General features: G+C 69.5%; 65 protein-coding genes (1 of these 65 cut by a window edge). 55 read left to right on the top strand and 10 right to left on the bottom strand.

The window, feature by feature from the left end; genetic code table 11:
* The 12 genes from AB0I91_RS02820 to AB0I91_RS02765 all read left to right on the top strand — a co-directional run.
* Nucleotides 1–15, top strand: partial view of an MlaE family ABC transporter permease gene (locus AB0I91_RS02820; protein ID WP_498776600.1) — the 3' portion only. It extends 717 nt beyond the left edge of the window; the window shows 15 of its 732 coding nt (coding positions 718–732); the start codon falls outside the window, past its left edge; it ends in the stop codon at nucleotides 13–15.
* A 1-nt stretch (nucleotide 16) separates the two neighbouring features.
* Complete coding sequence (locus AB0I91_RS02815) at nucleotides 17–856, top strand: MlaE family ABC transporter permease (protein ID WP_498776515.1); 840 nt, start codon at nucleotides 17–19, stop codon at nucleotides 854–856.
* Nucleotides 853–2181, top strand: coding sequence for an MCE family protein (locus AB0I91_RS02810; protein ID WP_498776517.1), 1329 nt, complete (start codon nucleotides 853–855; stop codon nucleotides 2179–2181). Before AB0I91_RS02815 ends, AB0I91_RS02810 begins: the two co-directional genes overlap by 4 nt.
* On the top strand, nucleotides 2178–3206 hold the full coding sequence (locus AB0I91_RS02805; protein ID WP_498776519.1) for an MCE family protein: 1029 nt from the start codon (nucleotides 2178–2180) through the stop codon (nucleotides 3204–3206). The genes AB0I91_RS02810 and AB0I91_RS02805 overlap by 4 nt, the downstream gene beginning before the upstream one ends.
* Nucleotides 3203–4213 carry an MCE family protein gene (locus tag AB0I91_RS02800; RefSeq protein WP_498776521.1) on the top strand — a complete coding sequence of 337 codons (1011 nt, stop codon included), beginning with the start codon at nucleotides 3203–3205 and terminating at the stop codon, nucleotides 4211–4213. The genes AB0I91_RS02805 and AB0I91_RS02800 overlap by 4 nt, the downstream gene beginning before the upstream one ends.
* Nucleotide 4214: 1 nt before the next feature.
* Entirely contained in the window at nucleotides 4215–5384 is a 1170-nt protein-coding gene (locus AB0I91_RS02795) for an MCE family protein (RefSeq protein ID WP_499634934.1), read from the top strand.
* Nucleotides 5381–6538: an MCE family protein gene (locus AB0I91_RS02790; RefSeq protein ID WP_499634931.1), complete on the top strand. Its 1158-nt coding sequence runs from the start codon at nucleotides 5381–5383 to the stop codon at nucleotides 6536–6538. The genes AB0I91_RS02795 and AB0I91_RS02790 overlap by 4 nt, the downstream gene beginning before the upstream one ends.
* Nucleotides 6535–7770 (top strand): MCE family protein, encoded by a 1236-nt coding sequence (locus AB0I91_RS02785; protein ID WP_499634928.1) that lies wholly within the window; start codon nucleotides 6535–6537, stop codon nucleotides 7768–7770. Before AB0I91_RS02790 ends, AB0I91_RS02785 begins: the two co-directional genes overlap by 4 nt.
* A 12-nt stretch (nucleotides 7771–7782) precedes the next feature.
* Nucleotides 7783–8295, top strand: coding sequence for an Rv1363c family protein (locus tag AB0I91_RS02780; protein WP_498776529.1), 513 nt, complete (start codon nucleotides 7783–7785; stop codon nucleotides 8293–8295).
* A 9-nt stretch (nucleotides 8296–8304) separates the two neighbouring features.
* Nucleotides 8305–9297, top strand: a complete 993-nt coding sequence (locus AB0I91_RS02775) for a hypothetical protein (protein ID WP_499634925.1) — start codon at nucleotides 8305–8307, stop codon at nucleotides 9295–9297.
* Nucleotides 9298–9766: 469 nt separating this feature from the next.
* Complete coding sequence (gene rpoB, locus AB0I91_RS02770) at nucleotides 9767–13249, top strand: DNA-directed RNA polymerase subunit beta (protein WP_498776534.1); 3483 nt, start codon at nucleotides 9767–9769, stop codon at nucleotides 13247–13249.
* Between the two features lie 100 nt (nucleotides 13250–13349).
* On the top strand, nucleotides 13350–17246 hold the full coding sequence (locus AB0I91_RS02765; RefSeq protein ID WP_498776536.1) for a DNA-directed RNA polymerase subunit beta': 3897 nt from the start codon (nucleotides 13350–13352) through the stop codon (nucleotides 17244–17246).
* Nucleotides 17247–17439: 193 nt separating this feature from the next.
* Here AB0I91_RS02765 and AB0I91_RS02760 read toward each other — a convergent pair whose 3' ends face one another.
* The 4 genes from AB0I91_RS02760 to AB0I91_RS02745 all read right to left on the bottom strand — a co-directional run bounded on the left by AB0I91_RS02760 (nucleotide 17440) and on the right by AB0I91_RS02745 (nucleotide 19610).
* Nucleotides 17440–17715 carry a hypothetical protein gene (locus AB0I91_RS02760; RefSeq protein ID WP_498776538.1) on the bottom strand — a complete coding sequence of 92 codons (276 nt, stop codon included), beginning with the start codon at nucleotides 17713–17715 and terminating at the stop codon, nucleotides 17440–17442.
* 158 nt (nucleotides 17716–17873) lie between these two features.
* On the bottom strand, nucleotides 17874–18314 hold the full coding sequence (locus AB0I91_RS02755) for a hypothetical protein (protein ID WP_498776540.1): 441 nt from the start codon (nucleotides 18312–18314) through the stop codon (nucleotides 17874–17876).
* A gap of 97 nt (nucleotides 18315–18411) precedes the next feature.
* Nucleotides 18412–18702 carry a TFIIB-type zinc ribbon-containing protein gene (locus AB0I91_RS02750; RefSeq protein ID WP_499611651.1) on the bottom strand — a complete coding sequence of 97 codons (291 nt, stop codon included), beginning with the start codon at nucleotides 18700–18702 and terminating at the stop codon, nucleotides 18412–18414.
* 38 nt (nucleotides 18703–18740) lie between these two features.
* Complete coding sequence (locus tag AB0I91_RS02745; RefSeq protein WP_498776544.1) at nucleotides 18741–19610, bottom strand: phosphotransferase family protein; 870 nt, start codon at nucleotides 19608–19610, stop codon at nucleotides 18741–18743.
* A 535-nt stretch (nucleotides 19611–20145) separates the two neighbouring features.
* On the opposite strand from AB0I91_RS02745, the gene rpsL reads away from it, so the two are divergent.
* The 39 genes from rpsL (at nucleotide 20146) to truA (ending at nucleotide 44932) form a co-directional block, all read left to right on the top strand.
* On the top strand, nucleotides 20146–20520 hold the full coding sequence (gene rpsL / locus AB0I91_RS02740; RefSeq protein ID WP_030473471.1) for a 30S ribosomal protein S12: 375 nt from the start codon (nucleotides 20146–20148) through the stop codon (nucleotides 20518–20520).
* On the top strand, nucleotides 20520–20990 hold the full coding sequence (rpsG, locus tag AB0I91_RS02735) for a 30S ribosomal protein S7 (protein ID WP_053715239.1): 471 nt from the start codon (nucleotides 20520–20522) through the stop codon (nucleotides 20988–20990). Before rpsL ends, rpsG begins: the two co-directional genes overlap by 1 nt.
* A gap of 94 nt (nucleotides 20991–21084) precedes the next feature.
* Complete coding sequence (gene fusA / locus AB0I91_RS02730; protein ID WP_498776546.1) at nucleotides 21085–23187, top strand: elongation factor G; 2103 nt, start codon at nucleotides 21085–21087, stop codon at nucleotides 23185–23187.
* A 139-nt stretch (nucleotides 23188–23326) separates the two neighbouring features.
* A complete protein-coding gene (gene tuf, locus AB0I91_RS02725; RefSeq protein ID WP_073885921.1) occupies nucleotides 23327–24520 on the top strand; it encodes an elongation factor Tu in 1194 nt (397 codons plus the stop codon).
* A 336-nt stretch (nucleotides 24521–24856) separates the two neighbouring features.
* A complete protein-coding gene (gene rpsJ, locus AB0I91_RS02720) occupies nucleotides 24857–25162 on the top strand; it encodes a 30S ribosomal protein S10 (protein WP_003938093.1) in 306 nt (101 codons plus the stop codon).
* 52 nt (nucleotides 25163–25214) lie between these two features.
* Nucleotides 25215–25865, top strand: a complete 651-nt coding sequence (gene rplC / locus AB0I91_RS02715) for a 50S ribosomal protein L3 (RefSeq protein ID WP_360464705.1) — start codon at nucleotides 25215–25217, stop codon at nucleotides 25863–25865.
* Between the two features lie 2 nt (nucleotides 25866–25867).
* Nucleotides 25868–26560: a 50S ribosomal protein L4 gene (rplD, locus tag AB0I91_RS02710; RefSeq protein ID WP_498776549.1), complete on the top strand. Its 693-nt coding sequence runs from the start codon at nucleotides 25868–25870 to the stop codon at nucleotides 26558–26560.
* Nucleotides 26557–26856: a 50S ribosomal protein L23 gene (gene rplW / locus AB0I91_RS02705; RefSeq protein ID WP_053715234.1), complete on the top strand. Its 300-nt coding sequence runs from the start codon at nucleotides 26557–26559 to the stop codon at nucleotides 26854–26856. Before rplD ends, rplW begins: the two co-directional genes overlap by 4 nt.
* 22 nt (nucleotides 26857–26878) lie before the next feature.
* On the top strand, nucleotides 26879–27712 hold the full coding sequence (rplB, locus tag AB0I91_RS02700) for a 50S ribosomal protein L2 (RefSeq protein WP_498776551.1): 834 nt from the start codon (nucleotides 26879–26881) through the stop codon (nucleotides 27710–27712).
* Nucleotides 27713–27730: 18 nt separating this feature from the next.
* Nucleotides 27731–28012, top strand: a complete 282-nt coding sequence (rpsS, locus tag AB0I91_RS02695; RefSeq protein ID WP_033384221.1) for a 30S ribosomal protein S19 — start codon at nucleotides 27731–27733, stop codon at nucleotides 28010–28012.
* A 35-nt stretch (nucleotides 28013–28047) separates the two neighbouring features.
* A complete protein-coding gene (gene rplV, locus AB0I91_RS02690) occupies nucleotides 28048–28464 on the top strand; it encodes a 50S ribosomal protein L22 (protein WP_053715232.1) in 417 nt (138 codons plus the stop codon).
* A complete protein-coding gene (gene rpsC / locus AB0I91_RS02685) occupies nucleotides 28464–29282 on the top strand; it encodes a 30S ribosomal protein S3 (RefSeq protein WP_053715231.1) in 819 nt (272 codons plus the stop codon). Before rplV ends, rpsC begins: the two co-directional genes overlap by 1 nt.
* A gap of 3 nt (nucleotides 29283–29285) precedes the next feature.
* Complete coding sequence (rplP, locus tag AB0I91_RS02680; RefSeq protein WP_053715230.1) at nucleotides 29286–29705, top strand: 50S ribosomal protein L16; 420 nt, start codon at nucleotides 29286–29288, stop codon at nucleotides 29703–29705.
* A complete protein-coding gene (rpmC, locus tag AB0I91_RS02675; RefSeq protein WP_033428581.1) occupies nucleotides 29705–29953 on the top strand; it encodes a 50S ribosomal protein L29 in 249 nt (82 codons plus the stop codon). Before rplP ends, rpmC begins: the two co-directional genes overlap by 1 nt.
* Nucleotides 29950–30231, top strand: a complete 282-nt coding sequence (rpsQ, locus tag AB0I91_RS02670; RefSeq protein ID WP_230566487.1) for a 30S ribosomal protein S17 — start codon at nucleotides 29950–29952, stop codon at nucleotides 30229–30231. Before rpmC ends, rpsQ begins: the two co-directional genes overlap by 4 nt.
* A gap of 67 nt (nucleotides 30232–30298) precedes the next feature.
* Nucleotides 30299–30667 (top strand): 50S ribosomal protein L14, encoded by a 369-nt coding sequence (rplN, locus tag AB0I91_RS02665; RefSeq protein WP_033436721.1) that lies wholly within the window; start codon nucleotides 30299–30301, stop codon nucleotides 30665–30667.
* A gap of 2 nt (nucleotides 30668–30669) precedes the next feature.
* The gene (gene rplX / locus AB0I91_RS02660) at nucleotides 30670–30984 is read left to right on the top strand and encodes a 50S ribosomal protein L24 (protein ID WP_230566488.1); all 315 of its coding nucleotides are present in this window, start codon (nucleotides 30670–30672) and stop codon (nucleotides 30982–30984) included.
* Nucleotides 30984–31547, top strand: a complete 564-nt coding sequence (gene rplE / locus AB0I91_RS02655) for a 50S ribosomal protein L5 (RefSeq protein WP_123745278.1) — start codon at nucleotides 30984–30986, stop codon at nucleotides 31545–31547. The genes rplX and rplE overlap by 1 nt, the downstream gene beginning before the upstream one ends.
* Nucleotides 31548–31549: 2 nt before the next feature.
* Entirely contained in the window at nucleotides 31550–31735 is a 186-nt protein-coding gene (locus AB0I91_RS02650) for a type Z 30S ribosomal protein S14 (RefSeq protein WP_033436724.1), read from the top strand.
* A gap of 127 nt (nucleotides 31736–31862) precedes the next feature.
* A complete protein-coding gene (gene rpsH / locus AB0I91_RS02645) occupies nucleotides 31863–32261 on the top strand; it encodes a 30S ribosomal protein S8 (protein WP_033428586.1) in 399 nt (132 codons plus the stop codon).
* Nucleotides 32262–32278: 17 nt separating this feature from the next.
* Complete coding sequence (gene rplF, locus AB0I91_RS02640; protein ID WP_053715225.1) at nucleotides 32279–32818, top strand: 50S ribosomal protein L6; 540 nt, start codon at nucleotides 32279–32281, stop codon at nucleotides 32816–32818.
* A gap of 1 nt (nucleotide 32819) precedes the next feature.
* Nucleotides 32820–33218 (top strand): 50S ribosomal protein L18, encoded by a 399-nt coding sequence (gene rplR / locus AB0I91_RS02635; RefSeq protein WP_498717896.1) that lies wholly within the window; start codon nucleotides 32820–32822, stop codon nucleotides 33216–33218.
* 34 nt (nucleotides 33219–33252) lie between these two features.
* Nucleotides 33253–33858 (top strand): 30S ribosomal protein S5, encoded by a 606-nt coding sequence (gene rpsE, locus AB0I91_RS02630; RefSeq protein WP_037329520.1) that lies wholly within the window; start codon nucleotides 33253–33255, stop codon nucleotides 33856–33858.
* Nucleotides 33859–33860: 2 nt separating this feature from the next.
* Nucleotides 33861–34046, top strand: a complete 186-nt coding sequence (gene rpmD / locus AB0I91_RS02625; protein WP_033428588.1) for a 50S ribosomal protein L30 — start codon at nucleotides 33861–33863, stop codon at nucleotides 34044–34046.
* A complete protein-coding gene (rplO, locus tag AB0I91_RS02620) occupies nucleotides 34043–34486 on the top strand; it encodes a 50S ribosomal protein L15 (RefSeq protein WP_037329521.1) in 444 nt (147 codons plus the stop codon). The genes rpmD and rplO overlap by 4 nt, the downstream gene beginning before the upstream one ends.
* A gap of 185 nt (nucleotides 34487–34671) precedes the next feature.
* Nucleotides 34672–35268 (top strand): LysE family translocator, encoded by a 597-nt coding sequence (locus tag AB0I91_RS02615; RefSeq protein WP_499634922.1) that lies wholly within the window; start codon nucleotides 34672–34674, stop codon nucleotides 35266–35268.
* Nucleotides 35269–35521: 253 nt separating this feature from the next.
* On the top strand, nucleotides 35522–36832 hold the full coding sequence (gene secY, locus AB0I91_RS02610) for a preprotein translocase subunit SecY (RefSeq protein ID WP_498776561.1): 1311 nt from the start codon (nucleotides 35522–35524) through the stop codon (nucleotides 36830–36832).
* Nucleotides 36832–37383, top strand: coding sequence for an adenylate kinase (locus AB0I91_RS02605; RefSeq protein WP_499634919.1), 552 nt, complete (start codon nucleotides 36832–36834; stop codon nucleotides 37381–37383). Before secY ends, AB0I91_RS02605 begins: the two co-directional genes overlap by 1 nt.
* A gap of 50 nt (nucleotides 37384–37433) precedes the next feature.
* Complete coding sequence (map, locus tag AB0I91_RS02600) at nucleotides 37434–38207, top strand: type I methionyl aminopeptidase (RefSeq protein WP_498776565.1); 774 nt, start codon at nucleotides 37434–37436, stop codon at nucleotides 38205–38207.
* Nucleotides 38208–39076: 869 nt separating this feature from the next.
* Nucleotides 39077–39538 carry a DUF1707 SHOCT-like domain-containing protein gene (locus AB0I91_RS02595; RefSeq protein ID WP_498776567.1) on the top strand — a complete coding sequence of 154 codons (462 nt, stop codon included), beginning with the start codon at nucleotides 39077–39079 and terminating at the stop codon, nucleotides 39536–39538.
* A gap of 41 nt (nucleotides 39539–39579) precedes the next feature.
* A complete protein-coding gene (locus AB0I91_RS02590) occupies nucleotides 39580–39987 on the top strand; it encodes a DUF1707 SHOCT-like domain-containing protein (RefSeq protein WP_498776569.1) in 408 nt (135 codons plus the stop codon).
* Between the two features lie 160 nt (nucleotides 39988–40147).
* Complete coding sequence (gene infA, locus AB0I91_RS02585) at nucleotides 40148–40369, top strand: translation initiation factor IF-1 (RefSeq protein WP_005166804.1); 222 nt, start codon at nucleotides 40148–40150, stop codon at nucleotides 40367–40369.
* Between the two features lie 53 nt (nucleotides 40370–40422).
* On the top strand, nucleotides 40423–40536 hold the full coding sequence (rpmJ, locus tag AB0I91_RS02580; protein WP_010148647.1) for a 50S ribosomal protein L36: 114 nt from the start codon (nucleotides 40423–40425) through the stop codon (nucleotides 40534–40536).
* Between the two features lie 222 nt (nucleotides 40537–40758).
* Nucleotides 40759–41139 carry a 30S ribosomal protein S13 gene (rpsM, locus tag AB0I91_RS02575; RefSeq protein WP_230566497.1) on the top strand — a complete coding sequence of 127 codons (381 nt, stop codon included), beginning with the start codon at nucleotides 40759–40761 and terminating at the stop codon, nucleotides 41137–41139.
* 43 nt (nucleotides 41140–41182) lie between these two features.
* A complete protein-coding gene (gene rpsK / locus AB0I91_RS02570; RefSeq protein ID WP_033436732.1) occupies nucleotides 41183–41590 on the top strand; it encodes a 30S ribosomal protein S11 in 408 nt (135 codons plus the stop codon).
* Between the two features lie 23 nt (nucleotides 41591–41613).
* Nucleotides 41614–42219, top strand: a complete 606-nt coding sequence (rpsD, locus tag AB0I91_RS02565; RefSeq protein WP_053718426.1) for a 30S ribosomal protein S4 — start codon at nucleotides 41614–41616, stop codon at nucleotides 42217–42219.
* 142 nt (nucleotides 42220–42361) lie between these two features.
* A complete protein-coding gene (locus AB0I91_RS02560) occupies nucleotides 42362–43414 on the top strand; it encodes a DNA-directed RNA polymerase subunit alpha (protein WP_123745287.1) in 1053 nt (350 codons plus the stop codon).
* 58 nt (nucleotides 43415–43472) lie between these two features.
* Complete coding sequence (gene rplQ, locus AB0I91_RS02555; protein ID WP_498776573.1) at nucleotides 43473–44057, top strand: 50S ribosomal protein L17; 585 nt, start codon at nucleotides 43473–43475, stop codon at nucleotides 44055–44057.
* A gap of 59 nt (nucleotides 44058–44116) precedes the next feature.
* Nucleotides 44117–44932: a tRNA pseudouridine(38-40) synthase TruA gene (gene truA, locus AB0I91_RS02550; RefSeq protein WP_498776575.1), complete on the top strand. Its 816-nt coding sequence runs from the start codon at nucleotides 44117–44119 to the stop codon at nucleotides 44930–44932.
* Here truA and AB0I91_RS02545 read toward each other — a convergent pair.
* Entirely contained in the window at nucleotides 44898–45836 is a 939-nt protein-coding gene (locus AB0I91_RS02545) for a lysylphosphatidylglycerol synthase domain-containing protein (protein ID WP_499634915.1), read from the bottom strand. The genes truA and AB0I91_RS02545 overlap by 35 nt on opposite strands.
* Nucleotides 45833–46570 (bottom strand): PIG-L deacetylase family protein, encoded by a 738-nt coding sequence (locus AB0I91_RS02540; RefSeq protein ID WP_498776579.1) that lies wholly within the window; start codon nucleotides 46568–46570, stop codon nucleotides 45833–45835. Before AB0I91_RS02540 ends, AB0I91_RS02545 begins: the two co-directional genes overlap by 4 nt.
* 49 nt (nucleotides 46571–46619) lie before the next feature.
* On the opposite strand from AB0I91_RS02540, the gene AB0I91_RS02535 reads away from it, so the two are divergent.
* Nucleotides 46620–47687 carry a glycosyltransferase family 4 protein gene (locus tag AB0I91_RS02535; protein WP_499611613.1) on the top strand — a complete coding sequence of 356 codons (1068 nt, stop codon included), beginning with the start codon at nucleotides 46620–46622 and terminating at the stop codon, nucleotides 47685–47687.
* A gap of 3 nt (nucleotides 47688–47690) precedes the next feature.
* Here AB0I91_RS02535 and AB0I91_RS02530 read toward each other — a convergent pair whose 3' ends face one another.
* The 4 genes from AB0I91_RS02530 to eccE form a co-directional block, all read right to left on the bottom strand.
* The gene (locus AB0I91_RS02530; protein ID WP_499635327.1) at nucleotides 47691–48290 is read right to left on the bottom strand and encodes a Uma2 family endonuclease; all 600 of its coding nucleotides are present in this window, start codon (nucleotides 48288–48290) and stop codon (nucleotides 47691–47693) included.
* Between the two features lie 148 nt (nucleotides 48291–48438).
* Nucleotides 48439–50001 carry a S8 family peptidase gene (locus AB0I91_RS02525; protein ID WP_498786887.1) on the bottom strand — a complete coding sequence of 521 codons (1563 nt, stop codon included), beginning with the start codon at nucleotides 49999–50001 and terminating at the stop codon, nucleotides 48439–48441.
* 247 nt (nucleotides 50002–50248) lie between these two features.
* Nucleotides 50249–50902, bottom strand: a complete 654-nt coding sequence (locus tag AB0I91_RS02520; RefSeq protein ID WP_238598838.1) for a hypothetical protein — start codon at nucleotides 50900–50902, stop codon at nucleotides 50249–50251.
* Between the two features lie 65 nt (nucleotides 50903–50967).
* Nucleotides 50968–52305 (bottom strand): type VII secretion protein EccE, encoded by a 1338-nt coding sequence (eccE, locus tag AB0I91_RS02515; RefSeq protein ID WP_498786888.1) that lies wholly within the window; start codon nucleotides 52303–52305, stop codon nucleotides 50968–50970.
* Nucleotides 52306–52435: 130 nt separating this feature from the next.
* On the opposite strand from eccE, the gene eccB reads away from it, so the two are divergent.
* From eccB to AB0I91_RS02500, 3 genes are all read left to right on the top strand, one after another.
* Nucleotides 52436–54076 carry a type VII secretion protein EccB gene (gene eccB / locus AB0I91_RS02510; protein WP_498786889.1) on the top strand — a complete coding sequence of 547 codons (1641 nt, stop codon included), beginning with the start codon at nucleotides 52436–52438 and terminating at the stop codon, nucleotides 54074–54076.
* 72 nt (nucleotides 54077–54148) lie between these two features.
* Complete coding sequence (locus AB0I91_RS02505) at nucleotides 54149–54505, top strand: hypothetical protein (RefSeq protein WP_498786890.1); 357 nt, start codon at nucleotides 54149–54151, stop codon at nucleotides 54503–54505.
* Nucleotides 54505–55575 (top strand): WXG100 family type VII secretion target, encoded by a 1071-nt coding sequence (locus tag AB0I91_RS02500; RefSeq protein WP_499634911.1) that lies wholly within the window; start codon nucleotides 54505–54507, stop codon nucleotides 55573–55575. The genes AB0I91_RS02505 and AB0I91_RS02500 overlap by 1 nt, the downstream gene beginning before the upstream one ends.
* Nucleotides 55576–55660 lie beyond the last annotated feature (85 nt).

The raw sequence follows: 55660 nt of genomic DNA, 5'->3' as shown, positions 1-55660 counted from the left end.
GCGAAGGGGAGCTGAGATGGCCGCGATCAACGACCGGTTCCGCAAGGCCGCGAACGCGCCGCTGTCCGTGCTGGACACGTTCGGCGACCAGCTGTGGTTCTACATCCGCGCCCTGTGCTGGACGCCGCGCACCCTGACCCGCTACCTGCGCGAGACGCTGCGGCTGCTGGCCGAGGTGAGCTTCGGCTCGGGCGCGCTGGCCGTCATCGGCGGCACGATCGGCGTGATGGTGGGCCTGTCGGTGTTCACCGGCACGGTCGTCGGCCTGCAGGGCTTCACCGCGCTGAACCAGATCGGCACGTCGGCGTTCGCGGGCTTCGTGTCCGCGTACTTCAACACCCGCGAGATCGCGCCGCTGGTCGCCGGCCTGGCGCTGAGCGCGACCGTCGGCTCCGGCTTCACCGCGCAGCTGGGCGCGATGCGGATCTCCGAGGAGATCGACGCGCTGGAGGTCATGGGCATCCCCAGCCTGCCGTACCTGGTCACCACCCGGATCATCGCGGGCTTCATCGCGATCATCCCGCTGTACGTGATCGGCCTGCTCACCTCGTACCTGGCGGCCAGGTTCATCACGGTCGAGTTCTACGGGCAGTCGGCGGGCACGTACGACCACTACTTCAACCTGTTCCTACCACCGGTGGACGTGCTCTGGTCGTTCGGCAAGGTGCTCGTCTTCGCCGTCGTGATCATCCTGACGCACTGCTACTACGGCTACCGCGCCAGCGGCGGCCCGGCGGGCGTGGGCGTCGCGGTGGGCCGCGCGGTGCGCACGGCGATCGTCACGACCAGCCTGCTGGACTTCTTCCTGAGCATGGCCATCTGGGGCACCACGACGACGGTGAGGATCGCGGGATGATCAAGCGGCGACTCCTGGGCGTCGTGTTCATCGCGGTCATCGCCCTCTTCCTCTCGGTCACGGTGGCGATGTACAACGACGCGTTCACCGAGGTCGTGAAGGTGACGCTGAAGACCGACCGGGTCGGCAACCAGCTGCTCGTCGACTCCGACGTCAAGGTCCGCGGCATGATCGTCGGCCAGGTGAAGGACATCCGGACCTCCGGCGACGGCGCCGAGCTCGAACTGGCGCTCGAACCGGAGCAGGTCAGGCACATCCCGGCCAACGTCTCCGCGCGCCTGCTGCCGAAGACCCTGTTCGGCGAGCGGTACGTGCACCTGGTGCTGCCCGACGAGCGCGAGGACCCGCTCACCGACGGCGCCGTCATCGAGCAGGACCGCTCCAGCAGCGCCATCGAGCTGGAACGCGTGCTCGACGACCTGATGCCGGTGCTCCAGGCCGTGCAGCCGGAGAAGCTCGCCACCACGCTGACCGCGATGTCGCAGGCGCTGGAGAACCGGGGCAAGCCCCTGGGCGAGACGCTCGTGCAGCTGGACGCCTACCTGGGCGAGTTCAACCCGCAGCTGCCCAAGCTCAAGGACGGCATCAGCCGCCTCGCCGACGTCTCGAACGTCTACGCCGACGCCGCGCCCGACCTGGTGCAGGCGCTGTCGGACGCCACCGTCACCAGCCGCACGCTGGTCGAGCAGCGCGACAACCTGCTCGCCCTCTACGGCACGCTGACCACCACGTCGCTCGACCTGAACAGCTTCCTCGCCGTGAACAAGAACAACCTGATCCAGCTCGCGGACGTCAGCAAGCCGACGTTGGAGCTGCTGGCCAAGTACTCGCCCGAGTACCCGTGCCTGCTCAAGGGCCTGGCGGAGTTCAGGCCGATCATGGACGAGGTGTTCGGCAAGGGCACGAACGAGCCCGGCCTGCACATCACGCTGGAGATCACCGCCAACCGCGGCAAGTACGAGCCGGGCAAGGACGACCCGGAGTACGCCGACAAGCGCGGCCCGCGCTGCTACGACATCGTGCCGCGGCCGGACCCGTTCCCGCAGTACCCGCCGGAGGGCCCGGTCAAGGACGGCTCGACGTCGCCGCCGGCCGCGCGCTCGGCCACCGACGGCGTGCTGCCGCCCAACACGGGGACCATCCGGGAGGACGGCACGGTCGTGTCGTCGTTCGGCGGCGTGCCGTCGCTGGCGAACTCGCCGGAGGAGCAGGACTTCCTGGCCGCGCTGCTCGCGCCGCAGTTCGGGGTGGAGAAGCGCGACATGCCGAGCTTCACCGCGCTGCTGCTCGGACCCCTGTACCGGGGAGCGGAGGTGACGGCATGAGGTCCCTGGCCGCGCCGCTGATCAAGCTCGCCGTGTTCGCCGTGATCACGATCCTGGCGACCACGCTGCTCGCGGTGACCATCTCGAACGTCAACTTCAACGGCGCCACCGGCTACACCGCCCGGTTCACCGACGTCACCGCGCTCAACGAGGGCGACGACATCCGCATCGCGGGCGTCCGGGTCGGCCAGGTCGACGGGATCCGGGTGGTCGACCGGCGGCTGGCGGAGGTGGAGTTCTCGCTGGAGGGCGACCGCACGCTGCCCGCGTCGGTCACCGCGACGATCAAGTACCGCAACCTCGTCGGCCAGCGCTACATCTCGCTGGAGCACGGCGTGGGCGACGCGTCCGCGCTCAAGCCCGGCGACGTGATCCCGCTGGAGCGCACGAAGCCCGCGCTGGACCTGACGGTGCTGTTCAACGGCTTCAAGCCGCTGTTCCAGGCGCTGAACCCGGAGGACGTGAACCAGCTGTCCAGCGAGATCATCCAGGTGTTGCAGGGCGAGGGCGGCACGATCGACAGCCTGCTGCGCCACACCGCGTCGCTGACGTCCACGCTGGCGGGCCGCGACCAGGTGATCGGCGAGGTGATCGCCAACCTCAACGCCGTGCTGGACACCGTGAACTCGCGGACCGAGCAGGTGTCGACGCTGGTCACGACGTTGCAGGAGCTGACGACGGGCCTGGCGGGCGACCGCGAGCCGATCGGTGACGCGATCAGCGCCATGGGCGAGCTGACCACGACGACCGCCGACCTGCTCGACCAGTCGCGGCAGCCGTTGAAGGACGACATCGCCAACCTCGGCCTGGTGTCGAAGACGCTGGCGGACCACGAGGCGGTCGTGGAGAGCGTCATCCAGCGCCTGCCGACCAAGATCGAGGCGATGTCGCGGACCGCGTCCTACGGGTCCTGGTTCAACTTCTTCCTGTGCGAGGGCAGCGGGCAGGTCGCCGTGCCGCCGATCATCAACGACCCGATCCCGATCACGGCTCTGCCGGTGACGCAGCCGAGGTGCCGCCGATGAACCCCCAGCGCAACCCGGTGGCGGTCGGCGTGGTGAGCCTGACCGTGATCGCCCTGCTGCTGCTCGCCGCCTTCAACTCCGACGACCTGCCGATCATCGGCGGCGGCACCACCTACTCCGCCGAGTTCACCGAGGCGGCGGGCCTGATCCCGTCGAACGAGGTGCGGGTGGCCGGGGTGAAGGTCGGCAAGGTGACCAAGGTCGAGCTGGACGGCGACAAGGTGAAGGTGTCGTTCCGGGTGAAGGACGCCTGGGTCGGCGACCGCACGACCGCGGTGATCCGGATCAAGACGCTGCTCGGGCAGAAGTTCCTGGCGCTCGACCCGCAGGGCTCGCAGCCGCTGGACCCGGGCGAGCCGATCCCGCGCGAGCGCACGCTGTCGCCGTACGACGTGCAGGAGGCGTTCAACGGCCTGGCGTCCACGGTCGGCCAGATCGACACCCAGCAGCTCGCGGACAGCTTCCAGGTGCTGTCGGAGACGTTCCAGGGCTCGGCGGAGAGCGTGCGCGGCGCGTTGGACGGCCTGTCGGCGCTGTCGAAGACGATCTCCTCGCGCGACGAGCAGCTGGCCGAGCTGCTGGCCAACACCAACGAGATCACCAAGACCCTGTCCGACCGCAACGAGCAGTTCGAGAAGCTGCTCGCGGACGGCAACCTGCTGCTGGAGGAGCTGCGCAAGCGGCGGGACGCGATCGGGGCGCTGCTCAGGGGCACCCGCGAGCTGTCCAAGGAGCTGTCCGGCCTGGTCGCCGACAACTCCGCGCAGCTGCGGCCGGCGCTGGAGCAGCTGGAGCGGGTGACCACGATGTTGCAGCGCAACCAGGACTCGCTGGAGCGCAGCCTGGCGCTGATGGGCCCGTTCTTCCGGGTGTTCGCCAACACCCTGGGCAACGGCCGCTGGTTCGACGTCTACATCTGCGGCCTGCTGCCGCCGTCGGTGAACCTCGGCGTGGTCGGCTTCAACGAAGAGGGCTGCCTCCCTCCCGGCGTGCAGAGGGGGAACTGACGTGGCGACCACGAGGACGGGCCGTGACCTGGTCCGCGCGGTGGCGATCGCGTGCGTGCTGGCGATCGTGGCCGCGGTGGCGATGTGGTGGGTGTTCGCGGGCGCCGATAGCCGCCGGGTGACCGCGCTGTTCGGCGCGGCCGTCGGCGTCTACCCCGGCTCGGACGTGCGGGTGCTCGGCGTGCGGGTCGGCACGATCGACGAGGTCGAGCCGCAGGGCGCGCTGGTCAAGGTGGTGATGTCGCTCGACCGGTCGGTCAAGGTGCCCGCGGGCGCGCAGGCGGTCGTGGTCGCGCCCAGCGTGGTCAGCGACCGGTACGTGCAGCTCGCGCCCGCCTACACCGGCGGCGACGTGATGGGCGAGAACGCGACCATCCCGCGCGAGCGCACCGCCACCCCCGTCGAGCTGGACGAGCTGTACGCGAGCCTGGACAAGCTGACCACCGCGCTCGGCCCGAACGGGGCCAACAAGGACGGCGCGCTGTCGGAGCTGCTCGACTCGGCCGCGAACAACCTCCAGGGCAACGGGCAGGCGCTCGGCGACACCGTCAAGCAGCTCGGTGACGCCACCCGCACGTTGTCCGGCTCGAAGGACGACCTGTTCGGCACCGTGGACAACCTGCAGAAGTTCACCGGGATGCTGGCCGCGAACGACAGCCAGGTGCGCGACTTCAACCGGCAGCTGGCCGAGGTCGCCGGTTTCCTCGCCGACGAGCGGGAGAACCTGGGCGCCGCGCTGACCGAGCTGGCCACCGCGCTCGGCCAGGTGCAGGGCTTCATCCAGGACAACCGGGCCGTGCTGAAGTCGAACGTCGACAAGCTCGCCGGCATCACCCAGATCCTGGTCGACCAGCGCGCGTCGCTGGCCGAGGCGCTGGACGTCGGGCCGCTGGCGCTGGGCAACCTGCAGAACGCCTACAACGCGGCCTCCGGCACGCTCGACACCAGGGCCGACCTGAACGAGCTGAGCCAGCCGCCGATCGTGCTGATCTGCAAGCTGATCCAGGGCGTCGAGCCGGGCCGGGTGCCCGGCGTGCTCGCCGAGACGTGCCGCGGGCTGGAGCCGCTGCTCAGCGGCGCCGTGCCGTTGAAGACGCCACAGGAGATCGCGACCGACCTGGCCCAGGGCAAGCTGCCGCTGCCCCTGCCGCTCGCGGGGGTGCCGCAGTGAGGCGGATCGCGGTGCTCGTCGCGAGCGCGCTGGTGCTGACCGGCTGCGGCTCGGGCGGCTTCGACGGCGTCTACAACATGCCGCTGCCCGGCGGCGCGGACGTCGGCGACCGGCCGTACGAGGTGAAGGTCCAGTTCAAGGACGTGCTCGACCTGGTGCCGCAGGCCGGGGTGAAGGTCAACGACGTGCCGGTCGGCCGGGTCGACCGGATCGACCTCGGCGCGGACGGCTGGACCGCCGAGGTGACCGTGCTGGTCAACGGCGACGTGAAGCTGCCGGGCAACGCGGTCGCCCGGCTGCGCCAGTCCGCGCTGCTCGGCGAGAAGTACGTCGAGCTGGCCGGTCCCGCCGAGGGGCGCGAGGAGGGCGCTCTCACCAGCGGTTCGGTCATCCCGGTCGAGCGGACCAACCGCAACCCCGAGGTCGAAGAGGTCTTCGGCGCGCTGTCCATGCTGCTCAACGGCGGTGGCATCGCCCAGCTCCAGGACATCAGCCGCGAGCTGAACGCGGCCCTGGAGGGCAACGAGCCGCAGATCCGATCGCTGCTGCACAACCTGAACGAGCTGGTCGGCGACCTCGACGCGCACAAGGGCGAGATCACCCGCGCGCTGGACGGCCTCAACCGGCTCGGCGGCACGCTCAACGCCCAGCGCGAGCAGATCACCGGCGTGCTGGACGGGCTCGAACCGGGCCTGAAGGTGCTCAGCGAGCAGCGCACCCAGCTGGTCACGCTGCTGCAGTCGCTGGACGCGCTGTCCGACGTCGCGGTGGACACGGTGAACAAGTCCAAGGCCGACCTCGTGGCCGACCTGAAGGCGTTGACGCCGACGCTGCAGAAGCTCGCCGAGGCGGGCACGAACCTGCCCAACGGCTTCGAGCTGCTGCTGACCTACCCGTTCCCGGACTCGGCGGTGGACGCCATCAAGGGCGACTACACGAACCTCTACGCCGACATCGACCTGAACCTGGGCACGATCGTGGACAACCTGGGCCGGTCGCGGCAGTCGCCGCTGCCGAGCCTGCCCGGGCTGCCCGGCGTCGACGGCAACGCGCCGTCCCTGCCGCTGCCCCTGCCGAACCTGCCGCTGCCCGGCGTGTCGGGCCAGTCGGGGCTCGGCGACCTGCTCGGCGGACTGCTCGGAGGTGGGCGGTGATCCCCGGTCGGATCAAGCTCCAGATCGGCGCGTTCGTGCTGATCGCGCTGGTCGGCGTGAGCTACGTCGGCGCGCGGTACGTCGGGCTCGGCCGCGTGTTCGGCGCGTCCGGGTACGTGGTGACGATGCAGCTGGCCGAGTCCGGCGGCGTGTTCACCAACGCCGAGGTGACCTACCGCGGCGTCGCCGTCGGCCGGGTCGGGCAGATGCGGCTGACCGCGGACGGGCTGGAGGTCGACCTCGACATCGACCCGAGCGCCCCGTCGATCCCGGCCGACCTGGAGGCCGTGGTCGCCAACCGGTCCGCCGTGGGCGAGCAGTTCGTCGACCTGCGCCCGCGCGGCGAGGACGGGCCGTACCTGGCGGACGGGTCGGTCATCCCGCGGTCGGCCACCAGGACGCCGCCGCCGGTGGACACCCTGCTGACCAACCTCGACGCGTTCGCCAAGTCGGTGCCGACCGAGTCGCTGCGGACCGTGGTGGACGAGCTGGACCTGGCGTTCAACGGCACCGGGCCGGACCTCCAGGTGCTGCTGGACAACACGAAGGTGTTCACCCGGGCGGCGACGGAGCACCTGCCGCAGACCAAGGCGCTGATCGACAGCGGGTTGGTGGTGCTGAACACGCAGGCCACGCAGGGCGGCGCGATCAAGTCGTTCTCGGCGGACCTGCGGTCGCTCGCCGAGCAGCTGAAGAACTCCGACGCCGACCTCCGCCGGCTCATCGGCGTCTCGCCGCAGGCCGCGGAGCAGGTGTCGGCGCTGCTGCGGGAGACCGGGCCCAACCTGGGCGTGGTGCTGGCCAACCTGCTGACCACGGGGAACATCCTGGTCACGCGCCTGAACGGGCTGGAGCAGATCGCCGTCACCTACCCGATCATCGTCGGGGGCGGCTTCACCGTGGCCAAGGGCGACGGCACGGGCGCGCACTTCGGGCTGGCCCTGAACGTGTTCGACCCGCCGCCGTGCACGGTCGGTTACGACAGCACCACGATCCGGCAGGGCACCGACACCACCCCGGCCGAGTTCAACACGCAGGCCTACTGCGCGTTGGCCCGCGGCAGCGCCACCGGCGTGCGCGGCGCCCAGAACGCGCCTTACGGTGGGCTCCCGGTCACGACGCCGACCGGCGACGAGACCTCGCAGCCGGGTCGGGAGCCGACCGCGGGCGAGACCGCGGCCGAGGCGCCGCTGCTGACCAGCCTGGGGCAGTTGCTCGGTCTGCCGGGCTGAGGAGAGGGACGGATGGACGTTCGACGTTGGACGCTGCCGATCGCGGCCGTGCTCGCGGTCCTGGCCGCCGGCTACGCGGTGTGGGCCGGGGTGTCGTGGTGGAGCGCGTCGTCGAGCGACTCGGTGGCGTTCTCGCGCGAGCGGGACGAGGTGCTGCGGGTCGGGCAGGTCGGGATCGCGAACTTCACCACCCTCGACTACAAGAAGGTGGACGAGGACCTCGACCGGTGGCTGGACTCGTCCACGGGCGAGTTGCGCTCCGAGATCGAGGACGGCCGGGCCGAGCGGAAGAAGCAGATCGAGGACGCCAAGACGGTGACCGTGAGCCGGGTGCTGGACGCGGCCGTCACCGAGCTCGACGCACGGGCCGGGAAGGCGCACCTCATCGCGGTCGTGGAGACCACGGTGACGCCGGAGGGCGGGCAGGCGGTGAAGAAGGTCAACCGGTACCAGACGGACCTGGCCCGCACCGACGCCGGTTGGAAGCTCAGCGCGCTGGGGCCGGTCGCGGCCGGCGGCGCGTGAACCGAGGAGATGACGTCAGTGCCACCGCCCCGCCGCCGCCCGGTCCCGACCACGCCGACCACCCGGCCTCGCGTCGCCGGCCTGCGCAAACGCCCTGAGCCGACCGCCGCGCCGGACGCCGAGGCGAACGGCGTCGACGCCGGGCCCGCACCGGCCGAGGACACGCGCCCCGAGCGCGACGCCGCCGAGCCGACCGCCGCCGATCGCGCCGAGACCCTGCCCTCCGACCGCGACCTCATGCGTCCGGCCGAGGTCCCGGGCCTGATCGAGCCCCGCGAGGACGACCAGGACGACGAGGACGAGGCCACCGAGCCCGCGCCTCGCCCCCGCCCCACCGGCCGCCGCAAGCGCACCGGCGAGGCCGTCGCGCCCAGCGTCCTGACCGAGCCCGACGCGCGGCACTCGAAGTCCGAGTCCGACGAGTCGGCGGCCCGGGACGACGAGCCCGAGGACCGCTCGACCCGCCTCGGCGGGTCCGGCCCGACCCTGCCGATCGCCCTGGTCGTGCTGGCCGCGCTGCTGGTCGCCCTGGGCGTGTGGTTCCAGGACCAGGCGGGCGAGGTCCGCTACAACCAGGCCCTGGTCGACAGCGGTGGCACGACCGAGGTCGCCGGCCAGGCGCGCGAGGCGGTCGAGAAGGCGTTCTCCTACAACTACGCCGACGTCTCGGCCACCGAGAAGGCCGCCAACGAGCTGCTGGTCGGCAAGGCCAAGTGCCAGTACAACGCGATCTTCGGCCCGGTGCGCACGCTCGCGCCCGAGCAGAAGCTCGTGGTCACGGTGAAGGCCGTGTCCAGCGGCGTGACCACGCTCGACGGCGACCGCGCCACCGTGCTGCTGTTCCTCGACCAGGTCACCACCCGCACGACCGACAACCAGAGCGGCGGCGGCATCGCGATGATGCGGGTCGGCGCGCAGAAGGTCGACGACCGGTGGAAGGTCGACAACATGGAGATGTTCGGCCAGAGCGGCGACCAGGCGGCCGAAACCGCCAAGTGCTGACCGGGAGGCGGCCGGACGGCCTCGCGGGACGTCCACTCAGGACTGCGAACCCGGTTTCATGCCCCAACACAAGGTGATCTGAGTCACACTTTTCGGTCGGTGACCGAACGAAATCGCCACGGTCTCCCTTCGGGGTCTGAACGCCCGTGAAAGGTCACGGTTGCTCACGTCCATGTATTTTCGCAGGTCACAGCGGTAACTCCGCGTTATCGCGCCTTGCGCCAGTGGAGTGATCGCCGCGTGGCATCTTGACTGTGGGCGTCGGCGGGGTCACTCTGTCGGTGAGCACGAGAAAGGTCCTTCCAGGTGCCTCTCGACAGTTGCCGCGCGCGTGGCTAGACTGCTCCTTTGCGCTGCCCTCTTTCCGTTTGCCCTTCGCCGAGAGCTGGATTGCCGGGCATCGCCGCACCCTTGACAGCCGTGCCAGTTCCGCTGACTGGCCAGCTACCTGTCCCTGGAAGGACGCATCTTGGCGATCTCTCGCGCGACCAAGGCCACTGCTGCGACCAACTCCACGTCGGGGATTCCCGGAGCGCCGAAGCGAGTCTCTTTCGCGAAGATCCACGAACCGCTTCAGACGCCCAACCTGCTCGACCTGCAGATCCAGTCGTTCGAATGGCTCACCGGCGACGAGGCGTGGTTCCAGCGCCGCGTCGACGAAGGTGACGAGGCGCCGACGGGCGGCCTCGAGGAGGTCTTGAACGAGATCTCCCCGATCGAGGACTTCTCCGGCTCGATGTCGCTCTCCTTCTCCGACCCGCGCTTCGACGAGGTCAAGGCCTCGACCGAGGAGTGCAAGGACAAGGACATGACGTACGCCGCCCCGTTGTTCGTCACGGCGGAGTTCACCAACCACACCACCGGCGAGATCAAGAGCCAGACGGTGTTCATGGGTGACTTCCCGATGATGACCGACAAGGGCACGTTCATCATCAACGGCACCGAGCGGGTCGTGGTTTCCCAGCTCGTCCGCTCGCCGGGTGTCTACTACGACACCGCGATCGACAAGACGACCGACAAGGACGTCTTCAGCGTCAAGATCATCCCGTCCCGGGGTGCCTGGCTGGAGTTCGACGTGGACAAGCGCGACACCGTCGGTGTCCGCATCGACCGCAAGCGCCGCCAGCCGGTGACCGTGCTGCTGAAGGCGCTGGGTTGGACCACCGAGCAGATCCGCGAGCGCTTCTCGTTCAGCGAGACGCTGCTGACGACGCTGGAGAAGGACCACACCGCGGGTACCGACGAGGCGTTGCTCGACATCTACCGCAAGCTGCGTCCGGGCGAGCCGCCGACGAAGGAGTCCGCGCAGGCGCTGCTGGAGAACCTGTTCTTCAAGGACAAGCGCTACGACCTGGCGAAGGTCGGCCGGTACAAGATCAACAAGAAGCTGGGCCTGGCCACCCCGATCTCCACGGGCGTGCTGACCGAGGACGACATCGTCACCACGATCGAGTACCTGGTCCGCCTGCACGCCGGTGAGACGACGATGCAGCCCGGCGACACCGAGGTGCCCGTCGAGGTCGACGACATCGACCACTTCGGCAACCGCCGCCTGCGCACCGTCGGCGAGCTGATCCAGAACCAGATCCGGGTCGGCCTCTCCCGCATGGAGCGCGTCGTCCGCGAGCGCATGACGACCCAGGACGTCGAGGCCATCACGCCGCAGACCCTGATCAACATCCGCCCGGTGGTGGCTGCGATCAAGGAGTTCTTCGGCACGTCCCAGCTGTCGCAGTTCATGGACCAGACGAACCCGCTCGCGGGCCTGACCCACAAGCGCCGCCTGTCGGCGCTGGGCCCGGGTGGTCTGTCCCGTGAGCGCGCCGGCATGGAGGTCCGCGACGTCCACCCGTCGCACTACGGCCGCATGTGCCCGATCGAGACGCCGGAAGGCCCGAACATCGGCCTGATCGGCTCGCTGTCCTCCTACGGGCGGGTCAACCCGTTCGGCTTCATCGAGACGCCGTACCGCAAGGTCGTCGACGGCCGGGTCACCGACCAGATCGACTACCTGACGGCCGACGAAGAGGACCGCTACGTCAAGGCGCAGGCGAACGCCAAGATCGACGACGAGGGCAACTTCCTCGAGGACAAGGTCCTGGTCCGCAAGAAGGGCGGCGAGGTCGAGCAGATCGACCCGGCCGACGTGGACTACATGGACGTCTCGCCGCGGCAGATGGTGTCGGCCGCGACCGCGATGATCCCGTTCCTCGAGCACGACGACGCGAACCGCGCCCTGATGGGCGCGAACATGCAGCGCCAGGCGGTGCCGCTGCTGCGCAGCGAGTCCCCGCTGGTCGGCACCGGCATGGAGCTGCGCGCCGCGGTCGACGCCGGTGACGTCGTGGTGGCCAAGAAGACCGGTGTGGTCGAGGAGATCTCCGCCGACTACGTCACGGTCATGGCCGACGACGGCTCGCGGCAGACCTACGGCCTGCACAAGTTCCGCCGGTCCAACCAGGGCACGTGCATCAACCAGAAGCCCATCGTGAACGAGGGCGACCGGGTGCACGAGGGCCAGGTGCTGGCCGACGGCCCGTGCACCGAGAACGGCGAGATGGCGCTGGGCAAGAACCTGCTCGTCGCGATCATGCCGTGGGAGGGCCACAACTACGAGGACGCGATCATCCTGTCGCAGCGCCTCGTGCAGGACGACGTCCTGACCTCGATCCACATCGAGGAGCACGAGATCGACGCGCGGGACACCAAGCTGGGCGCCGAGGAGATCACCCGGGACATCCCGAACGTCTCCGAGGAGGTCCTGGCCGACCTCGACGAGCGGGGCATCATCCGCATCGGCGCCGAGGTCCAGCCCGGCGACATCCTGGTCGGCAAGGTCACGCCCAAGGGCGAGACCGAGCTGACCCCGGAGGAGCGCCTGCTCCGCGCGATCTTCGGCGAGAAGGCGCGCGAGGTGCGCGACACGTCGCTGAAGGTGCCGCACGGCGAGTACGGCAAGGTCATCGGCATCCGCGTGTTCAGCCGCGAGGACGACGACGAGCTGCCCCCCGGCGTGAACGAGCTGGTCCGCGTCTACGTGGCCCAGAAGCGCAAGATCCAGGACGGCGACAAGCTCGCCGGCCGCCACGGCAACAAGGGCGTCATCGGCAAGATCCTCCCGGTCGAGGACATGCCGTTCCTCGAGGACGGCACCCCGGTCGACATCGTGCTGAACACGCACGGCGTGCCGCGTCGTATGAACATCGGCCAGGTGCTGGAGACCCACCTCGGGTGGATCGCCAAGCAGGGCTGGAGCATCAACGGCGACCCGGACTGGGCGAAGAACCTGCCGGCGGAGCTGTACGACGTCGAGCCCGGCACCAAGACCGCCACGCCCGTCTTCGACGGCGCCAAGGAGGACGAGATCACGGGCCTGCTCGGCTCGACGATCCCGAACCGCGACGGCGAGCGGATGGTCAAGGAGAACGGCAAGGCGGTGCTCCTGGACGGGCGCAGCGGCGAGCCGTACCCCTTCCCGGTGTCCGTCGGCTACATGTACATCCTGAAGCTGCTGCACCTGGTCGACGACAAGATCCACGCCCGCTCGACCGGCCCGTACTCGATGATCACGCAGCAGCCGCTGGGTGGTAAGGCGCAGTTCGGTGGTCAGCGGTTCGGTGAGATGGAGTGCTGGGCGATGCAGGCGTACGGCGCCGCGTACACGCTCCAGGAACTGCTCACGATCAAGTCCGACGACGTGCTCGGCCGCGTGAAGGTCTACGAGGCCATCGTCAAGGGCGAGAACATCCCGGAGCCGGGTATCCCGGAGTCCTTCAAGGTGCTGCTCAAGGAGCTCCAGTCGCTGTGCCTCAACGTCGAGGTGCTGTCCTCGGACGGCGCCGCGATCGAGATGCGCGACGGCGACGACGAAGACCTCGAACGCGCTGCGGCCAACCTCGGCATCAACCTGTCGAGGACCGAGTCGCCGTCCGTGGACGACGTCGTCAACTGACGCTCGCCGTCATCCGGGGGGATGCCTCCCGCGTCCCCCCGGATGACCAAGCCACCAGCACCCCAAGCAGCACCGAACCAAAAAGGGGAAGAGAGTAGACGTGCTCGACGTCAACTTCTTCGATGAGCTTCGCATCGGTCTCGCGACCGCGGACGACATCCGCCAGTGGTCCTTCGGCGAGGTCAAGAAGCCCGAGACCATCAACTACCGCACGCTCAAGCCGGAGAAGGACGGCTTGTTCTGCGAGAAGATCTTCGGTCCCACCCGGGACTGGGAGTGCTACTGCGGCAAGTACAAGCGCGTCCGCTTCAAGGGCATCATCTGCGAGCGCTGCGGCGTCGAGGTGACCCGCGCCAAGGTGCGCCGCGAGCGGATGGGCCACATCGAACTGGCCGCGCCCGTCACGCACATCTGGTACTTCAAGGGCGTCCCCAGCCGGTTGGGCTACCTGCTCGACCTGGCACCCAAGGACCTCGAGAAGATCATCTACTTCGCGGCCTACGTCATCGTGGGCGTGAACACCGAGCTGCGCCACAACGACCTGCCCACGCTCGAGAACGAGATGCAGGTCGAGCGCAAGCGGGTCGAGAACCGGCGTGACGCCGACGTCGAGGCCCGGGCGCAGAAGCTGGAGGCCGACCTGGCCGAGCTGGAGGCGGAGGGCGCCAAGTCCGACGTCCGCCGCAAGGTCAAGGAGGGCGGCGAGCGCGAGATGCGCCAGCTCCGCGACCGCGCCCAGCGCGAGCTGGACCGGCTCGACGAGATCTGGTCCACCTTCACCAAGCTCGAGCGCGCCCAGCTGATCGCGGACGAGCTGCTCTACCGCGAGCTGTACGACCGCTACGGCGACTACTTCACCGGCGCCATGGGCGCGGAGGCCATCCAGCGGCTGCTGGGTGACTACGACGTCGACGCCGAGGCCGACGTGCTGCGCGAGACCATCCGCAGCGGCAAGGGCCAGAAGAAGCTGCGCGCCCTCAAGCGGTTGAAGGTCGTGGCCGCCTTCCAGGCGACCCGCAACAACCCGCAGGGCATGGTGCTGGACTGCGTCCCGGTCATCCCGCCGGACCTGCGCCCGATGGTGCAGCTCGACGGTGGCCGCTTCGCCACGTCCGACCTGAACGACCTGTACCGCCGCGTCATCAACCGCAACAACCGCCTCAAGCGACTGATCGACCTCGGCGCGCCCGAGATCATCGTCAACAACGAGAAGCGGATGCTGCAGGAGGCCGTCGACGCGCTGTTCGACAACGGCCGCCGCGGCCGGCCGGTGACGGGCCCGGGCAACCGGCCGCTCAAGTCGCTGTCCGACCTGCTCAAGGGCAAGCAGGGCCGGTTCCGCCAGAACCTGCTCGGCAAGCGCGTCGACTACTCGGGCCGTTCGGTCATCGTGGTCGGCCCGCAGCTGAAGCTGCACCAGTGCGGCCTGCCCAAGCAGATGGCGCTCGAGCTGTTCAAGCCGTTCGTGATGAAGCGGCTGGTCGACCTCAACCACGCGCAGAACATCAAGTCCGCCAAGCGGATGGTGGAGCGCGCGCGCCCCGCCGTGTGGGACGTGCTGGAAGAGGTCATCACCGAGCACCCCGTGCTGCTCAACCGCGCGCCCACGCTGCACCGGCTGGGCATCCAGGCCTTCGAGCCGCAGCTGGTCGAGGGCAAGGCCATCCAGCTGCACCCGCTGGTCTGCGAGGCGTTCAACGCCGACTTCGACGGTGACCAGATGGCGGTCCACCTGCCGCTGTCCGCCGAGGCGCAGGCCGAGGCGCGCGTGCTGATGCTGTCGTCGAACAACATCCTCTCGCCCGCGTCGGGCAAGCCGCTGGCCATGCCGCGTCTGGACATGGTGACCGGCCTGTACCACCTGACCCGGCACAAGAAGGGTGACCTCGGCGAAGGCCAGGCCTACTCCTCGGCCGCCGAGGCGCTGATGGCGTTCGACCGCAAGGTCCTGGGCCTGCAGGCCATGGTCAAGATCCGGATCACGGACAAGAACCCGCCGAAGGGCCAGGAGCCGGAGGGCTGGGAGCCCGGTCAGGCGTGGCTGGCCGAGACCACCCTCGGTCGCGTGCTGTTCAACGAGGTCCTGCCGGCGGACTACCCGTTCATCAACGACGTCATGCCGAAGAAGCGGCAGGCGACGATCATCAACGACCTCGCCGAGCGGTACCCGATGGTCACCGTCGCCCGGACGCTGGACAAGCTGAAGGACGCCGGCTTCTACTGGGCCACCCGGTCGGGCGTCACGGTCGCGATCTCCGACGTGCTCGTGCCGGCTGCCAAGCAGGGCATCCTGGACGAGTACGAGAAGCTCGCGGACGCGGTCGAGAAGCGCTACCAGCGCGGTCAGCTCTCCCACACGGAGCGCAACAACGAGCTGGTCAAGGTGTGGACCAAGGCAACCGAAGAGGTCGCCGAGGTCATGGAGGCCAACTTCCCCGAGGACAACTCGATCCGCATGATCGTGATGTCGGGCGCGGCGGGCAACATGACCCAGGTCCGGTCGCTCGCGGGCATGCGTGGTCTGGTGACCAACCCGAAGGGCGAGTACATCCCGCGGCCGATCAAGAGCTCGTTCCGCGAGGGCTTGTCGGTGCTGGAGTACTTCATCGCCACGCACGGCGCCCGCAAGGGTCTGGCCGACACCGCGCTGCGCACCGCCGACTCGGGTTACCTGACCCGTCGTCTGGTGGACGTGTCGCAGGACGTCATCATCCGCGAGGTCGACTGCGGCACCACGCGCGGCGTGAACATGACGGTCGGCGAGCGGCTGGGCGACAAGGTCGTGCTGGCCGAGTTCGCGCAGACCAGCGTGTACGCGCGGACCATCGCCGAGGACATCACCGACGCCGATGGCAACATCGTGCTCAACCGCGGTGACGACCTGGGCGACCCGGCGCTGGCGACGCTCGTCGAGGCGGGCGTGACCAGGGTCAAGGTCCGCTCGGTGCTGACCTGCGAGTCCGCGGTCGGTGTGTGCGCGTCCTGCTACGGCCGTTCGATGGCGACGGGCAAGCTGGTCGACGTCGGCGAGGCCGTCGGCATCGTCGCCGCGCAGTCCATCGGTGAGCCCGGCACGCAGCTGACCATGCGCACGTTCCACCAGGGTGGTGTGGCCGGTGACGACATCACCACCGGTCTGCCCCGTGTGCAGGAGCTGTTCGAGGCTCGCGTGCCGAAGGGCAAGGCGCCCATCGCGGACGTCGACGGCCGGGTGCGCATCGAGGACGGCGACCGGTTCTGGAAGATCACCCTCATCCCGGACGACGGGTCCGAGGAGATCCTCTTCGAGAAGCTGTCCAAGCGTCAGCGGCTCGCGAACACGGCCACCGGCCCGTTGCAGGACGGCGACCACGTCGGCGTCGGCCAGCAGCTGCTGGAGGGCACGCCCGACCCGCACGAGGTGCTGCGCGTGATGGGCCCGCGTGAGGCCCAGCTGCACCTGGTCGGCGAGGTCCAGAAGGTCTACCGGGCCCAGGGCGTGGCGATCCACGACAAGCACATCGAGGTCATCGTCCGGCAGATGCTGCGCCGGGTGACGATCATCGACTCGGGTGCGACCGAGTTCCTGCCGGGCTCGCTGGTCGAGCGCGCGGAGTTCGAGTCGGGCAACCGGGCCGTGGTGGCCGAGGGTGGCGAGCCCGCCGCCGGCCGTCCGGTGCTGATGGGTATCACGAAGGCGTCGCTGGCCACGGACTCGTGGCTGTCGGCGGCCTCCTTCCAGGAGACGACGAGGGTCTTGACGGACGCCGCCATCAACGGGCGTTCGGACAAGCTCATCGGCCTGAAGGAGAACGTGATCATCGGCAAGCTGATCCCGGCCGGCACCGGCATCAACCGGTACCGGAACATCCAGGTGCAGCCGACCGAGGAAGCGCGTGCGGCGGCGTACGCCATCCCGAGCTACGACGACGGCTACTACACGCCGGACGTCTTCGGCACGGGCACGGGCGCCGCGGTCCCGCTGGACGACTACGACTTCGGCCGCGACTACCGCTGAAGCAGCCAGTCGACTGAAAGGCCCCCGGAGCCTCCCGCTCCGGGGGCCTTTCCGCGCGTGTCGAACGCTCAGGTGTCGAACGTTCAGGTCCCCCGAGTTCAACGCTCGGACGCGTGGTGGGGCACTGCACAGACCGGCCTGCGCGTCTTGAGCGCGGAACTCACGGGTCCTGAGCGTTCGACACGCGCGCGGCTCAGGTGGGGCGGCGGCGGGATTTGGCCAGGGAGCGGGCGCGGGCGACCAGGTCGTCCACGAGGTCCGAGTCCGCGACCGGGGGTGCCAGGTCGGAGCAGCACGGTGGCTTGGTGCGCTTCTCGGTCAGCTTCGGGCGGACGCCGGCCAGTTCGTACAGCGTTTCGTAGAGGTCGCGGCCGGGGTCGTCGTCGTGCGGGCCGACGAGCAGGATCCACGCCGTCCGCGGCGAGGGGAAAGCGACGACCACGCGGTCGGCGCCGCGCAGGTGCTTCACGCACAGGCGTGGCAGCGGTTCGGGGCCGGTGACGCGGTAGCCGAGCGCCAGGCAGCCGCTGTGGGCCAGTTCGTCCAGGAACCTGTCGTAGGCGGCCCTGGCGGCGCCGCGCAGGCCGGCGGCCTGGCCGGCCGCGACGGGCGTTTCGACGACGGTGATCAGCGAACTACGCGTCCTTCGCCGCGGTGCAGCTGCTCCAGGCTGGTGACGAGGTCGTCGCGGTCGAGCAGCGCCGCGTCGCTCAACCGCCGGTGCACCTCGTCCAGCAACGCGCGGTTCTTGCCCGCCCGCCTCAGGTCCGACACGACGTGCAGCACCTCGTGCAGCCGCACGGCGTCCAACAACATCCGGGGCTCCTGGCTGTGGATCGCGAGCACGCCCTCGCGCGCCCACGCCTTGACCGTCTTCTCGGTCAGCTCCAGCAGCTCACCGGCCACCACCGGCCGCACCGGCGGGGCCTTGCGCAGGGCCTTCGCCACCACGCCGTGCAGCTTGCGCCGCCGCTCGTCGTCCTCCGACAAGCTCGACGCGACCTCTTCGATCTCCTCGATCTGGTCGAACAGGTCGCGGATCTGCGCAGCCTCCGTGGCGACGGACATGACGGGACCTCCTCGGGTCACTACCGATTATCACTCTGTTTTCCGGTAGTGACAACGGTGGCCCCGCACCATCGGCGCGGGGCCACCACCACGAGGATCAGGACGAGAAGAACAACCCGCCCAGGCCACGGTGCTTCCGGTGCCCGTAGTGACCACCACCGCCGTAGCCCCAGCCCGGCTGCGGGGCCGGCTGCTGGACGTAGTGGACCTGAGCGGGCTGCGGCGCGACGGGCGGCGGGGGCGGGGGAGCCATCTGCTGCTCGAGCCGGGTGATGGCCTCCAGCTCGCCGTAGTCGAGGAAGACCCCGCGGCAGCCATCACACTGCTCGATGTGCACGCCCATGCGGTCGAAGGTGCGCATGTTCGCATGACACTTGGGACACTGCATCGTGTGAGCCTCCTGCTCTTGACGCGATGGTCCCGATATTAGCCGCGCCGAATGGGTTCGTGTGTCGACACGATCCGCGCGCACGCGTCGATCAGCGCTTCTTGAGCGTCGTTCAACTCCGTCCCGTCGCGCTCCGCAGCGGAAAGGGCACGGGCCGCCATCTGCACGACCAGTGCGCGCGCGGGCGCCTCCAGCACCGACCACGGGTCGTCCCGCGGCACGCCGGCGCCACCCGCGTCCAGGTACGCCCCGAGCAGCCGCCCCCACGCGTCGGCGTCGAGCACGCCCGCCGCGTGCAGCGCGGCCGGCCGCGCCAGATCCCACGCCGGATCACCCACGCCGAGGTCGTCCACGTCGATGAGCCGGTACCCGTCCCGCCACACCAGCTGGCCGAGGTGCCAGTCGCCGTGGATGAGCGTGACGCCGCCGTCGCCGAACTCCGGCAACGTCGCGAACGCCCGCCGCACCAGGTCGGCCGCCGGCGTGGCGAGGGTCAGCTCGCGCACCGCCCGTTCCATCCGGGGCCGGGCGCCGGCCAGGGGCACGGGCGGCGCGAAGTCCGCCGCGGTGAACCGGTGCAGCGCGGCCAGCATCCGCCCCGCCGCCTCCATGGGCAGGTCCTCGGGCTCGCTCTGGGGCACCGGCGTGCCCATCGGCCACGCCGTCACGGCCCGCCCCAGCACGACCGCGGGCGCCGAGCGCGGCGCGAGCAGGAGCTCGCCCAGCCGCGGGTCGGCCGCCAGCCGGAGCCGCTCGGTGAGCACGGCCAGGTCCGTGCCCCGCTCGTGCGCCTTGAGCACCACGTCCGCGACCCGGACCACCACCACGTCGCCGCGCACCGCGAGCACCTCGGGCGAGGCGTCGGCCGCCACCAGCGCGGCCATGCCCGCGATGAGTTCGGAGTTCACCCGACCAGTGTGACCGGCCGCCGGCCCGGCCCCGGCCGCGGTCGCGACGGGCGCACTTCCACCCGAACGAGTGAATGGGTGGCCACTCCGACCTGCGCCGTCCGCCTATTCATGTTCTGATAACCCGTGAGTCGCTCCTCGGTCCTGCGGCCGGTCCCTTCGAGCGAACGGTTGCGAGAACCGCCACAAAACCACCCCCGAACTTGATCGGCGGGCGGCGCGCGTCCGCCCGACCAGGCGCGGCAGCGGATCCGTTTTGACCCGTGGGAACCAGGCGGGGTATCTTTGGTACTCGTGCCCGACCCATGTCGGGCCGCTCCGCGTGCCTACGCGCCAGTGGTGCTGGAAAGCCGGCCGCGGTGACCTCCACGCGTAGGGGCATCCTGGGATGTCGCCTGCGGACCTGGGGCGCTGTGTAGCACTTTCGGTACTGCCGAGAGCGGCGACACGCCCGACCTCGGGTGCAGAGAGGGACCAAGTAAACAGGGCTCGTCGCCCACGCGGCGGGCACGTAAAGGGAAGAAGCAGCCGGCGTATGCCAACGATCCAGCAGCTGGTCCGCAAGGGCCGGCAGGACAAGGTCGCCAAGCAGAAGACCGCGGCGCTCAAGGGCAGCCCGCAGCGGCGCGGTGTGTGCACCCGCGTCTACACGACCACGCCCAAGAAGCCGAACTCGGCGCTGCGCAAGGTCGCCCGCGTGAAGCTCACGAGCGGTATCGAGGTCACGGCTTACATCCCCGGTGAGGGCCACAACCTGCAGGAGCACTCGATGGTGCTCGTGCGCGGCGGTCGTGTGAAGGACCTCCCCGGTGTCCGCTACAAGATCATCCGCGGTTCGCTCGACACGCAGGGCGTGAAGAACCGCAAGCAGGCTCGCAGCCGGTACGGCGCGAAGAAGGAGAAGAGCTGATGCCCCGCAAGGGACCGGCCCCGAAGCGGCCGCTGATCTCCGACCCGGTCTACAGCTCTCCGCTGGTGACCCAGCTCATCAACAAGGTGCTGGTCGACGGCAAGCGCTCCGTGGCCGAGCGGATCGTGTACGGCGCCCTCGAAGGCGCCCGCGACAAGACGGGCACCGACCCGGTGGTGACGCTCAAGCGCGCCCTGGACAACGTCAAGCCCGCGCTCGAGGTGAAGTCCCGCCGCGTCGGTGGCGCCACCTACCAGGTGCCGGTCGAGGTGAAGCCGGGCCGCTCGACCACGCTCGCGCTGCGCTGGCTGATCACCTTCTCCCGGCAGCGCCGTGAGAAGACCATGATCGAGCGCCTGATGAACGAGCTGCTCGACGCGAGCAACGGCCTGGGCGCGAGCGTCAAGCGCCGCGAGGACACGCACAAGATGGCCGAGTCGAACAAGGCCTTCGCCCACTACCGCTGGTGACGTGACGCCAGGCGGGCAGCCCGAGCCGCCCGCCTGGCGCCTCCCAGCCCTAGTGAGCCTGCTACCAGCTAGCTCAAGACAGGGGAAGACACCCGTGGCACAGGACGTGCTCACCGACCTGGCCAAGGTCCGCAACATCGGGATCATGGCCCACATCGACGCGGGCAAGACCACGACGACCGAGCGGATCCTGTTCTACACCGGGATCAGCTACAAGATCGGCGAGGTCCACGACGGCGCCGCGGTGATGGACTGGATGGAGCAGGAGCAGGAGCGCGGCATCACGATCACGTCGGCCGCGACGACCTGCTTCTGGAAGAACCACCAGATCAACATCATCGACACGCCGGGCCACGTCGACTTCACCGTCGAGGTGGAGCGCAACCTCCGCGTCCTCGACGGTGCCGTTGCCGTGTTCGACGGCAAGGAAGGCGTCGAGCCCCAGTCCGAGCAGGTCTGGCGCCAGGCGACCAAGTACGACGTCCCGCGCATCTGCTTCGTCAACAAGATGGACAAGCTCGGCGCGGACTTCTACTTCACCGTGAAGACCATCCAGGACCGCCTGGGCGCGAAGCCGCTGCCGATCCAGCTCCCGATCGGGTCGGAGAGCGACTTCATCGGCGTCATCGACCTGGTCGAGATGCGCGCGCTGACCTGGCGCGGCGAGGTCCAGAAGGGTGAGGACTACACGGTCGAGGAGATCCCGGCCGACCTCGCCGAGAAGGCCGCCGAGTACCGCGAGCAGTTGATCGAGGCCGTCGCCGAGACCGACGACGCCCTGATGGAGGCCTACCTCGGCGGCGAGGAGTTCACCGTCGAGCAGATCAAGGCGGGCATCCGCGCGATCGTCAAGAACCGCGCCGGGTACCCGGTGCTGTGCGGCTCGGCGTTCAAGAACAAGGGCGTCCAGCCCATGCTCGACGCGGTGATCGACTACCTGCCGGCCCCGCTGGACCTCCCGCCGGTCGAGGGCACGCTGCAGGACGGCGAGACGCCGGCCTTCCGCGCGCCGAAGACCGACGAGCCGTTCGCCGCGCTCGCGTTCAAGATCGCCGCGCACCCGTTCTTCGGCAAGCTCACCTACATCCGGGTCTACTCGGGCAAGGTGGCCTCCGGCACCCAGGTCATCAACTCGACCAAGGACCGCAAGGAGCGCATCGGGAAGATCTTCCAGATGCACGCCAACAAGGAGAACCCGGTCGAAGAGGCCATGGCGGGCCACATCTACGCCGTCATCGGCCTGAAGGACACCACCACCGGTGAGACGCTCTGCGACCCGCAGGCGCCCATCGTGCTGGAGTCGATGACCTTCCCCGAGCCGGTCATCCAGGTGGCGATCGAGCCGAAGACGAAGGCCGACCAGGAGAAGCTGGGCACCGCGATCCAGAAGCTGGCCGAGGAGGACCCGACGTTCCGGGTCAACCTGGACCAGGAGACCGGCCAGACGATCATCGCCGGCATGGGCGAGCTCCACCTGGACATCCTGGTGGACCGCATGCGCCGCGAGTTCAAGGTCGAGGCCAACATCGGCAAGCCGCAGGTGGCGTACCGGGAGACGATCCGCCGCAAGGTGGAGAAGTACTCCTACACCCACAAGAAGCAGACCGGTGGTTCCGGCCAGTTCGCGAAGGTCCTCATCGACCTGGAGCCGCTGGAGAAGACCGAGGACGGCGCTCTCTACGAGTTCGTCAACGCGGTCACCGGTGGTCGCATCCCCCGGGAGTACATCCCGTCGGTGGACGCGGGCGCCCAGGACGCGATGCAGTACGGCGTGCTGGCGGGTTACCCGCTGGTGGGCGTCAAGCTGACGCTGGTCGACGGCGCCTACCACGAGGTCGACTCGTCGGAGATGGCGTTCAAGATCGCGGGCTCCATGGCGCTCAAGGAAGCCGCTCGCCAGGCGAGCCCGGCGATCCTCGAGCCGTTGATGGCGGTCGAGGTCACCACGCCCGAGGACTACATGGGCGACGTGATCGGCGACTTGAACTCCCGCCGTGGCCAGATCCAGGCCATGGAGGAGCGCAGCGGCGCCCGTGTCGTCAAGGCACTGGTCCCGCTGTCGGAGATGTTCGGGTATGTCGGCGACCTGCGGTCCAGGACCCAGGGTCGCGCGAACTACTCGATGACCTTTGACTCCTACGCCGAGGTTCCCGCGAACGTCGCGAAGGAGATCATCGCGAAGGCTACGGGCGAGTAACCCCAACCGGAGCACCGCAGCACCACGCGGGCTCTCCGGGGGGATGCCCCGGGGTCCGCACAACCGACCCTGACGTGACGCCCGGCGGGCGGCAATCCGCCCGCCGGGCTAAGCAATAGAAGTCCAGGAGGACAATCCAGTGGCGAAGGCGAAGTTCGAGCGGACGAAGCCGCACGTCAACATCGGCACCATCGGTCACATCGACCACGGCAAGACGACGCTGACCGCGGCGATCTCCAAGGTCCTGCACGACAAGTACCCGGACCTGAACCCCTTCACGCCGTTCGACCAGATCGACAAGGCGCCGGAGGAGAAGCAGCGCGGCATCACCATCTCGATCGCCCACATCGAGTACCAGACCGACAAGCGCCACTACGCGCACGTCGACTGCCCCGGTCACGCCGACTACATCAAGAACATGATCACCGGTGCGGCGCAGATGGACGGCGCCATCCTGGTGGTCGCGGCGACCGACGGCCCGATGCCGCAGACCAAGGAGCACGTGCTCCTGGCCCGCCAGGTCGGTGTGCCCTACATCGTGGTGGCCCTGAACAAGGCCGACATGGTGGACGACGAGGAGATCCTGGAGCTCGTCGAGCTCGAGGTCCGCGAGCTGCTCTCCGAGTACGAGTTCCCCGGTGACGACCTGCCGGTCGTCCGCGTCTCCGCGCTGAAGGCGCTGGAGGGCGACGCCGAGTGGGGCGAGAAGCTCATCGGCCTGATGGACGCCGTGGACGAGAACATCCCGGAGCCCGAGCGCGAGGTCGACCGGCCGTTCCTGATGCCGGTCGAGGACGTGTTCACCATCACCGGTCGTGGCACCGTGGTGACCGGCCGCATCGAGCGCGGCATCATCAAGGTCAACGAAGAGGTCGAGATCGTCGGCATCAAGGAGACCTCGAAGAAGACGACGGTCACCTCGATCGAGATGTTCAAGAAGTTCCTCGACGAGGGCCGCGCGGGCGACAACGCCGCGCTGCTGCTCCGCGGCATCAAGCGCGAGGAGGTGGAGCGCGGCATGGTGATCGTGAAGCCGGGCACCACGACCCCGCACACCGAGTTCGAGGCGCAGGTCTACATCCTGTCGAAGGACGAGGGTGGCCGCCACACGCCGTTCTTCAACAACTACCGCCCGCAGTTCTACTTCCGCACCACGGACGTGACCGGCGTCGTGACCCTCCCCGAGGGCACCGAGATGGTCATGCCGGGCGACACCACGTCGATGAGCGTGAAGCTGATCCAGCCGATCGCCATGGACGAGGGCCTGCGGTTCGCCATCCGCGAGGGTGGCCGCACCGTCGGCGCGGGCTCGGTCACCAAGATCATCAAGTGACCTGGCTCTAATTCTCACCCCCCGATTTGGTCTGCGCACCCGCGTGTGCGACCATTGACGGGTTGCTCGTCGGGGCGGCCGGTTCGAGTCTGGACTCGGCCGCCCCGTCACGAGCGGGGTTTGATCGATTTTGTGAACGTGCGAGTCAATCCCACACGTTTCGTAGTGGGACCGGTCTAAGCGTTGGGCGCGACACGCCCGACCGCGTGGACCGGGCACCGTGACACCGCTCGGTGTCAATCCTGAATAGGGGGCGGAGCGCGCCGGAGGTCCCGTGACCTCGTGCAAGGTGCCCGCACCGCAGCGGTACTAGAAGCAGAGGAACGGCAAGCCATCATGGCGGGACAGAAGATCCGCATCCGGCTCAAGGCCTACGACCACGAGGCGATCGACGCGTCCGCGCGCAAGATCGTCGAGACCGTGACGCGCACCGGCGCTCGGGTCGTCGGGCCTGTGCCGCTGCCCACTGAGAAGAACGTTTACTGCGTCATCCGCTCGCCGCACAAGTACAAGGACTCGCGCGAGCACTTCGAGATGCGCACGCACAAGCGTCTGATCGACATCCTCGACCCGACGCCGAAGACGGTGGACGCGCTCATGCGCATCGACCTGCCGGCGAGCGTCGACGTCAACATCCAGTAAGCGTTGGACGCGGCAGTGTTGATCCCATTTGGGGCGGAGAGTAACGAGACCCATGTCTGACAGGCAGGTTAAGGGCCTCCTGGGCACCAAGCTCGGCATGACTCAGGTCTTCGACGAGAACAACCGGATCGTTCCGGTGACCGTCGTCAAGGCCGAGCCGAACGTGGTCACCCAGGTTCGGACCCAGGAAATCGACGGCTACTCGGCCGTGCAGCTGGCCTTCGGCGCGATCGACCCGCGCAAGGTCAACAAGCCCGTCGCGGGCCACTACGCCAAGGCGGGCGTCACGCCCCGCCGCCACCTGGCGGAGCTGCGCACCACGGATGCGTCCGAGTACACGGTCGGCCAGGAAATCACCGCCGAGGTCTTCGAGGCCGGCGTGGTGGTCGACGTGGTCGGCACCAGCAAGGGCAAGGGCACCGCGGGTGTCATGAAGCGCCACGGGTTCAAGGGCCTCGGCGCCAGCCACGGCACCCAGCGCAAGCACCGCTCGCCGGGTTCCATCGGCGGCTGCGCCACGCCCGGCCGCGTGTTCAAGGGCCTGCGCATGGCGGGTCGGATGGGCAACGTGCGGGTGACCACCCAGAACCTCAAGGTGCACCGCGTGGACGCCGAGTCCGGCCTGCTGCTCATCAAGGGCGCCGTGCCCGGTCCCAAGGGCGGCACCGTGTTCATCAAGACCGCTGCGAAGGGTGGTGCCTGATCATGACTTCCGTTGAGATCCGCACCCCGGCGGGCAAGGCCGACGGCTCCGTCGAGCTGCCTGCCGCGATCTTCGACGCGCAGGCGAACGTGGCCCTGCTGCACCAGGTCGTCGTGGCCCAGCTGGCCGCGGCCCGCCAGGGCACGCACGCCACCAAGACCCGCGGTGAAGTCCGCGGTGGTGGCAAGAAGCCGTACCGGCAGAAGGGCACCGGCCGCGCCCGTCAGGGCTCGACCCGCGCGCCGCAGTTCGCCGGTGGTGGCGTCGTCCACGGCCCCCAGCCGCGTGACTACAGCCAGCGCACCCCCAAGAAGATGAAGGCCGCCGCCCTGCGTGGCGCCCTCTCCGACCGGGCGCGCGCCGAGCAGGTGCACGTGGTGACGAGCTTCGTCGAGGGCGACACGCCGTCGACCAAGGCCGCCCGCAAGGTGCTGGAGTCCGTGACCGAGGCTCGTCGCGTGCTGGCCGTGCTGCTGCGCACCGACGAGGTTTCGTGGGTCAGCCTGCGCAACCTGCCGCACGTGCACATCATCGCGCCGGACCAGCTCAACACCTACGACGTGCTGGTCAACGACGACGTGGTGTTCACCAAGGACGCGCTCGACGTGTTCCTGGCGAGCAAGGCCCAGCACGGGCAGGGCTCCGCCGAGGCCACCGCCGAGTCGTCCGAGGTCGACGAGGAGGCCGCGAAGTGATCCCCGACCACCGGGACATCCTGCTCGCGCCGGTCATCTCCGAGAAGTCCTACGGGCTGCTCGAGGAGAACAAGTACACCTTCGTGGTGGCTCCCGGCTCGAACAAGACCCAGATCAAGATTGCCGTGGAGAAGGTCTTCGGCGTCAAGGTCGTCAGCGTCAACACGCTCAACCGCCAGGGCAAGCGCAAGCGGACCCGGACCGGTTATGGCAAGCGCAAGGACACCAAGCGCGCCATCGTGACGCTGTCCGCCGAGAGCAAGCCGATCGAGATCTTCGGCGGCCCGGCCGCCTGATGACGACGAGGACTGCGTAGAGATGGGCATTCGCAAGTACAAGCCGACGACCCCCGGTCGTCGCGGTGCGAGCGTCTCCGACTTCGCCGAGATCACTCGGACGACGCCGGAGAAGTCGCTGATCCGCCCGCTGCACGGCCGCGGTGGCCGCAACGCGTCGGGCAAGATCACGACGCGGCACAAGGGCGGCGGCCACAAGCGGGCGTACCGCCTCATCGACTTCCGCCGCACCGACAAGGACGGCGTGCCGGCCAAGGTCGCTCACATCGAGTACGACCCCAACCGCACCGCGCGCATCGCGCTGCTGCACTACCTCGACGGCGAGAAGCGCTACATCATCGCCCCGTCGAAGCTGCAGCAGGGCGACATGGTGGAGAACGGCCCCAAGGCCGACATCAAGCCGGGCAACAACCTGCCGCTGCGCAACATCCCGGTCGGCACCGTGGTGCACGCGATCGAGCTCCGCCCCGGCGGCGGCGCGAAGATCGCCCGGTCCGCGGGCGCCAGCGTGCAGCTCGTCGCCAAGGACGGCCCCTACGCCCAGCTGCGGATGCCCTCGGGCGAGATCCGCAACGTGGACGTCCGGTGCCGCGCCACGGTCGGCGAGGTCGGCAACGCCGAGCACCAGAACATCAACTGGGGCAAGGCCGGCCGCATGCGCTGGAAGGGCAAGAAGCCCACCGTGCGTGGTGTCGCCATGAACCCGGTCGACCACCCGCACGGTGGTGGTGAGGGCAAGACCTCCGGTGGTCGCCACCCGGTGAACCCGGCCGGTAAGCCCGAGGGTCGCACCCGCCGCCGTAAGCCAAGCGACAAGCTCATCGTCCGGCGTCGTCGCACCGGTAAGAAGCGCTGAGCAGGGAGGGAGTGAAGGATGCCTCGCAGCCTTAAGAAGGGCCCCTTCGTGGACGACCACCTGCTCAAGAAGGTGGACGCCCTCAACGAGTCGGGCAAGAAGACCGTCATCAAGACCTGGTCCCGCCGGTCGACGATCATCCCCGACATGTTGGGCCACACGATCGCGGTGCACGACGGCCGCAAGCACGTGCCGGTGTTCGTCTCGGAGGCGATGGTCGGGCACAAGCTCGGCGAGTTCGCCCCGACCCGCACGTTCAAGGGCCACATCAAGGACGACCGGAAGTCGCGCCGTCGCTAGGCGACGAACTAGAGGAAGAGCAAGGGGAAGCAGCGATGAACGCCCGTAACGAAGCCGAAGCGCCGGAGTTCCCGCGCGCCGTGGCTCGGGCTCGCTACGTCCGTGACACGCCCATGAAGGTGCGTCGCGTCGTCGAGCTCATCAGGGGTCGTAGCGCCAGCGAGGCCCTGGCCGTGCTCCAGTTCGCGCCGCAGGCGGCATCTGAGCCGGTCCGCAAGGTGCTGCAGAGCGCCGTGGCCAACGCCGAGAACAACCTGTCCCTGGACCCCGACACCCTGTGGGTGTCGAAGGTCTACGTGGACGAGGGCCCGACCCTCAAGCGGTTCCGCCCGCGCGCCCAGGGCCGCGCCTACCGGATCCGCAAGCGGACGAGCCACATCACCGTCGAGGTGGAGAGCCGTCCGAAGAAGACCAGCGCGAAGGCCGGCGCTGACAGGAAGGGGGCTCGGTAGTGGGCCAGAAAATCAACCCGCACGGCTTCCGACTTGGTATCACCACGGACTGGAAGTCCCGCTGGTACGCCGACAAGCAGTACGCGGAGTACGTGGCGGAGGACGTCAAGATCCGCAAGCTGCTGTCCAAGGGCATGGAGCGCGCCGGCATCTCGAAGGTGGAGATCGAGCGCACCCGTGACCGGGTCCGCGTCGACATCCACACCGCCCGGCCGGGCATCGTCATCGGCCGCCGCGGCGCCGAGGCCGACCGCATCCGCGGTGAGCTGGAGAAGCTCACCAAGAAGCAGGTGCAGCTCAACATCCTCGAGGTGAAGAGCCCCGAGTCGGACGCCCAGCTGGTCGCGCAGGGCGTGGCCGAGCAGCTGTCCAACCGGGTGGCGTTCCGCCGCGCGATGCGCAAGGCCATCCAGTCGGCCATGCGCTCGCCCCAGGTGAAGGGCATCCGCGTGCAGTGCGGCGGCCGTCTCGGCGGCGCCGAGATGTCCCGCTCCGAGCACTACCGCGATGGCCGGGTTCCGCTGCACACGCTGCGTGCCGACATCGACTACGGCTTCTTCGAGGCCCGCACCACGTTCGGCCGGATCGGCGTGAAGGTGTGGATCTACAAGGGCGACATCGTCGGTGGCATCAGCGCCAAGCGCGAGCGTGACGCCGCCCCGGCGGCCGACCGCGCACCGCGCCGCGACCGCGCCGACCGCCCGAACCGGGCGCGTCGTTCCGGCGCCAGCGGCACCACCGCGACGAGCACCGAGGCCGGCCGGGCCGCTGCGGGCGACCAGGCCGCCGCACCGACCGAAGAGAAGACGGAGGGCTGAGTCGTGCTCATCCCGCGCAGGGTTAAGCACCGCAAGCAGCACCACCCCGGACGGTCCGGTGCTGCCAAGGGCGGCACGAGGGTCACCTTCGGCGAGTACGGCATCCAGGCTCTGGAGCCCGCCTACGTGACCAACCGGCAGATCGAGTCGGCTCGTATCGCGATCACCCGGCACATCCGCCGTGGTGGCAAGGTCTGGATCAACATCTTCCCGGACCGCCCGCTGACCAAGAAGCCCGCCGAGACCCGCATGGGTTCCGGTAAGGGTTCGCCGGAGTGGTGGGTGGCCAACATCAAGCCGGGTCGGGTGCTCTTCGAGATGAGCTTCCCGAACGAGGCTGTGGCCCGCGAGGCGCTGCGTCGCGCGATCCACAAGCTCCCGATGAAGTGCCGCATCGTTACGCGTGAGGGTGGTGAGTTCTGATGGCAGCGGGTACCACCGCTTCCGAGCTGCGTGAGCTCACCGAGGAAGAGCTCGTGCTGCGCCTGAGGGAGGCGAAGGAGGAGCTGTTCAACCTCCGCTTCCAGATGGCCACCGGGCAGCTCGACAACAACCGCCGCCTGCGCACGGTCCGGCACGAGATCGCCCGGATCTACACCGTGATGCGGGAACGGGAGCTGGGCCTCTCGGCCTCTCCCGACGCGGTTTCCACTGGTGAGGGTGCGGCATGAGCGAGAACAACGAAGTGACTACCGAGGTTCGCAACGACCGCAAGGTCCGCGAGGGCTACGTCGTGTCCGACAAGATGGACAAGACGATCGTGGTGGCGGTCGAGGACCGCAAGAAGCACCGCCGGTACTCGAAGGTCATGCGCTCCACCACCAAGGTGAAGGCGCACGACGAGCAGAACACCGCCGGCGTCGGCGACCGCGTCCTGCTGATGGAGACGCGGCCCCTGTCGGCCACCAAGCGCTGGCGCCTCGTGCAGGTCCTCGAGAAGGCCAAGTAGCCAGTCGTACGACCGAGCCCGTCAGGTCGGAAATCTGGCGGGCCAGGAATGGTCAAGGAGCAGGTAAGTGATCCAACAGGAGTCGCGGCTGCGCGTCGCCGACAACACCGGTGCGAAGGAAATCCTCTGCATCCGTGTTCTCGGTGGCTCGGGCCGCCGCTACGCGGGCATCGGGGACATCATCGTCGCGACGGTGAAGCAGGCCATCCCGGGTGCCGGCGTCAAGAAGGGCGACGTCGTCAAGGCGGTCATCGTCCGGACCGTGAAGGAGAAGCGTCGTCCCGACGGCTCCTACATCCGGTTCGACGAGAACGCCGCGGTGCTCATCAAGAACGACAACGAGCCGCGGGGCACCCGCATCTTCGGCCCGGTCGGTCGGGAGCTGCGCGACAAGAAGTTCATGAAGATCATCTCGTTGGCGCCGGAGGTGCTCTGACCATGAAGGTGAAGAAGGGCGACACGGTCGTCGTAATCGCCGGCAAGGACAAGGGCGCTCGCGGCAAGGTCATCCAGGCCTACCCCGCTGAGAGCCGCGTCCTGGTCGAGGGCGTCAACCGCATCAAGAAGCACACCCGGATCTCGCAGACCGAGCGCGGCGCGCAGTCGGGCGGCATCGTGACGCAGGAGGCCCCCATCCACGTGTCCAACGTGATGGTGGTCGACGCGGACGGCAAGCCGACCCGTGTGGGCTACCGGACGAACGACGAGGGCAAGCGGGTCCGCATTTCCCGTCGTAACGGGAAGGACATCTGATGACCACCGTTGAGAAGACGCTGCCGCGGCTGAAGGTTCGCTACCGCGAGGAGATCGTCGCCTCGCTGCGCGAGCAGTTCGAGTACGCCAACGTCATGCAGATCCCGGGCGTGGTGAAGGTCGTCGTCAACATGGGTGTCGGCGACGCCGCCCGCGACGGCAAGCTGATCGAGGGCGCCGTCAAGGACCTGTCGATCATCACGGGCCAGCGGCCCGAGGTCCGCCGGGCCCGCAAGTCCATCGCGCAGTTCAAGCTGCGCGAGGGCATGCCGATCGGCGCGCGCGTCACGCTGCGCGGCGACCGCATGTGGGAGTTCCTGGACCGGCTGCTGACGATCGCGCTGCCCCGCATCCGCGACTTCCGCGGTCTGTCGGGCAAGCAGTTCGACGGCAACGGGAACTACACGTTCGGCCTCAACGAGCAGTCGATGTTCCACGAGATCGACCCGGACGCCATCGACCGCCCCCGCGGTATGGACATCACCGTGGTGACGACCGCGACCAACGACGAAGAGGGCCGGGCGCTGCTGAAGCTCCTGGGCTTCCCGTTCAAGGAGAACTGATCATGGCCAAGAAGGCGCTGATCAACAAGGCCGCGGCCAAGCCGAAGTTCAAGGTGCGGGGTTACACCCGCTGCCAGCGTTGCGGTCGCCCGCACTCGGTGTTCCGCAAGTTCGGCCTGTGCCGGATCTGCCTCCGCGAGATGGCGCACCGGGGCGAGCTGCCCGGTGTGAACAAGTCCAGCTGGTAAGTCCGGCTCGGCGGCAGGTTTTTCTAGTCTCATCACTTCGCTGTAGGCCCGTCCACGACCAGCCGGCCGCAACGCCGGCTCGGACCCTGGCTGGGGAACCGCAGCGAGAAAGGTTGACCAGGTCACCATGACGATGACCGACCCGATCGCAGACATGTTGACGCGTCTGCGGAACGCGAACTCGGCTTACCACGACAAGGTCGTGATGCCGCACTCGAAGTTGAAGGCCAACATCGCCGAGATCCTCAAGCGCGAGGGCTACATCGCGAGCTACCGCGATGAGCAGGGCGACGTGGCCAAGAACCTGGTTATCGAGCTGAAGTACGGCCCGAACCGGGAGCGCAGCATCGCCGGCCTCCGCCGCGTGTCGAAGCCGGGCCTGCGCGTGTACGCGAAGTCGACCAACCTGCCGAAGGTGCTGGGCGGTCTGGGCGTCGCGATCATTTCGACCTCTGGCGGTCTGATGACCGACCGCCAGGCCAACAAGTCGGGCGTGGGCGGAGAAGTCCTCGCCTACGTCTGGTGAGGAAGGGGGACTAGGCAATGTCGCGCATCGGAAAACTGCCGATCACCGTCCCCTCCGGGGTCGACGTGAACATCGACGGCCAGGCTGTGAGCGTCAAGGGGCCCAAGGGCACCCTGTCGCTCAACATCGCTGAGCCGATCATCATCGAGAAGGCCGACGACGGCACCCTCGAGGTGAAGCGCCCGAACGACGAGCGTCGCAGCCGTTCGCTGCACGGCCTGTCGCGCACCTTGGTGCAGAACATGGTCGTGGGCGTGACCCAGGGCTACGAGAAGAAGATGGAGATCCACGGCGTCGGCTACCGCGTGGCGCTGAAGGGCTCCGACCTGGAGTTCGCGCTGGGCTACAGCCACCCGGTGAAGGTGGAGGCCCCCGAGGGCATCACCTTCGCGGTGGAGACCCCGACCCGGTTCTCCGTGGCCGGCATCGACAAGCAGCTCGTGGGCGAGGTCGCCGCCAACATCCGCAAGCTCCGCAAGCCCGACCCGTACAAGGGCAAGGGCGTGCGGTACGCGGGCGAGAAGATCCGCCGCAAGGTCGGAAAGACGGGTAAGTGACATGAGCGAGACTGCAACGAAGCGCAAGCCGGTGGGCAAGGACATCTCGACCACTCGCCGCATCGCCAAGACGCGCCGTCACTTCCGCCTCCGCAAGAAGGTCAGCGGCACGGCGGAGCGCCCGCGCCTGGTCGTGCACCGCTCGTCGAAGCACATCACCGTGCAGATCATCGACGACCTCGCCGGCCACACGATCGCGGCGGCGTCCTCCGTCGAGGCGGACGTCCGGTCGATCGACGGCGACAAGAAGGCCCGTGCGGCGAAGGTCGGCCAGCTGGCCGCCGCCCGTGCCAAGGACGCCGGGATCAGCAAGGTGGTCTTCGACCGCGGCGGCAACGCCTACCACGGTCGGATCGCCGCTCTGGCCGATGCCGCTCGCGAGGCTGGGCTGGAGTTCTGACAATGCACATGAACCGAATTGAGAGGGACGCCTGATGCCAGGACGCACGCGTCGCGAAGGCGGCGGGGGCGAGCGCGGAGAGCGCCGCGACCGCCGTGACGGTGGCCGCGGCGGAGCGGCCCAGGAGAAGACCCCGCACCTGGAGCGCGTGGTTGCGATCAACCGCGTCTCCAAGGTCGTGAAGGGTGGTCGTCGCTTCAGCTTCACCGCGCTGGTCGTGGTCGGCGACGGCGACGGCATGGTCGGTGTCGGCTACGGCAAGGCCAAGGAAGTCCCGGCGGCGATCGCCAAGGGTGTGGAGGAGGCGAAGAAGAACTTCTTCCGCGTCCCCCGCATCGCGGGCACGATCCCTCACCCGATCCAGGGCGAGAAGGCGGCCGGTGTCGTGCTGCTCCGTCCGGCCTCGGCCGGTACCGGTGTCATCGCCGGTGGCGCGGTCCGCGCGGTGCTGGAGTGCGCCGGTGTCCACGACGTGCTGAGCAAGTCGCTGGGCTCCGACAACGCGATCAACATCGTGCACGCCACGGTGGCGGCCCTGAAGGGCCTCCAGCGTCCCGAGGAGGTGGCCGCCCGTCGCGGTCTGCCGCTCGAGGATGTGGCTCCCGCCGGCATGCTCCGTGCCCGTGCAGGGGCGGTGTGACCATGGCGCAGCTCAAGGTGACCCAGGTCAAGAGCAGCATCGGTACCAAGCACAACCACCGTGAGTCCCTCCGGACCCTGGGGTTGCGCAAGATCCGCCAGTCGGTGGTCCGCGAGGACACGCCGCAGGTGCGCGGTTTGATCCACGCCGTTCGCCACCTGGTGGTCGTCGAGGAGGTCCAGTCGTGACCATCAAGATCCATGACCTGCGTCCGGCCCCCGGCGCCAAGACCGCGAAGACCCGTGTCGGTCGCGGTGAGGGCTCCAAGGGCAAGACGGCCGGTCGCGGCACGAAGGGCACCGGAGCGCGGAAGAACGTCTCGCCGCGCTTCGAGGGTGGCCAGATGCCGCTGCACATGCGCCTGCCGAAGCTGAAGGGCTTCCGCAACCCGTTCCGCACGGAGTACCAGGTCGTGAACGTGGGCGACATCGCCCGCCTGTTCCCGAACGGTGGCCGGGTGGACGTGGACGCCCTCATCAACGCGGGCCTGGTGCGCAAGAACGAGCTCGTGAAGGTCCTCGGCAACGGTGACCTGGACGGCGTGAAGGTCGACGTCGTGGCGAACAAGTTCTCCGGCAGCGCGGTCGAGAAGATCGCCGCCGCCGGTGGCACCACCACCGTGCTCTGACGCGCGAAGCACTGCCGAACGGCCCCGGAGCCTCCCGCTCCGGGGCCGTTCGCGTACCCGGGTTCTTGACGGTTGCCGGCGGTCGGGCGGTGCGTCCCGCCGCGCGGGAAGCGCGCTCGCGGCGCTGATGAGACGGTGTTCGCGCAGGGCGTAAAACCGGTTGGCGGCGGGGTTAGCGTGCACCCATGTGGCTCGCCGTCTTCTTCGGCGCCTCGGTGCTGGTCGCACTGACCCCGGGCGCCAACAACCTCCTGGGCATGCACCACGGGGTCCACCACGGGCCGTTGCGGGCCGTGGTGGCGCTCCTGGGCCGTCTTGCGGCCTTCTCCCTGATGGTCGGCGCGGTCGTCGCGGGGCTCGGGCCCGTCCTGGCCGCCAGCCACACCGCGCTCACCGTGATCAAGTGGGTCGGCGTCGCCTACCTCGTCTACCTGGCCGTGCGCATCCTGACGACCAAGGAGACCGGGGAGAGGCAGGTCGGGAACGGCGCTCCGCTGCGCAAGGAGTTCCTGGTGGCGATCAGCAACCCCAAGGCGCTGCTGATCTTCACCGCGTTCGTGCCCCAGTTCGTCGACCCCGCGCGGGGCCCCATCCCGGTGCAGCTCGCGACCCTCGGCGCGGTCTACCTGGCCGCGGAGGCGCTGGCGGGCACGGCGTACGTGGCGCTGGGCGCGGGTATCCGCAAGGCGGGGCTGACCAGGCGTGCCAAGGCCCGGCTGGACAAGGGCACGGCGGCCGTCCTGCTCGGCATGGCCGGGGTGCTGGCGACCAGCCGAACTTGATCCATTCGGGGGCTTGCCGGCGACCGTAGTCGATCGGGTACGAAGTGTGAGGGAAGACTGACTACGGCGATCGGCCAAGCGGCTGTTAAAGTCGCGGGCTGAACCCGGATGCCCTCCGGGTCGGTCGCGGCTATCCGTCGCTTCCGCCACCGTCGGCGATGGTCGACGGCATGTCCGCAAGACTGTGCCGGCAACACAGCCGGCACCGCAGGATGCCGACCCCAGTGGGGCGGCAACGCTGATGGAGGTTCGCGTGCTCGGCGCATTCCGCTCGGCTCTCGCGACGCCGGACCTACGCAAGAAGATCCTCTTCACACTGGGGATCGTCGTGGTGTACCGGTTGGGCGCCACCATGCCCGCGCCGGGCGTCTCCTTCAAGAACGTCAAACAGTGTGTCGAGTCGGTCGACCAGCAGGGGATCTACTCCCTGATCAACCTGTTCAGCGGTGGCGCGCTGCTGAACTTGTCGATCTTCGCGCTCGGCATCATGCCCTACATCACGGCGAGCATCATCGTCCAGCTGCTCACCGTGGTGATTCCGCGGTTCGAGCAGCTGAAGAAGGAAGGGCAGGCGGGTCAGGGCAAGCTGACCCAGTACACCCGCTACCTGACCATCGCGCTCGCCGTCCTGCAGTCCACGGGCATCATCGCGCTGGCCGTGCGCGGGCAGCTGTTCCAGAACTGCGAAGTGCCGGTCATCCCCGACGACAGCATCTTCAACCTGGTCGTCCTCGTGGTCGTGATGACCGCGGGCACCAGCGTGATCATGTGGCTCGGCGAGATCATCACCGAGAAGGGGATCGGCAACGGCATGTCGCTGCTGATCTTCACCGGCATCGCGGCGCGCATCCCGATCGAGGGCAAGATCATCCTCGACCGCGGCGGCCTGACGTTCTTCCTGGTCTGCGTCGCGGCCCTGCTGATCATCGCGAGCGTCATCTACGTGGAGCAGGCGCAGCGCCGCATCCCGGTCCAGTACGCGAAGCGGATGATCGGCCGGCGGATGTACGGCGGCACGTCGACCTACCTGCCGCTGAAGGTGAACCAGGCCGGTGTCATCCCGGTCATCTTCGCCTCGTCGCTGCTGTACCTGCCCGACCTGATCTCGCGCCTGACCGCCTCCACCGACGGCTCGGCGCCGAACTGGTGGGAGAGCTTCGTCGCGACGCACCTGGTGAGCCAGTCCAGCCCGGTGCACATCGCGCTGTACTTCCTGCTGATCGTCTTCTTCACGTACTTCTACGTCGGCATCACGTTCAACCCGGACGAGCGCGCGGACGAGATGAAGAAGTTCGGTGGGTTCATCCCGGGCATCCGGCCGGGCCGTCCCACCGCCGAGTACCTCCGCTTCGTGTTGGGGCGGATCACGCTGCCGGGCTCGCTCTACCTGGGCATCGTCGCCATCCTGCCGAACCTGTTCCTCGACCTGACCGGTCAGGGCCAGAACCAGAACTTCCCGTTCGGCGGCACGGCGGTGCTGATCATGGTCGGTGTCGGTCTCGACACCGTGAAGCAGATCGAGAGCCAGCTCATGCAGCGCAACTACGAAGGGTTCCTCCGCTAGTGCGACTCGTTCTCGTCGGCCCGCCCGGTGCGGGCAAGGGCACCCAGGCCAAAACGCTCAGCCGCGAGCTCGGCGTGCCGCACATCTCCACCGGGGACCTGTTCCGCGCCCACATCAGCGAGCAGACCGATCTGGGCAAGGAAGTCCAGGAGTACCTGGACGCGGGCGAGTTGGTGCCGGACGAGGTGACCAACGAGATGGTGCGCGTCCGGCTCTCGCAGCCGGACGCCACCGACGGCTTCCTGCTCGACGGCTTCCCGCGCAACACCGCCCAGGCGGGCGTGCTGGGCGAGATGCTGGCGGCCGAGGGCGAGAAGCTCGACGCGGTGCTGGAGTTCCGGATCGACGAGGACGTCGTGGTCGAGCGCCTGCTCGCCCGGGGTCGCACGGACGACAAGGAAGACGTGATCCGGCACCGCCAGCAGGTGTACCGGACGGAGACCGCGCCGCTGCTCGACTACTACGCCGACATCGTCGTGAGCATCGACGCCGTCGGTGAGGTCGACGAGATCAGCAAGCGCGCTCTCCGCGCGTTGCGCGACCTGAAGTGAGCGGTGGACTTGTCGATGCGCTGCGTCGGGTCGTTCCTGGTCGAGACCGCATGATCGAGATCAAGAGCCGCGGCCAGCTCGAAGCCATGAGGGCTGCCGGGCTGGTCGTGGCGCGCACGTTGGCGCTGCTGGCGTCGCACGCGAAGGCCGGCGTCAGCACGGCCGAGTTGGACGAGCTGGCCGAGCAGAGCATCCGCGACGCCGGCGCCATCCCGTCGTTCAAGGGCTACCACGGGTTCCCCGCGTCGATCTGCGCGTCGGTGAACGAGCAGATCGTCCACGGCATCCCCAGCCGGACCCAGGTGCTCGCCGAGGGCGACCTGATCTCGATCGACTGCGGCGCCATCCTCGACGGGTGGCACGGCGACTCGGCGATCACCCTGCCGGTCGGCGAGGTGACGGACGCGGAGCTGAAGCTGTCCGAGGCGACCCGCGCGTCGATGCTGGCCGGCATCGAGGCCGCGGTCGCCGGCGGGCGGCTCGGGGACGTCTCGTTCGCGATCGAGTCGGCCACCATCCTGGCCGGCGAGGAGCACGGGGTCGAGTACGGCATCGTGGAGGGCTACGGCGGCCACGGCATCGGCACGAAGATGCACATGGACCCGTTCCTGCCGAACCACGGCAAGCCCGGCAAGGGGCCGCGCCTCAAGGTGGGCATGGCGATCGCCATCGAGCCGATGCTCACGCTCGGGACCGAGCGGACGGTCGAGCTGGACGACGGCTGGACCGTCATCACGGCGGACGGCTCGAGGGCCGCGCACTGGGAGCACTCGGTGGCCATCACCGACGACGGGCCCTGGGTGCTGACGGCCCTGGACGACTGACTCCGGCCGGCTGGCTGACTGATTTCTGTAGAACCGCCTTCCTGCGCCGGTGGCCCGTACTCGGGTCACCGGCGTTTGGCGTTCGAGGGGGCGGGGCTTAAGAGCTCCGGAAAGATCAAAGCCTTAAGAGCATGTCCTCGCCGGACGGGCAGATCAGCAGGATGACGGCCCGTTCGGTGGTTCTGCGCCGGGTCCGTTGTGGGTCCGGGTTTCGTGTCATCCCACCGACCTCCCTCCGGGCTACCACACGCGTCAAGGGGGCGGTTCCGGCCTAGTGTTTCCTGTTGGGTGGGGATGTGCCCCCTTGACACGTGCGGTAGGGCTCTGCCAGGTCGGCGGGATGACACGAAGCCCTCCTTTGGGAGGAAGGGCGTGTCAGTGGCCCGGGAGGGGCGGGCCCGGAGCGGGTTGTGTGGGTCGCGCGTCGTTATGGGCTCGGTGCCGGTTTTCGCTTTCCCAAGCGAGGGGTTCGTGTCATCCCGCCGACCTGGCTTTGCCCTACCGCGCGTGTCAAGGGGGCTGTGCGTCCTTTGCCTGGTCGTTCACTGATGGCTGCCCCTTGATACGTGTGGTAGCCCGGAGGGAGGTCGGTGGGATGACACGGAGCCCGGACCAACAACGGACCCGGAACAGGATCGCTGAACGAGGGGTCATCCTGCTGATCTGCCCGTCCGGCGAGGACGCTTTTGATCTTTGAAGGTCGGCGACTTCGAGGCTCCGATCCCGGAGGTCCGTCCGTCACCAGGCACCACCCACCAGACACCACCCACCAGGCACGGGCGCCACACCCAGCGGATCTACCGTTCGGCGGCAGGCAAACGGGGGCTAGCCCCCTGTTCCGACCAAGGACTCCCCGTCACGATTGACGGGTGACCCAGCCTGTGCGGCCCGAGGACATGCGGGCCTCCGACGCCGAGCGCGAACTGGTCCAGCAGTGGCTGCACCGCGCGCACGCCAACGGCAGCCTCGACCTCGCCGAGTTCGACGCCAGGGTGGTGCGCACCTGGGAGGCCAAGACCAGGGGTGAGCTGGCAGCCCTCACCGTCGACCTGCCGAACGTGGTGCACGCGCCCACCCAGTCACCCACCCCGGGCGTGCTGCCCACCCCGTTGCTGCCGACACCCAAACCGGTTAAAACGGGAGGTGGGCGCAAGGCGTTGAAGGTGCTCGGCACGATCTGGCTGAGCGTCAGCGTGCTGAACTTCGCCCTCTGGCTGCTCGTCAGCCTCCTGGGCGGCGAGGGCTTCGTGCACCCGTGGTTCCTCTGGGTGGCCGTGCCGCCGGGAGCCGTGCTCGGGGTCCTCTGGTGGAGCACGGACCCTCAACGGTAACGTTGTTACAATTGGGTCGGCGGACCAGGGGAGGCGGCGACGTGAACGAGGCGTTCGAGTCATTCACCCGGGCTGCGGACCACGACCGCGCGACGGTCGCCGAGGAGCTGTCCCGGGCCCACGCCGAGGGCAGGCTGACCCTGGCCGAGTTCGACGAGCGCACCCGCGCCGTCTACCAGGCCCGCACGTACGCCGAGCTCGGAGCGCTGACGGCGGACCTGCCGCGCGACGCGCTCCACGCGCCACAGCCGGTGCGCGGCCGATCGGGCACGGCGGCTAAGGTGATGACAGGCGCCTGGTTCGTCGCGAGCGCCGTCAACTTCCTCATCTGGGGCATCATCAGCCTCTCCCTGGGCGAGGCCCTCCACCCCTGGTGGATCTGGGTCGCCGGACCGTGGGGCCTGGTCCTGCTGGCCGGTCACCTGGCCCGATTTGGGCGTTCGAGCTGACCCGCGTACTATGGACAGGTGGCGCACACGTCGCGCCGGTTCCGCCATGCCCGGGGATTCTCCCCCGGAGGTGGCCAGGGTTCGCAAGGGCCTGGAGGAGTCGGGGTGCCGCGTGCCCGCACTCCAGAAGTAACACCCACCGTCACGAAACGCGGAGGACATGGGCAAGAAGGACGGGGCCATTGAGGTCGAGGGCCGCGTAGTCGAGCCGCTCCCCAACGCGATGTTCCGCGTCGAGTTGGAGAACGGTCACAAGGTCCTGGCACACATCAGCGGCAAGATGCGTCAGCACTACATCCGCATCCTCCCTGAGGACCGGGTTGTCGTGGAGCTCTCGCCCTACGACCTGTCCCGCGGGCGCATCGTCTACCGCTACAAGTGACCTCCGGCGCGCCCCAGCACGGGCGCGTCGGCTGACGCAGGAGAAGCTCAGGCGTGAAGGTCCAGCCGAGCGTCAAGAAGATCTGCGACAAGTGCAAGGTGATCCGCCGCCACGGCCGGGTCATGGTGATCTGCGAGAACCTGCGCCACAAGCAGCGCCAGGGCTGAGCGGAGCACGACCAGCACGAGTCGAGTCTTCACCGGACGCGACCACGAGTAAGCCTCCTCGCACCTGCCGCGCATCGAGCACCACGCGCGGCACACCCCCGGACTCCAGGCCGGGGCCGGGACACCGGTCGCGAGAGCGACCGGAACTGACACAGCGAGTCAGTCCCGGGATCGGGCGAGGAGCAGACCTGGAGCGACACCACTGTTAGGAGCAAGCGCCGTATGGCACGACTCGCTGGCGTCGACCTCCCCCGCGAAAAGCGGTTGGAGATCGCGCTCACCTACATCTTCGGCATCGGTCGGACGCGCTCGAAGGAGCTGCTGACCGCCACCGAGATCTCCCCGGACATCCGGGTGAAGGACCTCGGTGACGACGACCTGGCGAAGCTGCGGGACTACATCGAGAACCACTTCAAGGTCGAGGGTGACCTCCGCCGCGAGGTTCAGGCCGACATCCGCCGGAAGATGGAAATCGGCTGCTACGAGGGGCTGCGCCACCGTCGCAACCTGCCCGTCCGCGGGCAGCGCACCAAGACGAACGCGCGCACTCGTAAGGGTCCGAAGAAGACCGTCGCCGGCAAGAAGAAGGCCGGAAAGAAGTAAGACCTCGCGTCTTCAGCTCTGACAAGTAGGAGTTCACCCAGACATGCCACCCAAGTCCCGCACGGGCGCCGGGGTCAAGAAGGTCCGGCGCAAGGAAAAGAAGAACGTCTCGCACGGCCAGGCGCACATCAAGAGCACGTTCAACAACACCATCGTGTCCATCACGGACCCGATGGGCAACGTGATCAGCTGGGCGTCCGCCGGCCACGTGGGCTTCAAGGGCTCGCGCAAGTCGACGCCGTTCGCCGCGCAGATGGCCGCCGAGAACGCCGCCCGCAAGGCCGCCGAGCACGGCATGCGCAAGGTGGACGTGTTCGTGAAGGGCCCCGGCTCCGGCCGGGAGACCGCGATCCGTTCGCTGCAGGCCGCTGGCCTCGAGGTCGGCACCATCCAGGACGTGACCCCGCAGCCCCACAACGGCTGCCGCCCGCCCAAGCGGCGCCGGGTCTGAGGCACGGGGAGGAGTAAGACAACATGGCTCGCTATACCGGACCGGCCACTCGCATCTCGCGCCGTCTCAAGGTCGACCTCGTCGGCGGGGACCAGGCGTTCGAGCGTCGTCCTTACCCGCCCGGCCAGCACGGCCGCGGTCGGATCAAGGAGTCCGAGTACCTGCTGCAGTTGCAGGAGAAGCAGAAGGCCCGCTACACGTACGGCGTCCTGGAGAAGCAGTTCCGGCGCTACTACGAGGAAGCGGTTCGCCGCCCCGGCAAGACCGGTGAGAACCTGCTGCAGATCCTGGAGTCCCGGCTCGACAACGTGGTGTACCGCGCGGGTCTCGCGCGCACCCGTCGTCAGGCCCGCCAGCTGGTCAGCCACGGTCACTTCATCGTGAACGGCCAGAAGGTCAACATCCCGAGCTTCCGGGTGTCGAAGTTCGACATCATCGACGTGAAGCCGAAGTCGCTGCCCACGCTGCCCTTCGAGGCCGCGCGCGCTTCCTTCGGCGACCGGCCGATCCCGGCGTGGCTCCAGGTCGTGCAGTCCAACCTGCGCATCCTGGTCCACCAGCTGCCGGAGCGGGCGCAGATCGACACGCCCGTCACCGAGCAGCTCATCGTCGAGCTCTACTCGAAGTGATCCTCCTGGAGGGGCCGTCCGCGGCCCCTCCAGTCGGGTCCCGCGGCGGCACGGAATGGTGTGCCGCATGCGTTTGCCGGTCTCCGCGACCGGCTTCCACGACGTCAAATAGCGGGCGTCGGGGTTAGAAGGGAAGAACCCAGTGCTGATTTCCCAGCGTCCCTCGCTCAGCGAGGAAGCGGTCAACGAGACCCGCTCCCGGTTCGTCATCGAGCCGCTGGAGCCGGGCTTCGGCTACACCCTCGGCAACTCGATTCGCCGCACCCTGCTGTCGTCCATCCCCGGCGCGGCCGTGACCAGCATCCGCATCGACGGTGTGCTGCACGAGTTCACGACCGTCCCCGGTGTGAAGGAAGACGTCACCGACATCATCCTCAACCTCAAGGAGCTGGTCGTCAGCTCCGAGGAGGACGAGCCGGTGACCATGTACCTGCGCAAGCAGGGGCCGGGCGCGGTGACCGCGGGCGACATCGTGCCTCCGGCCGGTGTCACCGTGCACAACCCCGACCTGCACATCGCCACCCTGAACGGCAAGGGCAAGCTGGAGATCGAGCTCGTGGTCGAGCGCGGTCGCGGCTACGTCCCCGCCGTGCAGAACAAGCAGGCCGGCGCCGAGATCGGCCGCATTCCGGTCGACTCGATCTACTCGCCCGTCATGAAGGTGACCTACAAGGTCGAGGCCACCCGTGTCGAGCAGCGGACCGACTTCGACAAGCTGATCCTCGACGTCGAGACCAAGCCGTCCATCACGCCGCGCGACGCCGTCGCGTCGGCCGGTAAGACGCTGGTCGAGCTGTTCGGCCTCGCTCGCGAGCTGAACGTCGACGCCGAGGGCATCGAGATCGGCCCCTCGCCCGCCGAGGCGGACACCATCGCGGCGTTCGCGATGCCGATCGAGGACCTGGACCTCACCGTCCGGTCCTACAACTGCCTCAAGCGCGAGGGCATCCACACCGTGGGCGAGCTCGTCTCGCGCAGCGAGGCGGACCTGCTGGACATCCGCAACTTCGGCGCCAAGTCGATCGACGAGGTCAAGATGAAGCTCGTCGGTCTCGGCCTGGCGCTGAAGGACAGCCCCCCCGGGTTCGACCCGTCGGCCGCCGCGTCCGACTACCCCGCCGAAGGCTGGGGCACGGACACCGCCGTGGACACCCACGACGACGGCCAGGACTACGCGGAGACCGAGCAGCTCTGAGGTCGCTTAGCGGCCGGGCCGGAGCAGAGGATCAGAAAGAAATCCGAGGAGCAATTCGATGCCCACCCCCACCAAGGGACCCCGTCTCGGGGGCTCGCCGGCCCACGAGCGGCTGATGCTGGCCAACCTGGCCACGTCCCTGTTCACCCACGGTCGGATCACGACCACCGAGGCCAAGGCGAAGCGGCTGCGCCCGTACGCCGAGAAGCTGATCAGCAAGGCGAAGGTCGGTGACCTGCACAACCGTCGCGAGATCCTCAAGGTGATCCGCGACAAGGACATCGTGCACAAGCTGTTCGCCGAGATCGGCCCGCAGTTCGCCGACCGCCCCGGTGGCTACACCCGCATCACCAAGACGATGCCGCGCAAGGGCGACAACGCGCCCATGGCCGTCATCGAACTGGTCGCGGAGAAGACCGTCACCTCCGAGGCGGAGCGCGCCCGCAAGACCAAGTTCGCGAAGGACGAGGCCCCGAAGGCCGCGGCCGTCGAGACCGAGGTCGAGGACGTGCAGGACCAGGACGCCGAGGCGCCCGAGTCCGCCACGAAGGACGCCGCCGAGGAGCCCGCCGAGGGCGCCGACGACGCTTCCGCCGAGGCGAAGGCCGACGACAAGGCCGAGGACAAGAAGGACGAGTCCTGACGGACGCGCACTTCACCGACGAGCCCGTCGTTCCCGCTGGGGACGACGGGCTCGTTCGTGTGCGACTGGACCTGGCCTACGACGGCACGGAGTTCTCCGGGTGGGCGCGCCAGCCCGACCGCCGCACGGTGTGCGGCGTGCTGGAGGACACCATGTCGACGGTGCTGCGCGAGGACGTGCAGCTGACCGTGGCCGGCCGCACGGACGCGGGCGTGCACGCCTCGGGGCAGGTGGCGCACGTCGACCTGCCGGCCGCGGTGGACGTCGCGGGCCTGCCGAAGCGCCTGGCCCGCGCCCTGCCCGCGGACGTCCGGGTGTTCTCCGCACGGGTGGTGCCCGCCGAGTTCGACGCGCGGTTCGCCGCGTTGCGCCGGCACTACGAGTACCGGGTCACCGACGCACCCTTCGGGGCGCACCCGTTGCGGCGGCTGGACACGCTGGCCTGGCCGCGCCCGCTTGACCTGGACGCGCTGAACGCCGCCTCGCGGCTGCTGCTGGGCGAACGGGACTTCTGCGCGTTCTGCAAGCGCCGTGAGGGCGCGACGACGATCCGCGAGCTGCAACGCCTGGAGTGGGTGCGGGAGGGCGCCGTGCTGACCGCGCACGTGTCCGCGGACGCGTTCTGCCACTCGATGGTGCGCAGCCTGGTCGGCGCGCTGCTGGCCGTCGGCGAGGGCCGCAAGCCGGTGGGCTGGCCCGCGTCGCTGCTGTCGCTGACCGCGCGGTCGAGCGAGGTCACGGTCGCGCCGCCGCACGGGCTGTCGCTGGTCCGGGTCGACTACCCGGCCGACGACGAGCTCGCCGCGCGGGCCGCCGTCACCCGCAACGTGCGCTCCGCGGTCACCGCGCCCGAGCCCGGCGCGCCGACCAGCTGAGCCAGGCGGCGCCGCCCAGCGGTATCTCCGCCAGGTACGTGAAGAACGCGAACAGCAGCACGCCCGCGACGGCCGGCGCGGCGGGCGTGCCCAGGCCGACCAGCAGCGCGATGGTGCCGTTCTCGGTGACGCCGACACCACCGGGCGTGACCACGGCCAGCGTGAGCAGCCTGCTCACCGCGAACGCCGCCACCGCCGGCCCGAGTGCGAGGTGGACGCCCGCGGCGGCCAGGCACCACCACAGCAGGACGCCTTGGAGCAGCAGGTAGGCGAGCATGCCCAGGGTCATCCGCCGCCAGCCGTTGCGGACGACCTGGCCGGTCTGCCGGCGCAGCCGCAGCAGGAACCGGGCGGCCCGGCCGCCGAGGAGCCGGCAGAGCCACCGCAGCCGCAGCAGCACGACCACGGCCGCCACCAGCCCTCCGGCCGCCGCCACCGCCGCGATCAGCACGCCGTCACCGAAGACGATCGCGCCCTGCACGGCCAGCGCGAGGAGCGGCAGGGCGGCCCGGGACACCGCGTTCCACAGTCCGCTGACGAGCGCCGACGCGGTGATCGCCCGCGCGCAGTGGCCCCAGCTCGACGCCATCACCGCCGTCACCGCCACCCCGGCCGCCCCGCCGAACGGCAGCACGTTGCTGATCGCGCTGCCCGCCGCGTTGAGGCTGAACGCCTGGGTGTTGCGCAGGCCGGGCAGGGAGCCGGTGAGGACGTAGGTGTAGGCCCAGAGGCCGGCCAGCCACAACGTCGTCAGCCAGAGCGCGGTGCCGGGTCCGACGGCGCGCAGCTGCGCGCCGACCGCCGACCACGCCACGTCGCCCACGGCGGGCACGAGCGCGACCACCAGCCACGCCGCCAGGCCGAGCGACGCCAGCGACGCGGCGGTGCGCGACCAGCGGTTCACCGTGCCCGCAACCGTTTGCGCTCGACGTACCACTCGGTGCCCAGGACCACCTTGAACAGCGGCGGCGGCAGTTTCAGCAGCGCGGCGAGGGTGCGGGTCGAGTCGCCGCCGGTCCTCTGCGTGGCGTGCGCGGCCATGGCGGCCCGCTTCACGTGCGCGTACCGCCGGACGTCCACCGAGTGGGTGATCTCGGTGCGGGCGGTGTAGGCCTGCTCGAACGGGGTCAGGTCGAACCCGCGGACCAGCCGGGCGAGCCGGAGGCCGCGCAGCAGCCACGTGCGGTCGACCGTCGCCTCCCAGACGCGGGGCGTGCCGGCGAGCTCGGCGGCCAGCGTGCCGACCCGGTGCACCTGGACGTGGTCGGGGTGCCCGTAGCCGCCGTGCGGGTCGTACGCGGTGAGCAGGTCGGCGTGTTCCTCGTGCAGCAGTTCGGCCAGCCGCTCGGCGGCCTCGCCCACGTCGGCGCGGGCGAACCCGTGCCGCCCGTCCAGGCCGGAGTCCGGGTAGCCGAGGAACTCCACGCGCGCGCAGCCGAGCGCGCGGGCCGACGCGTGCGCCTCCCGGGTGCGGACGGCGCCGAGGTCGGACCGGTGCGCGCTCAGGCCCCGTTCACCGGCGGTGGCGACGACCAGCACGACGCGGTGCCCCTCCTGCGCGAGGCGCGCCATCGTGCCGCCGGTCAGCAGGGCTTCGTCGTCGGGGTGGGCGTGGAAGAAGACGCACGTTCGGCTCACGGGTGCAAGAGTGTCAGTTGGTCCGTTCGGCGGCTTGACGGGAGCGCACTTGTCCATCATCCACGTGACCGACTGCTTCCTGCCGCGCCTGGGCGGGATCGAGGTCCAAGTCGCCGGACTGGCCGCGGAGCAGGCCCGCTCCGGTGAGGACGTGCACGTGGTGACGGCGACCAGGAACGCGTCGCCGGGTGAGCGGTACTCGGTGCGCCGGATCGCGGTGCGGCTGCCGTGGGACGTGCCCGTGCACCCGCGGGCGGGGTCGCACCTGGACCGGGTGATCGCCTCGCTGTCGCCGTCGCTGGTGCACGTGCACGTCGGCGCGATCTCGCCGTTCGCGTGGTCGGGGGTGCGGTCGGCGGCGCGACTGGGACTGCCGACGGTGGTCGTGGTGCACAGCATGTGGGACCCGGTGGTGCAGTGGTGCTACCGGGCGCTGGACCGGCTGGCGTCGTGGAGTGCCGCGCCGGTGGCGGTGGCGGCGGTGAGCCGTGCGGCGGCGGGGCGGGTGCGCGCGGTCGTGCCGGGGCTGCCGGTGGGGGTGGTGCCGAACGGGATCGTGCCGTCGGCGTGGCGGGGGATACCGCGGCAGCGGCGGGACGACGCGGTGCACGTGGTGTCGGTGGGTCGGCTCGCGGCGCGGAAGGAGCCGATGGCGTTGCTGCGGGCGTTGCGGGCGGTCTCGGCCGACGTGCCGCTGCGGGCGACGCTGGCCGGCGCGGGGCCGGAGATGGCCGTCCTGCGGCGGTACGTCGAGCGGCACGGGATGGGGTGGGTGAGCCTGCCGGGGCGGCTCGACCGGCAGGGGGTGGCGCACCTGCTGGCCGGTGCGGACGTGTTCGTGAACCCGGCGTCGCAGGAGGCGTTCGGGCTGGCGGCGCTGGAGGCGCGGACCGCGGGGGTGCCGGTGGTGGCGCGGCCGGGGACGGGGGTGGCGGACTTCGTGCGCGACGGGGTGGAGGGGGTGCTGACGCACGACCTGGCGGCGGGGATCACGCGCCTGGTGAACGACCGGGAGGAACGCCTGCGGATCGCGGCGCACAACCGGACCACGGAGCCGACCCACTGCACGTGGCCGCGGGTGCTGGAGGCTTTGCGGTCGTGCGCGGCGCGGGTGTGAGGGTCAGAAGACCAGGTCTGCCAGGTCGAGCGTGACCGGGACCGGCGCGGCGGTGATGGTCGTGGGTCCGGCGGACTTCACGGTGTTCTCCGCCAGATAGCGGTCGCCGTGCAGCCGGTGTGCGGTCAGTTCCAGGCCGGGGTCGTTCCCCTTGCGGCTGATGGTCCAGACGAACGGCACGCCGGCGGCGGCGTAGGCGATCATCTTCGCCTCCCGTTCGTTGCGGGTGTTGCCCGGAGACCAGACCTCGACCGCGAGGACCAGCGCCTCGGCGGGGAACGAAGCGCCGGCCGGGATCCTGTCCATGATCACCACGTCCGGGATGAGGCCGGTGCGCAGGGTGGAGGAGATCTTCACTCCTACCCCCACCACCGCGTAGAGATCGGTTCGGCCGGCAGCGGAGATCGAATCCTCGAACGGCCGGATCAGCCGGTAGGTGGCGACCTGGTGTTCACCGGAAGGTGGGGGATTCACGTGGAAGTGTCCAAAGATCAGCTCGACGCTCGACCCGTCCTCCGGGGAGGGCAGGTCGAGCCATTCCTCGATGGTGTGCGGGCCGATCATCGGGTTCGGCAGGACTTCTTCCTTCAGCGCTGCGGACATGGCTTCCAACCTCCACGATCGACTCGATCATGACCCTGGCACAGTCCCACTGGGGCGACACCGTCCCTGATCAGGTGAAACGCGAAGCGGCCCCTCACCGGCGGAAGTGGTGAGGGGCCGCTGTGGTGCGACTGGACCGGGTGACCGCTTACAGGTCGAGGGTCCAGCTGTCGATGTAGCCGGTGTCCTGGCTGTACGCGTCACGCACGCGCAGCTGCCAGGTGCCGTTGGCGTTCTCCGCCGACAGGTTCACCGTGTACGTGGCGTCGACGTTGTCCGCGCTGTCCGAACCGGACTGCACCTTCAGCTGCTTGACCGCGCCGCTCGGCGTGATCAGGTCGACCACGACGTCACCCCGGTAGGTGTGCTTGATGTGCACCTCGACGGTGGCCGACGTGCCGGCCTTGCCCGCGCAGTCCGTCACCGAGATCGGGCTGGACGCGGTGCCCAGGTCCGGCACGGCCACGTCGGTCGCGTTGGTCTTGGCCGCGCAGCCGCCGGGCGGCGGGGTGGTCGAGCCGACCAGGCGCAGCAGCTTGTTCGGCGAGCCGGTGCCCGCGTTGCCGACCACGCCGTTCGTCGCGCCGTTGACCAGGGCGTCGCGCACCTGCGCCGGCGTGGCGGTCGGGTTCGCGGCCAGGTAGACGGCCGCCGCGCCGACCACGTGCGGCGTCGCCATGGACGTGCCGCTGATGGTGTTGGTGGCGGTGTCGTTGGTGTACCAAGCCGACGTGATGGACGAGCCCGGCGCGAAGATGTCCAGGCAGGTGCCGATGTTGGAGAACGACGACCGGGCGTCGGTGTTGGTCGTGGAGCCGACCGTGATGCCCTCCAGGGTGCGCGCCGGCGTCACGTTGCACGCGTTCGCGCCGTTCTCGTTGCCCGCCGCGAGGCCGTAGGTCACGCCCGACGCGATGGAGTTGCGCACGGCCTGGTCGACCGTGGCGTCCGCGCCGCCGCCGAGCGACATGTTCGCGACCGCCGGCTTGACCGCGTTCGCCGTCACCCAGTCGATGCCCGCGATGACGCCCGCGTACGTGCCGGAGCCCGCGCAGTTCAGCACCCGGACGCCGACCAGCTTGGCCTTCTTCGCCACGCCGTACTTCGTGCCGCCGACGGTGCCCGCGACGTGCGTGCCGTGGCCGTTGCAGTCGGTGGCGTCGGCGTCGTTGTCGACGGTGTCGCGACCGGACACGGCGCGGCCGCCGAAGTCGCTGTGCGAGAACCGGATGCCCGTGTCGATGATGTAGGCGGTGACGCCCTCACCCTCGTTCGGGTAGGTGTAGGAGTTGTCCAGCGGCAACGCGGCCTGGTCGATCCGGTCCAGGCCCCACGACGGGGTCGGCGCCTGCGTGGCGGAGATCTTCACCTCGCCGTCCTGCTGCACGTAGGACACCGACGGGTCGGCGGCCAGCCTGCGGGCCTGCAGCTCGGTCATGGTGGCCGAGAAGCCGCGCAGCGCGTTCGTGTACGTGTGCTTGACGTTCGCCCGGTACTTGTCGCTCAACGTGGCGACGCTGCTCGTGCTCGCGTCCTTCAGCACGACGATGTAGCTGTCCTTGACCGCGTTGGGCGCGGCGAGCCCGATGATCTCGCCCTCCGCGGCGGCGGAGGTGAAGGTGGTCAGTGCGGCCGTGACCGCGAACGCCGTGCCCGTGGCCAGCCCGACACCGGCCAACCGTTTCGTCCAGGACGCGCGAACGTCTCCCATGGCAGGGGGTCTCCTCTTCGCAGGGTGGGTGTCCGGTCGGCGTCGCCCCCGAGACCGAACGGACACGGTGAGTCGTTCCTAGTTCGCCTTGCGGGTGGGGCGCAAGAATTTGCCCGGAATAACCGACGAACGGCTCGTACACAGTTTTATTCGTGCTGTGAACGAATCGTTGCGGTGGGTGACTGGACCCCGGACAGAAAACATGCCCCCGGGCAATCGCCTAGGGGCACGCGAGGTGGCGCGAGGGTCAGTCGCCGCGCCGGACCGCACCGAGGATCTGCTGCTCACCGGGGGTGGTGACCAGCCGCAACGGCCGCCAGAGGTTGGTGCCGAGCGCGATCACCTGGTCGTCCTTGAGCGTGGTGAGCTGGTGCGCCATCTGCGGCGGCAGCCGCCAGATCTGGGACGCCAACTGGGCCTGCCCGACCGGCAGCCGTTGCAGCAGCACGAGGTCCGCGGAATTCGCGGTGGTCGCCGCCTGGGGGTGCAAATACGGCAGGACGTACATCGTGGTCTGCCACGGCGAGCGCGGCGGGAACAACTCCTGCGGCACGTGGCCGCCGTCGTGCACGACGAGCAGCGGGCTGTCCTCCGACGGGCGCGGCAGCTCCACCGGGCTCAGCCTGCGCAGCTGCACCAGCGGCGAGGGACGGCCGTCCGCGCCCGCGCCCGCCGCGCGCACCACCGGCTGCCAGGCCGCCGGGCGGCCCGTCGCGATGGTGATCCACGCGCCGGTCGCCATCGCCCGCAACGCGATCTGCCGCGCCAGGTACAGCCCGCCGACCACGACCATGCGCGTCGGCGCGGACCGCAGCACCGAGATCGTCAGCGGCTCGCCCTGCAACCCGGAGCCGAGCACCATGCCGCCGCGGTCGCCCGACGGGCTCACCACGTCCAGCATCTGCGGCGACACCAGGAACTCCGGCGCCACGCCCTTGCTCTGCGAGTCCAGCAAGCGGGAGTTGCTCACGCCACACCTCCGAGCGGCAGCGTCGCGGCCAGCCCGGCGACCTGCAGGCCGTTCAACGGGGTCAGCGTGATGTCGAGCTTGTCGGCCAGCGCCTTGAGCCGGTCGTCGGCGCGGTTCAGCTCGGTCGGCGTCCGCGCGCTCACCCGCACCATGCCGCGCAGGCCGACCTGGCCCTGCTCGCTGCTCGGCGAGATCGTCATGGACAGCGTCGAGGACAGGGCCCGCACGCCGGTCAGCGCGTTCAGGTTGTTGCGCATGCCCTTGGACGGCCAGCCGGTGATCGCGTAGCTGGCGTGGCCGACGCCACCCGCCGTCACACCGGACCACTTCTCCCGCAACGACACCGAGTTGTTCGACCCGGCCACCGAGGTCAGCTCGGCCGCCGAGATGCCCGCCCGGATCAGCTCGTCGGGGTCCAGTGGCCGGATCGACACACCCGTCGACTCCAACGCGTTGCGCACGCGGGACAGCGCGCCGATCAACGCCCGGTGCGCGCCGACGACGCCGCCGCCGCGTTCCCGGATCGCCGCCGCGCACCGCCGCGGGTCGAGCCGCACCGCGATCCACGTGGTCCGCCGGGCCGCCGCGGGCAGCGGGCCGAGCACCTCCATGTACGAGTTGAGCGCGGGCGAGTTCGTCGGCAGCGCCGCGCTGCCCGGGTAGCAGTGCCAGATCACCGAGATCGCGTCGAGCACCACACCGCGGTCCTCCAACGTCGGCGCGAGCGCGCCCAGCGGCAACGACGGCGCGCTGCCCACCGCGGTGATCAGCCCCGGCGCCGGGTCGACCAGCAGCACGGCGGTCCACGCGCCCTGGTGCCAGGCCATGCCGAGCGGACGGCGCTCGTGGTCGACACCCCGGGCCACCACCAGGTCCGGCACCGCGAGGCGCAGCAACGCCACCCGCGGGTCGTCCGGGCCGATGACCGAGGACTCCTCCTCCGACGGCGGCTTCATCTCCACCGGGCCGGTGCGCTTGGCCGTGCGGCCGTGCGAGCGGAAGCTGTAGCGCACGACCAGGCCGATCCACTGGGTCAGCCAGCGACCCCGCGACCTGGTGAACGCGATGATCAACGCGATCAGCACGATGCCGCCCGCGACGTACATCGGCACGGGCGCGACCTCGTCGCCGGTGGCGCCGACGGCCAGCAGGATCAGGCCGACGGCGACGCCGACCTCGAGCACAACCAGGTTGGCGACCGGCAGGGAGCCCAGGCTCGCGCCCGCCGTGCGGCGGCGCGCCCGGAGCAGTGCGGCGCGCACGGCGCCGCCCGCTGCCTGCGCGCGCGCCATGGCGGGGTTGGGCTGGCCCGGATGTGGGGTGGTCACGGACATCCGCTCTGGTTCTCTTTCCGTCGGCGTGCGCCGGGTGGGACCGACCGGGTCTGACCAACCCGCACACGGACCACCCGCCGTCCGGCTATCGTGCAGACCGTACCGCGACTGGGAGAGCAGCGAGCCGAGAATGGCATCAACACCCACCACCAAGTCACAGGTCCAGGCCTACCGCTTCGTGCTGCGCAGGATGCAGTCCGCCCTAGTGCGCAGGGACGCGGTGATGCTGCACGACCCGATGCGCACGCACTCGCGTGCCACCGCGGTGGGCGTCCTGCTCGGCGTCATCGGACTGCTCGGCTTCCTCATCTTCGGCTTCTTCTCGCCGGACCCGCAGGTCGACGACCAGACGCAGATCGCCATCTCCAAGGAGACGGGCCAGGTCTACGTCGTGCACACGGTCGGCGTGAACAAGACGCTGATCCCGATGACGAACCTCGCGTCCGCGCGGCTGTTGCTGCTGCAGCGGTCCAACCCGGACACGGGCCAGGCGGCGGTCGCGGGCGGTGACGCGGCGGCGGGTCAGGTGAACGCCGGGCCGCAGGTCGCGGGCGGCGAACCGAAGCTGGTCAGCGAGAAGGCCCTGGCGAAGCTGCCCAAGGGCCGGTTGACCGGCATCCCCGACGGGCCGGACGTGCTGCCCAAGCCCGCCGACCGGATCGGGTCGGACTGGTCGGTCTGCGACACGTTGACGTTGGACGAGTCGCTGAACGACCCGTCGGCGCCGGGCAAGTTCACCACCACCGTCCTCGCGGGGTACAGCGGCGGCGGCGAGTTGCTCGACGACAACCGCGCCCTGCTGGTGCGCGCGGGCACCGACGACAAGCAGGCGTACCTGATCTACAAGGCGCCGGTGAACTCCAAGATCACCTCGACGTCCACCGTGCGCGCCAAGGTCGACCTCACCAACGCCGAGGTCCGCACCGCGCTGAACCTGAGCCAGAAGAAGCCGCGCGCGATCAGCACCGGCCTGCTCAACGCGATCCCCGAGGCGAAGCCGCTGGTGGCGCCCGACATCCCGGGCCGCGGCCAGAACGTGACCTACGTCCAGGGCGAGAACCTGAAGATCGGCGCCGTGATCGAGGTCCGCCGCTCCGGCGCGGACTCCGAGTTCCACGTGGCGCTCAAGGACGGCCTGCAGAAGATCAGCCGGGCCGCGGCCGACCTGCTGCGCGCGGCCTACGCGCAGGGCGCCGAGCCGAAGCTGGTGGACATCGCGCGGACCAACAGCGCGCCGACCGTCGAGCAGCTCGACTTCGCCGACTACCCGCCGGACGTGCCCGAGGTCCTGGACCCGAACCAGAACAACCGGGTGATCTGCCTCGGCTGGCAGGCGCAGAACGTGACCTCGGACAACAAGTCCCAGCACACCAAGGTGACCTTCGCGCCGTCGCTGCCGATCCCGTCGAACGTGGTGCCGGTGGAGATCAACCAGGTCGGCGCGACCCGCGAGGTCGTGAGCCAGTTCGTGATGGCGCCGGGCAAGTCGGCCGTGGTGCGCAGCGCGACGTCCACCCAGGACTTCGACAGCGGCCCGATCCACCTGGTCACCGGCCGCGGTGTGAAGTACGGCATCCCGGACGTCACCACCAGCGGCGCGCTCGGCCTGGGCGTGGACGGGTTCGCGCCCGGTCCGGAGTCGATCCTGCGGCTGCTGCCCAACGGGCCGCAGCTCAACCGCAACGACGCCTCGCGCAGCTGGGACGCGATCCAGGTGCCGAAGGACAACGGCCTGCTGCCCGAGGAGAAGGCCAAGAAGCAGGGCGGCTGAGCCCGTAATGCTGAGCCCTTTGGGGGAACCGGCGTGGGCCGGTTCCCGTCAGAGGGTGCAGGAGGTGTCCGGGTGAACGAGGTCACACGCGGGCCGGCGGGCGGGCGGCAGGTTTCGGTCGACCCGCGCTGGCTGGAGCTGTACGCGAAGCGCGTCGAAGAGGCGGCCGAGGAGCTGACCCGCGCGCGGTCCGAGCTGCGGGAGGCGCCGATGCGCCCCCAGAGCTTCGGCGAGCTGGGGCGGACGCTGCGCAGCGCGGAGGCGTACGGCCGGGCCGCCGGGCTGCTCAACCAGCAGCTCGACCGGGCGTGCGAGGTGCTGACGTCGGCGGCGAAGGGCCTGCACGACGTGGCCGAGCACTACGGCGCCCAGGATGACGACGCGGTGGCGTTGATCAAGGCGGTCGACCGGCGGGCGGGGTTGGGCTGATGCGGGGCAAGGACGGCAAGCAGATCGCCGCCGAGGTCGGGCCGGAGCTGGACTACCTGTCGGGGATCAGCAGGCGGCTCGGCGTGCGCGACCTCGTGGCGGACTACTTCGCGCCCGTGCTGGGCGACTGGAACGACCTGAACGAGGAGGCCGAGCGCTGGCGCAAGGCCGGGCTCGTCGCCGAGCACGTGACGCGCGACCTGACCAAGCCGCTGGGCAAGCTGGACTCGGCGTGGCAGGGCAAGGACGCGGACGCGTTCGTGGACCACATGCAGAAGGTCGGCCTGGCCGGGCACGACATGTCCGACGCGATGCACGCGATGGGCGAGGCGCTGGACCAGACCGCCGAGGGCATCCGCGGGATCGTGGAGGACATGTCCCGGGTGTTCGCCGAGGCGGCCGACGCGGTGTCCGGCGCTGCGGCGTTGCCGGTGGACGGCGACCGCCGCGTGGTGGAGGCGCTGGACGAGCTGCACGACCCGGCGAAGGAGCTGCACGAGTCGGTGCGGGACGTGCTGGAGGCGTTCCTGCGGCTGTGCGACGGCGTGTCCGGTTCGGACGATTTCGCCGACGTGAAGATGGAGCACAAGTACCCGGAGCAGAACTGGTCGTTCACCGCGCCCGCGAAGCCGGTGGCGCCGGAGCCGCCGGCCGCGCCGCCCGCCGAGACGAAGCCGGCCGCGTCCGGCGGTGGGTCCGGTGGCGGCGTGCCGGGTGGCGGCGGTGGTGGTGTGCCCGGTGGCGGCGGCGGTGTGCCCGGTGGTGGTGGTGCGATCCCCGGCGGTGAGTCGCCGGAGCGGATGCAGCCTGGTGGGTCGACGGGTGTGTCCGAGCCGCGCCCCACGGAGGCCGGCCCGCGTCCGGCGGCCGCCGCGGCGGCGGGTGGTCCGTCCGGTCCGGCGACGGGCGGCGCGGGGATGATGGGCGGCGGGATGATGGGCGGCATGGGCGCCGGCGGGCAGCAGGGCGGCGACAAGGAGCACAAGTCGAAGGTCCAGCTGGCCGGCTCGACCGAGCAGGTCTTCGGCAAGCCCAAGAAGTCCGCCCCGCCGGTGCTCGGCGAGTCTTAATGACCCGTGTCAAGTGGCTGTGGGCGCTGGTGTGGCGGAACTTGTCGTTGTGAACGGCCGGTTGTCGCGCAACAGTGCCCACAGC

The sequence above is a fragment of the Actinosynnema sp. NPDC049800 genome (assembly GCF_040656635.1).
Lineage (GTDB): Bacteria > Actinomycetota > Actinomycetes > Mycobacteriales > Pseudonocardiaceae > Actinosynnema.
This window is presented reverse-complemented; position numbering and strand designations above follow the sequence as displayed.

Coding starts and splice junctions, on each gene's coding strand:
- rpsG (WP_053715239.1), top strand. CDS start 20,520: ATGCCCCGCAAGGGACCGGCCCCGAAGCGGCCGCTGATCTCCGACCCG.
- rplQ (WP_498776573.1), top strand. CDS start 43,473: ATGCCCACCCCCACCAAGGGACCCCGTCTCGGGGGCTCGCCGGCCCAC.
- infA (WP_005166804.1), top strand. CDS start 40,148: ATGGGCAAGAAGGACGGGGCCATTGAGGTCGAGGGCCGCGTAGTCGAG.
- rpsK (WP_033436732.1), top strand. CDS start 41,183: ATGCCACCCAAGTCCCGCACGGGCGCCGGGGTCAAGAAGGTCCGGCGC.
- rpsL (WP_030473471.1), top strand. CDS start 20,146: ATGCCAACGATCCAGCAGCTGGTCCGCAAGGGCCGGCAGGACAAGGTC.
- AB0I91_RS02750 (WP_499611651.1), bottom strand. CDS start 18,702: ATGCAGTGTCCCAAGTGTCATGCGAACATGCGCACCTTCGACCGCATG.
- rpmC (WP_033428581.1), top strand. CDS start 29,705: ATGGCAGCGGGTACCACCGCTTCCGAGCTGCGTGAGCTCACCGAGGAA.
- rpmD (WP_033428588.1), top strand. CDS start 33,861: ATGGCGCAGCTCAAGGTGACCCAGGTCAAGAGCAGCATCGGTACCAAG.
- AB0I91_RS02615 (WP_499634922.1), top strand. CDS start 34,672: ATGTGGCTCGCCGTCTTCTTCGGCGCCTCGGTGCTGGTCGCACTGACC.
- rplE (WP_123745278.1), top strand. CDS start 30,984: ATGACCACCGTTGAGAAGACGCTGCCGCGGCTGAAGGTTCGCTACCGC.
- rpsD (WP_053718426.1), top strand. CDS start 41,614: ATGGCTCGCTATACCGGACCGGCCACTCGCATCTCGCGCCGTCTCAAG.
- rplD (WP_498776549.1), top strand. CDS start 25,868: ATGACTTCCGTTGAGATCCGCACCCCGGCGGGCAAGGCCGACGGCTCC.
- AB0I91_RS02815 (WP_498776515.1), top strand. CDS start 17: ATGGCCGCGATCAACGACCGGTTCCGCAAGGCCGCGAACGCGCCGCTG.
- rpsS (WP_033384221.1), top strand. CDS start 27,731: ATGCCTCGCAGCCTTAAGAAGGGCCCCTTCGTGGACGACCACCTGCTC.
- rplB (WP_498776551.1), top strand. CDS start 26,879: ATGGGCATTCGCAAGTACAAGCCGACGACCCCCGGTCGTCGCGGTGCG.
- AB0I91_RS02775 (WP_499634925.1), top strand. CDS start 8,305: ATGACGTCAGTGCCACCGCCCCGCCGCCGCCCGGTCCCGACCACGCCG.
- rplF (WP_053715225.1), top strand. CDS start 32,279: ATGTCGCGCATCGGAAAACTGCCGATCACCGTCCCCTCCGGGGTCGAC.
- eccB (WP_498786889.1), top strand. CDS start 52,436: ATGGCATCAACACCCACCACCAAGTCACAGGTCCAGGCCTACCGCTTC.
- AB0I91_RS02500 (WP_499634911.1), top strand. CDS start 54,505: ATGCGGGGCAAGGACGGCAAGCAGATCGCCGCCGAGGTCGGGCCGGAG.
- AB0I91_RS02755 (WP_498776540.1), bottom strand. CDS start 18,314: ATGTCCGTCGCCACGGAGGCTGCGCAGATCCGCGACCTGTTCGACCAG.
- eccE (WP_498786888.1), bottom strand. CDS start 52,305: ATGTCCGTGACCACCCCACATCCGGGCCAGCCCAACCCCGCCATGGCG.
- AB0I91_RS02805 (WP_498776519.1), top strand. CDS start 2,178: ATGAGGTCCCTGGCCGCGCCGCTGATCAAGCTCGCCGTGTTCGCCGTG.
- AB0I91_RS02520 (WP_238598838.1), bottom strand. CDS start 50,902: ATGCTGGACGTGGTGAGCCCGTCGGGCGACCGCGGCGGCATGGTGCTC.
- rpsJ (WP_003938093.1), top strand. CDS start 24,857: ATGGCGGGACAGAAGATCCGCATCCGGCTCAAGGCCTACGACCACGAG.
- rplX (WP_230566488.1), top strand. CDS start 30,670: ATGAAGGTGAAGAAGGGCGACACGGTCGTCGTAATCGCCGGCAAGGAC.
- rpsE (WP_037329520.1), top strand. CDS start 33,253: ATGCCAGGACGCACGCGTCGCGAAGGCGGCGGGGGCGAGCGCGGAGAG.
- AB0I91_RS02650 (WP_033436724.1), top strand. CDS start 31,550: ATGGCCAAGAAGGCGCTGATCAACAAGGCCGCGGCCAAGCCGAAGTTC.
- AB0I91_RS02525 (WP_498786887.1), bottom strand. CDS start 50,001: ATGGGAGACGTTCGCGCGTCCTGGACGAAACGGTTGGCCGGTGTCGGG.
- rpsM (WP_230566497.1), top strand. CDS start 40,759: ATGGCACGACTCGCTGGCGTCGACCTCCCCCGCGAAAAGCGGTTGGAG.
- AB0I91_RS02810 (WP_498776517.1), top strand. CDS start 853: ATGATCAAGCGGCGACTCCTGGGCGTCGTGTTCATCGCGGTCATCGCC.
- AB0I91_RS02530 (WP_499635327.1), bottom strand. CDS start 48,290: ATGTCCGCAGCGCTGAAGGAAGAAGTCCTGCCGAACCCGATGATCGGC.
- rplV (WP_053715232.1), top strand. CDS start 28,048: ATGAACGCCCGTAACGAAGCCGAAGCGCCGGAGTTCCCGCGCGCCGTG.
- map (WP_498776565.1), top strand. CDS start 37,434: ATGATCGAGATCAAGAGCCGCGGCCAGCTCGAAGCCATGAGGGCTGCC.
- rplR (WP_498717896.1), top strand. CDS start 32,820: ATGAGCGAGACTGCAACGAAGCGCAAGCCGGTGGGCAAGGACATCTCG.
- rpsH (WP_033428586.1), top strand. CDS start 31,863: ATGACGATGACCGACCCGATCGCAGACATGTTGACGCGTCTGCGGAAC.
- rplC (WP_360464705.1), top strand. CDS start 25,215: ATGTCTGACAGGCAGGTTAAGGGCCTCCTGGGCACCAAGCTCGGCATG.
- AB0I91_RS02800 (WP_498776521.1), top strand. CDS start 3,203: ATGAACCCCCAGCGCAACCCGGTGGCGGTCGGCGTGGTGAGCCTGACC.
- rpsQ (WP_230566487.1), top strand. CDS start 29,950: ATGAGCGAGAACAACGAAGTGACTACCGAGGTTCGCAACGACCGCAAG.
- AB0I91_RS02780 (WP_498776529.1), top strand. CDS start 7,783: ATGGACGTTCGACGTTGGACGCTGCCGATCGCGGCCGTGCTCGCGGTC.